General features: G+C 63.1%; 54 protein-coding genes, 2 tRNA genes and 1 pseudogene (2 of these 57 only partly in view). 28 read left to right on the forward strand and 29 right to left on the reverse strand.

The features are described from left to right. Positions 1–74 carry the 5' portion of a glutamyl-tRNA reductase gene (gene hemA / locus ACIP02_RS18905; protein WP_012270484.1) on the reverse strand. 1,204 nt of this gene lie to the left of the window's left edge, so only the first 74 of its 1,278 coding nucleotides appear in the window; it begins with the start codon at positions 72–74; the stop codon falls past the left edge of the window. Positions 75–621: 547 nt separating this feature from the next. Here hemA and ACIP02_RS18910 point away from each other — a divergent pair. The 10 genes from ACIP02_RS18910 to ACIP02_RS18955 all read left to right on the forward strand — a co-directional run bounded on the left by ACIP02_RS18910 (position 622) and on the right by ACIP02_RS18955 (position 10,012). Then, positions 622–2,343, forward strand: coding sequence for a tetratricopeptide repeat protein (locus ACIP02_RS18910; protein WP_400619135.1), 1,722 nt, complete (start codon positions 622–624; stop codon positions 2,341–2,343). Positions 2,344–2,347: 4 nt separating this feature from the next. Then, positions 2,348–2,965, forward strand: a complete 618-nt coding sequence (gene lolB, locus ACIP02_RS18915) for a lipoprotein insertase outer membrane protein LolB (RefSeq protein WP_400619137.1) — start codon at positions 2,348–2,350, stop codon at positions 2,963–2,965. A gap of 4 nt (positions 2,966–2,969) precedes the next feature. After that, positions 2,970–3,830, forward strand: coding sequence for a 4-(cytidine 5'-diphospho)-2-C-methyl-D-erythritol kinase (gene ispE, locus ACIP02_RS18920; RefSeq protein ID WP_400619140.1), 861 nt, complete (start codon positions 2,970–2,972; stop codon positions 3,828–3,830). A gap of 21 nt (positions 3,831–3,851) precedes the next feature. Beyond that, a tRNA-Gln gene (locus ACIP02_RS18925) sits at positions 3,852–3,926 on the forward strand. A gap of 48 nt (positions 3,927–3,974) precedes the next feature. Beyond that, positions 3,975–4,916 (forward strand): ribose-phosphate pyrophosphokinase, encoded by a 942-nt coding sequence (locus ACIP02_RS18930; RefSeq protein ID WP_003247410.1) that lies wholly within the window; start codon positions 3,975–3,977, stop codon positions 4,914–4,916. A gap of 120 nt (positions 4,917–5,036) precedes the next feature. Beyond that, positions 5,037–5,636, forward strand: coding sequence for a 50S ribosomal protein L25/general stress protein Ctc (locus ACIP02_RS18935; protein ID WP_400619143.1), 600 nt, complete (start codon positions 5,037–5,039; stop codon positions 5,634–5,636). A 79-nt stretch (positions 5,637–5,715) separates the two neighbouring features. Next, positions 5,716–6,300, forward strand: coding sequence for an aminoacyl-tRNA hydrolase (gene pth, locus ACIP02_RS18940; protein ID WP_009686183.1), 585 nt, complete (start codon positions 5,716–5,718; stop codon positions 6,298–6,300). 24 nt (positions 6,301–6,324) lie between these two features. Further along, positions 6,325–7,425 carry a redox-regulated ATPase YchF gene (gene ychF / locus ACIP02_RS18945; protein WP_095115861.1) on the forward strand — a complete coding sequence of 367 codons (1,101 nt, stop codon included), beginning with the start codon at positions 6,325–6,327 and terminating at the stop codon, positions 7,423–7,425. A 237-nt stretch (positions 7,426–7,662) separates the two neighbouring features. After that, positions 7,663–8,133: an OsmC family protein gene (locus ACIP02_RS18950; RefSeq protein WP_400619148.1), complete on the forward strand. Its 471-nt coding sequence runs from the start codon at positions 7,663–7,665 to the stop codon at positions 8,131–8,133. 166 nt (positions 8,134–8,299) lie between these two features. Then, the gene (locus ACIP02_RS18955) at positions 8,300–10,012 is read left to right on the forward strand and encodes a SulP family inorganic anion transporter (protein ID WP_400619151.1); all 1,713 of its coding nucleotides are present in this window, start codon (positions 8,300–8,302) and stop codon (positions 10,010–10,012) included. Between the two features lie 180 nt (positions 10,013–10,192). On the opposite strand, the gene ACIP02_RS18960 is transcribed toward ACIP02_RS18955, so the two are convergent. The 8 genes and pseudogenes from ACIP02_RS18960 to ACIP02_RS18995 form a co-directional block, all read right to left on the reverse strand. Next, positions 10,193–11,203, reverse strand: coding sequence for a DUF2955 domain-containing protein (locus tag ACIP02_RS18960; protein ID WP_400619154.1), 1,011 nt, complete (start codon positions 11,201–11,203; stop codon positions 10,193–10,195). Beyond that, positions 11,193–12,284, reverse strand: a complete 1,092-nt coding sequence (locus ACIP02_RS18965) for an HlyD family secretion protein (protein WP_400619156.1) — start codon at positions 12,282–12,284, stop codon at positions 11,193–11,195. Before ACIP02_RS18965 ends, ACIP02_RS18960 begins: the two co-directional genes overlap by 11 nt. Next, positions 12,281–13,795, reverse strand: coding sequence for an efflux transporter outer membrane subunit (locus ACIP02_RS18970; RefSeq protein ID WP_400619159.1), 1,515 nt, complete (start codon positions 13,793–13,795; stop codon positions 12,281–12,283). Before ACIP02_RS18970 ends, ACIP02_RS18965 begins: the two co-directional genes overlap by 4 nt. A gap of 13 nt (positions 13,796–13,808) precedes the next feature. Continuing rightward, positions 13,809–14,915, reverse strand: coding sequence for an AI-2E family transporter (locus ACIP02_RS18975; protein ID WP_400619162.1), 1,107 nt, complete (start codon positions 14,913–14,915; stop codon positions 13,809–13,811). A 40-nt stretch (positions 14,916–14,955) separates the two neighbouring features. Next, positions 14,956–16,152 carry a monovalent cation:proton antiporter-2 (CPA2) family protein gene (locus tag ACIP02_RS18980; RefSeq protein ID WP_400619165.1) on the reverse strand — a complete coding sequence of 399 codons (1,197 nt, stop codon included), beginning with the start codon at positions 16,150–16,152 and terminating at the stop codon, positions 14,956–14,958. A gap of 36 nt (positions 16,153–16,188) precedes the next feature. Continuing rightward, positions 16,189–17,007 carry a polyphosphate kinase 2 gene (gene ppk2 / locus ACIP02_RS18985; protein WP_400619168.1) on the reverse strand — a complete coding sequence of 273 codons (819 nt, stop codon included), beginning with the start codon at positions 17,005–17,007 and terminating at the stop codon, positions 16,189–16,191. 108 nt (positions 17,008–17,115) lie between these two features. After that, entirely contained in the window at positions 17,116–17,736 is a 621-nt protein-coding gene (gene ycaC, locus ACIP02_RS18990; RefSeq protein ID WP_010951959.1) for an isochorismate family cysteine hydrolase YcaC, read from the reverse strand. A 258-nt stretch (positions 17,737–17,994) separates the two neighbouring features. Continuing rightward, positions 17,995–18,252: pseudogene (locus tag ACIP02_RS18995) on the reverse strand (magnesium transporter CorA); the annotation flags it as partial. A gap of 163 nt (positions 18,253–18,415) precedes the next feature. Here ACIP02_RS18995 and ACIP02_RS19000 point away from each other — a divergent pair. From ACIP02_RS19000 to ACIP02_RS19015, 4 genes are all read left to right on the forward strand, one after another. After that, positions 18,416–18,805: a YybH family protein gene (locus tag ACIP02_RS19000; RefSeq protein WP_400619172.1), complete on the forward strand. Its 390-nt coding sequence runs from the start codon at positions 18,416–18,418 to the stop codon at positions 18,803–18,805. Positions 18,806–18,899: 94 nt separating this feature from the next. Continuing rightward, positions 18,900–20,399, forward strand: a complete 1,500-nt coding sequence (locus ACIP02_RS19005) for a purine-cytosine permease family protein (RefSeq protein ID WP_400619175.1) — start codon at positions 18,900–18,902, stop codon at positions 20,397–20,399. 13 nt (positions 20,400–20,412) lie between these two features. Further along, positions 20,413–21,843 carry an aldehyde dehydrogenase family protein gene (locus ACIP02_RS19010; RefSeq protein WP_400619178.1) on the forward strand — a complete coding sequence of 477 codons (1,431 nt, stop codon included), beginning with the start codon at positions 20,413–20,415 and terminating at the stop codon, positions 21,841–21,843. Between the two features lie 459 nt (positions 21,844–22,302). Further along, the gene (locus ACIP02_RS19015) at positions 22,303–23,520 is read left to right on the forward strand and encodes a DUF3422 domain-containing protein (protein WP_400619181.1); all 1,218 of its coding nucleotides are present in this window, start codon (positions 22,303–22,305) and stop codon (positions 23,518–23,520) included. Between the two features lie 104 nt (positions 23,521–23,624). Here the strand turns inward: ACIP02_RS19015 and ACIP02_RS19020 are convergent, their stop codons facing one another. The 3 genes from ACIP02_RS19020 to ACIP02_RS19030 all read right to left on the reverse strand — a co-directional run bounded on the left by ACIP02_RS19020 (position 23,625) and on the right by ACIP02_RS19030 (position 27,913). Beyond that, the gene (locus ACIP02_RS19020; RefSeq protein WP_400619183.1) at positions 23,625–26,036 is read right to left on the reverse strand and encodes a DUF3772 domain-containing protein; all 2,412 of its coding nucleotides are present in this window, start codon (positions 26,034–26,036) and stop codon (positions 23,625–23,627) included. Between the two features lie 56 nt (positions 26,037–26,092). Continuing rightward, a complete protein-coding gene (ada, locus tag ACIP02_RS19025) occupies positions 26,093–27,151 on the reverse strand; it encodes a bifunctional DNA-binding transcriptional regulator/O6-methylguanine-DNA methyltransferase Ada (RefSeq protein ID WP_400619186.1) in 1,059 nt (352 codons plus the stop codon). Positions 27,152–27,286: 135 nt separating this feature from the next. Continuing rightward, positions 27,287–27,913: a DNA-3-methyladenine glycosylase family protein gene (locus ACIP02_RS19030; protein WP_400619189.1), complete on the reverse strand. Its 627-nt coding sequence runs from the start codon at positions 27,911–27,913 to the stop codon at positions 27,287–27,289. A gap of 171 nt (positions 27,914–28,084) precedes the next feature. Between ACIP02_RS19030 and ACIP02_RS19035 the strand changes: the two genes are divergently transcribed. After that, positions 28,085–28,600 (forward strand): sigma-70 family RNA polymerase sigma factor, encoded by a 516-nt coding sequence (locus tag ACIP02_RS19035; RefSeq protein WP_400619192.1) that lies wholly within the window; start codon positions 28,085–28,087, stop codon positions 28,598–28,600. Continuing rightward, a complete protein-coding gene (locus ACIP02_RS19040; RefSeq protein ID WP_400619195.1) occupies positions 28,587–29,543 on the forward strand; it encodes a FecR domain-containing protein in 957 nt (318 codons plus the stop codon). Before ACIP02_RS19035 ends, ACIP02_RS19040 begins: the two co-directional genes overlap by 14 nt. Before the next feature lie 156 nt (positions 29,544–29,699). On the opposite strand, the gene ACIP02_RS19045 is transcribed toward ACIP02_RS19040, so the two are convergent. The 3 genes from ACIP02_RS19045 to ACIP02_RS19055 all read right to left on the reverse strand — a co-directional run bounded on the left by ACIP02_RS19045 (position 29,700) and on the right by ACIP02_RS19055 (position 32,393). Continuing rightward, the gene (locus ACIP02_RS19045; protein WP_400619198.1) at positions 29,700–30,857 is read right to left on the reverse strand and encodes an MFS transporter; all 1,158 of its coding nucleotides are present in this window, start codon (positions 30,855–30,857) and stop codon (positions 29,700–29,702) included. An 83-nt stretch (positions 30,858–30,940) separates the two neighbouring features. Continuing rightward, a complete protein-coding gene (locus tag ACIP02_RS19050; protein WP_201201692.1) occupies positions 30,941–31,078 on the reverse strand; it encodes a hypothetical protein in 138 nt (45 codons plus the stop codon). 100 nt (positions 31,079–31,178) lie between these two features. Then, on the reverse strand, positions 31,179–32,393 hold the full coding sequence (locus ACIP02_RS19055; RefSeq protein ID WP_400619201.1) for an MFS transporter: 1,215 nt from the start codon (positions 32,391–32,393) through the stop codon (positions 31,179–31,181). 193 nt (positions 32,394–32,586) lie between these two features. On the opposite strand from ACIP02_RS19055, the gene ACIP02_RS19060 reads away from it, so the two are divergent. Next, on the forward strand, positions 32,587–33,510 hold the full coding sequence (locus ACIP02_RS19060) for a FecR family protein (protein WP_400619398.1): 924 nt from the start codon (positions 32,587–32,589) through the stop codon (positions 33,508–33,510). Positions 33,511–33,605: 95 nt separating this feature from the next. Beyond that, positions 33,606–33,682 (forward strand) — tRNA-Met (locus ACIP02_RS19065). Positions 33,683–33,759: 77 nt separating this feature from the next. Here ACIP02_RS19065 and ACIP02_RS19070 read toward each other — a convergent pair. After that, entirely contained in the window at positions 33,760–34,407 is a 648-nt protein-coding gene (locus ACIP02_RS19070) for a LysE family translocator (RefSeq protein WP_400619203.1), read from the reverse strand. Between the two features lie 247 nt (positions 34,408–34,654). Between ACIP02_RS19070 and ACIP02_RS19075 the strand changes: the two genes are divergently transcribed. Further along, positions 34,655–35,572, forward strand: coding sequence for a LysR substrate-binding domain-containing protein (locus ACIP02_RS19075; protein ID WP_400619206.1), 918 nt, complete (start codon positions 34,655–34,657; stop codon positions 35,570–35,572). Here ACIP02_RS19075 and ACIP02_RS19080 read toward each other — a convergent pair. After that, entirely contained in the window at positions 35,512–36,096 is a 585-nt protein-coding gene (locus ACIP02_RS19080) for a D-Ala-D-Ala carboxypeptidase family metallohydrolase (RefSeq protein ID WP_400619208.1), read from the reverse strand. The two genes, ACIP02_RS19075 and ACIP02_RS19080, sit on opposite strands and share 61 nt — an antisense overlap. 275 nt (positions 36,097–36,371) lie before the next feature. Here ACIP02_RS19080 and ACIP02_RS19085 point away from each other — a divergent pair, with 275 nt between their 5' ends. After that, positions 36,372–37,061, forward strand: a complete 690-nt coding sequence (locus ACIP02_RS19085) for an NYN domain-containing protein (RefSeq protein WP_400619210.1) — start codon at positions 36,372–36,374, stop codon at positions 37,059–37,061. 35 nt (positions 37,062–37,096) lie between these two features. On the opposite strand, the gene rimI is transcribed toward ACIP02_RS19085, so the two are convergent. Together rimI and ACIP02_RS19095 are read right to left on the reverse strand one after the other, a co-directional pair. Then, a complete protein-coding gene (rimI, locus tag ACIP02_RS19090; protein ID WP_025337640.1) occupies positions 37,097–37,552 on the reverse strand; it encodes a ribosomal protein S18-alanine N-acetyltransferase in 456 nt (151 codons plus the stop codon). Beyond that, positions 37,549–38,334, reverse strand: a complete 786-nt coding sequence (locus ACIP02_RS19095; protein WP_400619213.1) for an energy transducer TonB — start codon at positions 38,332–38,334, stop codon at positions 37,549–37,551. Before ACIP02_RS19095 ends, rimI begins: the two co-directional genes overlap by 4 nt. A 285-nt stretch (positions 38,335–38,619) precedes the next feature. Between ACIP02_RS19095 and mksB the strand changes: the two genes are divergently transcribed. From mksB to mksF, 3 genes are read left to right on the forward strand one after another with little or no spacing between them, the layout of a single operon-like run. After that, complete coding sequence (gene mksB, locus ACIP02_RS19100; RefSeq protein WP_400619215.1) at positions 38,620–39,909, forward strand: Mks condensin complex protein MksB; 1,290 nt, start codon at positions 38,620–38,622, stop codon at positions 39,907–39,909. After that, entirely contained in the window at positions 39,899–40,606 is a 708-nt protein-coding gene (mksE, locus tag ACIP02_RS19105; RefSeq protein ID WP_400619218.1) for an Mks condensin complex protein MksE, read from the forward strand. Before mksB ends, mksE begins: the two co-directional genes overlap by 11 nt. Then, complete coding sequence (gene mksF / locus ACIP02_RS19110) at positions 40,603–43,434, forward strand: Mks condensin complex protein MksF (RefSeq protein WP_400619222.1); 2,832 nt, start codon at positions 40,603–40,605, stop codon at positions 43,432–43,434. The genes mksE and mksF overlap by 4 nt, the downstream gene beginning before the upstream one ends. A gap of 146 nt (positions 43,435–43,580) precedes the next feature. Here mksF and ACIP02_RS19115 read toward each other — a convergent pair whose 3' ends face one another. From ACIP02_RS19115 to rplU, 5 genes are all read right to left on the reverse strand, one after another. Further along, a complete protein-coding gene (locus ACIP02_RS19115; RefSeq protein ID WP_400619401.1) occupies positions 43,581–44,024 on the reverse strand; it encodes a CreA family protein in 444 nt (147 codons plus the stop codon). 22 nt (positions 44,025–44,046) lie between these two features. Next, positions 44,047–45,165 carry a glutamate 5-kinase gene (proB, locus tag ACIP02_RS19120; RefSeq protein ID WP_400619225.1) on the reverse strand — a complete coding sequence of 373 codons (1,119 nt, stop codon included), beginning with the start codon at positions 45,163–45,165 and terminating at the stop codon, positions 44,047–44,049. Positions 45,166–45,250: 85 nt separating this feature from the next. Then, a complete protein-coding gene (gene cgtA, locus ACIP02_RS19125; protein WP_400619228.1) occupies positions 45,251–46,477 on the reverse strand; it encodes an Obg family GTPase CgtA in 1,227 nt (408 codons plus the stop codon). Between the two features lie 188 nt (positions 46,478–46,665). Further along, on the reverse strand, positions 46,666–46,923 hold the full coding sequence (gene rpmA / locus ACIP02_RS19130) for a 50S ribosomal protein L27 (RefSeq protein WP_003247464.1): 258 nt from the start codon (positions 46,921–46,923) through the stop codon (positions 46,666–46,668). 38 nt (positions 46,924–46,961) lie between these two features. Further along, on the reverse strand, positions 46,962–47,276 hold the full coding sequence (rplU, locus tag ACIP02_RS19135) for a 50S ribosomal protein L21 (protein ID WP_003247466.1): 315 nt from the start codon (positions 47,274–47,276) through the stop codon (positions 46,962–46,964). A 244-nt stretch (positions 47,277–47,520) separates the two neighbouring features. Between rplU and ACIP02_RS19140 the strand changes: the two genes are divergently transcribed. From ACIP02_RS19140 to ACIP02_RS19150, 3 genes are all read left to right on the forward strand, one after another. Continuing rightward, positions 47,521–48,489 carry a polyprenyl synthetase family protein gene (locus ACIP02_RS19140; RefSeq protein WP_400619233.1) on the forward strand — a complete coding sequence of 323 codons (969 nt, stop codon included), beginning with the start codon at positions 47,521–47,523 and terminating at the stop codon, positions 48,487–48,489. Positions 48,490–48,677: 188 nt separating this feature from the next. Next, positions 48,678–49,019 (forward strand): zinc ribbon domain-containing protein YjdM, encoded by a 342-nt coding sequence (locus ACIP02_RS19145; RefSeq protein WP_400619236.1) that lies wholly within the window; start codon positions 48,678–48,680, stop codon positions 49,017–49,019. A gap of 84 nt (positions 49,020–49,103) precedes the next feature. Then, a complete protein-coding gene (locus ACIP02_RS19150; protein WP_003256316.1) occupies positions 49,104–49,349 on the forward strand; it encodes a hypothetical protein in 246 nt (81 codons plus the stop codon). 127 nt (positions 49,350–49,476) lie between these two features. Here ACIP02_RS19150 and ACIP02_RS19155 read toward each other — a convergent pair whose 3' ends face one another. The 5 genes from ACIP02_RS19155 to ACIP02_RS19175 form a co-directional block, all read right to left on the reverse strand. Further along, positions 49,477–50,094 (reverse strand): FKBP-type peptidyl-prolyl cis-trans isomerase, encoded by a 618-nt coding sequence (locus ACIP02_RS19155; protein WP_201201723.1) that lies wholly within the window; start codon positions 50,092–50,094, stop codon positions 49,477–49,479. An 85-nt stretch (positions 50,095–50,179) separates the two neighbouring features. After that, positions 50,180–50,485 (reverse strand): DUF6482 family protein, encoded by a 306-nt coding sequence (locus ACIP02_RS19160; RefSeq protein ID WP_400619240.1) that lies wholly within the window; start codon positions 50,483–50,485, stop codon positions 50,180–50,182. A gap of 212 nt (positions 50,486–50,697) precedes the next feature. Next, positions 50,698–51,186: a TIGR00645 family protein gene (locus ACIP02_RS19165; RefSeq protein ID WP_003247486.1), complete on the reverse strand. Its 489-nt coding sequence runs from the start codon at positions 51,184–51,186 to the stop codon at positions 50,698–50,700. A gap of 199 nt (positions 51,187–51,385) precedes the next feature. Next, positions 51,386–51,724, reverse strand: coding sequence for a hypothetical protein (locus tag ACIP02_RS19170; RefSeq protein WP_400619243.1), 339 nt, complete (start codon positions 51,722–51,724; stop codon positions 51,386–51,388). Between the two features lie 162 nt (positions 51,725–51,886). Further along, entirely contained in the window at positions 51,887–54,325 is a 2,439-nt protein-coding gene (locus ACIP02_RS19175; protein ID WP_400619246.1) for a Lon protease family protein, read from the reverse strand. A 261-nt stretch (positions 54,326–54,586) separates the two neighbouring features. On the opposite strand from ACIP02_RS19175, the gene ACIP02_RS19180 reads away from it, so the two are divergent. Together ACIP02_RS19180 and ACIP02_RS19185 are read left to right on the forward strand one after the other, a co-directional pair. Continuing rightward, a complete protein-coding gene (locus ACIP02_RS19180) occupies positions 54,587–55,075 on the forward strand; it encodes a DUF3015 domain-containing protein (RefSeq protein ID WP_201207811.1) in 489 nt (162 codons plus the stop codon). Positions 55,076–55,147: 72 nt separating this feature from the next. After that, positions 55,148–55,846: the 5' portion of a DUF4105 domain-containing protein gene (locus ACIP02_RS19185; RefSeq protein ID WP_400619249.1), read on the forward strand. The gene runs 1,155 nt beyond the window's last position; 699 of the gene's 1,854 nt are visible here — the first part of the coding sequence; it begins with the start codon at positions 55,148–55,150; its stop codon lies off the right edge, out of view.

A 55,846-nucleotide genomic window follows, 5' to 3' on the forward strand; every position in this document is an offset into this window, starting at 1 on the left:
GGGGTAAACGCCACGCGCTCGCGTACGTCTACCGAGGCAGTCTTATGGTTGATACCAAGTGCAAGAAAGGCCATGCAAGGTCGCTGGTTGTGACGGGAAGCCGATAATTGTCCTCTTTCGCAGGTTTTAGGACAACCACCGTGTATGCCGATGAAGTTATGGCGCCTGAGAGATCGAGCGCCGCCCGCGCGGCGCTTCGCGGCACAAGGCCGCTCCCACATCTGTTTCGGGCCAATTACTCCTGTGACAGAGGCGCGCGCACCCTTGGCGCATGACAGGAGGTCGCAGAAGAGCAGGTGTGCAACCCTCAATGACGAAGAGAACAAACAAGGCGGAAAAAGGTGAAGCCACAGAAGAGACTGGCCCGAAACAGATGTGGGAGCGGCCTTGTGCCGCGAAGCGCCGCGCGGGCGGCGCTCGATCTCTCAGGCGCCACACCTGCCAAGCCAGGCACTTGGCACACCCACCACATCTCCAACCCAGGCACCCCGCACATCCAACATCTCCGGAACCCTTCCCCCCCGCCAAGGTCGCAGTTAACCAGGCACAGCACAGGTGGGTTTGCCACCGCGCTTGTGTCATCATGCTCCGACCGCCGGTGAGTCCTCCAATAAGCCTTCTATGAACAAACCATACGCATTGCTGCTTGCCTTCGCCCTGCTCCAGGGCTGCCAGAGCCTCGCCCCGCAAAAGGACGAGCCTCCCGTCGCCGAAGCTGGCAAAGGCGAGGCGGAAAAGCCCGTGGTGTATGGCTCGTTCAAGCAGGACACACTTTATAGCCTGCTGGTCGCGGAGCTGGCCGGCCAGCGCAACCGCTTCGACATCGCCCTGGCCAACTACACCGACCAGGCTGCAAAAACCCAGGACCCCGGGGTCTCCGAACGCGCCTACCGCATAGCCGAATACCTCGGCGCCGACGAGCCAGCACTGGATAACGCCCTGGTCTGGGCCCGCAATGACCCACAAAACCTCGACGCCCAGCGCGCCGCTGCCATCCAGCTGGCCCGCGCTGGCCGTTATGACGACGCCATGGCCTACATGGAAAAGGTGCTGCAGGGCCAGGGCGACACCCACTTCGATTTCCTGGCTCTGTCTGCCGCCGAAACCGACCAGAGCACCCGCGACGGCCTGCTGCAAAGCTTCGAGCGCCTGCTGGTGAAATACCCGGATAACGGCCAGCTGGTGTTCGGCAAGGCCCTGCTGCTGAACCAGGACGGCAAGACCGAAGAAGCCCTGGAGCTGCTGGAGTCAAACCCGCCGCAAAACGGCGAAATCGCCCCGATACTGCTGCGCGCCCGCCTGCTGCAGGCCCTTGACCGTGGCCCGGAGGCCCTGCCGCTGCTGCGCAAGGCCATTCGTGACAACCCGGACGACAAGCGCCTGCGCCTGACTTACGCTCGCACCCTGGTCGAACAGGACCGCATCGCCGACGCCAAGGCCGAGTTCTTCAGCCTGGTCCAGCAATACCCCGATGATGACGAGCTGCGCTACTCGCTGGCCTTGGTGTGCCTGGAAAACAAGGACTGGGACGAAGCCGAAGGTTATCTGCAAGAACTGGTCGAGCGCGACAGCAACGTCGACGCCGCACACCTCAACCTCGGCCGCATACGCGAAGAGCGCCACGACCCTGCAGGCGCTCTGCGTGAATACGCCCTGGTCGGCCCCGGCCCTGACTACCTGGCGGCGCAACTGCGCCAGGCCGACATCCTGATCGCCAACGGCCGCAGCAGCGAGGCCTCGCGGCTGCTCGCCGAAGCCCGCGAAGCACAGCCGGACTACGCCATCCAGCTGTACCTGATTGAATCCGAAAGCTACAGCAACAACAACAAGGATGCCCAGGCCAGCCAGGTGCTGCAGCAAGCCATCCAGCGCTACCCGGACGACCTCAACCTGCTTTACACGCGCGCCATGCTGGCCGAGAAGCGCGACGACCTGGCGCAAATGGAAAAAGACCTGCGTGCCATCATCGCCCGCGAGCCGGAAAACGCCATGGCCCTGAACGCCCTGGGTTACACCCTGGCTGACCGCACCACCCGCTATGCCGAAGCCCAGGCGCTGATCGACAAAGCCCACCAGTTGACCCCGGACGACCCGGCGGTGCTCGACAGCCTGGGCTGGGTCAACTATCGCCAGGGCAACCTCGACGCGGCTGAAACCTACCTGCGCCAGGCCTTTGCCAACTTCCCCGACCACGAAGTGGCTGCTCACCTGGGCGAAGTGCTGTGGGCCAACGGCAAGCGCCGCGAAGCCCGCCAGACCTGGGCCAAGGGCTTCGAAGCCCAGCCCGACAGCCCCATTCTGCGCAAAACCCTCCTGCGCCTGACCGGATCCGAGACCCTTTAACGCCATGCTTCTGCGCCATTGCATCACCTTCACCCTGATCGCCCTGCTGGCCGGCTGTGCCGGCTTCGGTAGCCGTGAGGCCCTGCAGGGCCAAGGCGACCCGCAGCAGTGGCGCGCCCATAAAGAGCAGTTGAGCAGCCTCGATGGCTGGCAGATCAACGGCAAGGTCGGCATCCGCGCCCCGCGCGACTCCGGCAGCGGCACGCTGTTCTGGCTGCAACGCCAGGACTACTACGACATTCGCCTTGCCGGCCCGCTGGGCCGTGGCGCCGCACGCCTGACCGGCCGCCCCGGCGGCGTGGTACTGGAAGTGGCCAACCAGGGCCGCTACGAAGCCACTAGCCCCGAAGCCCTGCTGGAAGAACAACTAGGCTGGAAACTGCCGGTCTCGCACCTGGTCTGGTGGGTGCGCGGCCTGCCCGCCCCTGATAGCAAGAGCAAGCTGACCCTGGACGGCGACAGCCGCCTGGCCAGCCTTGACCAGGACGGCTGGCAGGTGCAGTACCTGAGCTACACCGAGCAGAACGGCTACTGGCTGCCCGAGCGCCTGAAGCTGCACGGCAAGGACCTGGACGTGACCCTGGTGGTCAAGGACTGGCAGCCCCGCCAGCTGGGGCACTGACCCCATGCAAAAGCTCACCCTGCCGGCCCCGGCCAAGCTCAACCTGTGGCTGCACATCATCGGTCGCCGCGCCGACGGCTACCACGAGCTGGAAACTGTGTTCCAGTTTCTCGACCACGCCGACGAGCTAAGTTTCGCCCTGCGTGACGATGGTGTGATCCGCCTGCACACCGAGATCGAGGCCGTACCGCACGACAGCAACCTTATCGTGCGGGCCGCGCGCAAGCTGCAGGAACAATCCGGCACCACGCTTGGCGCCGACATCTGGCTGACCAAAGTGCTGCCAATGGGTGGCGGTATCGGTGGCGGCAGTTCGGATGCCGCGACTACCCTGCTGGCCCTCGCCCACCTGTGGCAGCTGGGCTGGGACGAAGACCGCCTGGCCGCACTGGGCCTGAGCCTGGGCGCCGACGTGCCGGTGTTCGTGCGCGGCCATGCAGCGTTCGCCCAGGGCGTGGGCGAGCAACTGACCCCGGTCAACCCGATCGAGCCCTGGTATGTCGTGCTGGTGCCGCAAGTGTCTGTCAGCACAGTAGAAATTTTTTCACATCCGCAGTTGACACGTGATTCACTCCCCCTTAAGATGCGCCCCGTTCCCAAGGGAAACAGTCGAAATGACTGCCAACCAGTGGTAGAGCAGAATTACCCGGAAGTTCGCAATGCGTTGAATTCACTGGGAAAATTCACTGAGGCTCGACTAACTGGCACTGGAAGTTGTGTGTTTGGGGCCTTCCCAAGCAAAGCCGAAGCTGATAAAGTTCTGGCCCTTCTTTCAGCGACCCAAACAGGGTTTGTTGCGAAAGGAAGCAATATTTCGATGTTGCATCGCGAGCTGCAAAGTCTGGTCAAGAAGTCGAGCGCATAAGCGTTCGCAAGCAACAGATACAGGGGCGTCGCCAAGCGGTAAGGCAGCAGGTTTTGATCCTGCCATGCGTTGGTTCGAATCCAGCCGCCCCTGCCATTTTCCTTATACTCATCCAGGTATACCCTCAGCCTTCAGGTACTGCGCGTGTCCAAGATGATGGTCTTTACGGGGAACGCTAACCCCGATCTGGCTCGGCGTGTCGTACGTCAGCTGCATATCCCTCTCGGTGACGTCTCTGTCGGTAAATTCTCCGACGGTGAGATCAGTACTGAGATCAATGAAAATGTTCGTGGTAAAGACGTTTTCATTATTCAGCCGACCTGTGCCCCGACCAACGATAACCTGATGGAACTGGTAGTGATGGCTGACGCCTTCCGCCGCTCCTCAGCATCCCGAATCACCGCCGTGATTCCTTACTTCGGATATGCCCGCCAGGACCGCCGTCCGCGTTCGGCACGTGTAGCCATCAGCGCCAAAGTGGTTGCTGACATGCTCACTGTCGTAGGTATCGACCGTGTACTCACCGTCGACCTGCACGCTGACCAGATCCAAGGCTTCTTCGATATCCCCGTCGACAACATCTACGGCTCGCCCGTACTGGTTGACGACATCGAAGACCAGCGTTTCGAGAACCTGATGATCGTCTCCCCGGACATCGGTGGTGTTGTGCGTGCACGCGCCGTCGCCAAGTCCCTGGGCGTCGACCTGGGTATCATCGACAAACGCCGCGAAAAGGCTAACCACTCCGAGGTTATGCACATCATCGGCGACGTCGAAGGGCGCACTTGCATCCTGGTAGACGACATGGTCGACACCGCCGGCACCCTGTGCCACGCGGCCAAAGCCCTGAAAGAACACGGCGCTGCCAAGGTTTATGCCTACTGCACGCACCCTGTCCTGTCGGGCCGCGCGATCGAGAACATCGAGAAGTCGGTACTGGACGAGCTGGTGGTGACCAACACCGTTCCGCTGTCCGCCGCTGCTCAAGCCTGTGACCGTATCCGCCAGCTGGATATCGCACCGGTTGTCGCTGAAGCGGTCCGCCGTATCAGCAACGAAGAATCGATCAGCGCGATGTTCCGCTAAGCGGAACACGTGTTGATGTGAAGCGCCCCGCCCCAACCTGTGTTGGGGCGGGGCTTTTTTGCCATCCCCGTCTGGCGCTGGTCGCAAACGCCATTCGGGAGGCTATTTTGGAGAAGTAAAATGACTGATTTCATCCTGAACGCCCAAGCGCGTACTGACCTGGGGAAAGGTGCGAGCCGCCGCCTGCGTCACGCCGCCAGCATCCCAGCCGTAGTTTACGGTGGCGATAAAGAAGCCCAATCCCTGACCATCGTGGCCAAGGAAATCGCCAAACTGTTCGAAAACGAAGCTGCCTTCAGCCACGTTATCGAACTGAACGTCGACGGCGCCAAGCAGAACGTCATCGTCAAGGCCATGCAGCGCCACCCAGCCAAAGGCTTCATCATGCACGCCGACTTCGTTCGCGTCGTTGCTGGCCAGAAGCTGACCGCTGTTGTTCCAGTGCACTTCATCAACGAAGAAGCACCGGTCAAGAAAGGCGGCGAGATCTCGCACGTTGAATCGCAGATCGAAGTTTCCTGCGAAGCCAAAGACCTGCCTGAGTTCATCGAAGTCGACCTGGCCAACGCTGAAATCGGCACCATCATCCACCTGTCGGACCTGAAAGCTCCGAAAGGCGTAGAGTTCGTAGCTCTGGCCCACGGTGATGACAAAGCTGTTGCCAACGTTCACGCTCCGCGCGTTTCCGCCGAAGCTGCTGAAGAAGGCGCTGCCGAGTAATCCACTCGCACGCCGGCGTTGATCGGGTTACAGTGCCGCGCGCACTGTAACCCACCAACTCCAAGGAAGAGCCCCTGACGTGACCGCCATCCAGTTGATCGTTGGCCTGGGTAACCCCGGCCCCGAATACGAACAGACCCGGCATAACGCAGGGGCTCTTTTCGTTGAACGCATTGCCAGCGCCCAGCGTGTTTCGCTAACCGCTGACAAAAAATATTTCGGCCTGACGGCTAAATTCAGCCATCAGGGCAACGACGTTCGTTTGTTGATCCCCACCACCTACATGAACCGTAGCGGCCAGGCCGTGGCGGCCTTGGCCAATTTCTTCCGCATCAAGCCGGAAGCAATTTTGGTGGCGCACGACGAACTCGACCTGCCTCCGGGCGTTGCCAAGCTCAAGCGCGGCGGCGGCCATGGGGGGCACAACGGCCTGCGCGACATCATTGCGCAGCTCGGCAACCAGAACGACTTCCACCGCCTGCGGCTTGGCATCGGCCACCCGGGTGACGCCAAACTGGTCTCCAACTTCGTCCTGGGTCGCGCACCGCGCGCCGAGCAGGAGAAGCTCGACGCCAGCATCGATTTTGCCCTCGGCGTGCTGCCGGACGTGCTTGCCGGCGACTTCGCCAAGGCGATGCGCGAGCTGCACAGCCAGAAGGCCTGATTTCCTTTAGAGAGGGGAATACCCATGGGTTTCAATTGCGGCATCGTCGGCCTGCCCAACGTCGGCAAGTCCACCCTGTTCAACGCCCTGACCAAGTCTGGCATCGCGGCGGAGAACTTCCCTTTCTGCACCATCGAGCCGAACAGCGGCATCGTGCCAATGCCCGATGCGCGCCTGGCTGCGCTGGCTGAGATCGTCAAGCCTAACCGCATCCTGCCGACCACCATGGAGTTCGTCGACATCGCCGGCCTGGTAGCCGGTGCCTCGAAAGGTGAAGGCCTGGGCAACAAGTTCCTCGCCAACATCCGCGAGACCGACGCCATTGCCCACGTGGTGCGCTGCTTCGAAGACGAGAACGTGATCCACGTTTCCAACAGCGTCGACCCCAAGCGTGACATCGAGATCATCGACCTCGAACTGATCTTCGCCGACCTCGACAGCTGCGAGAAGCAACTGCAGAAGGTTGCCCGCAACGCCAAGGGCGGCGACAAAGAAGCCCTGGCGCAAAAGGCCATCCTGGAAAAACTGATTCCGCACTTCACCGAAGGCAAGCCTGCACGCAGCCTGATGAAGAACATGGCTGACGACGAAAAGGCCGTTATCCGTGGCTTCCACCTGCTGACCAGCAAGCCGGTGATGTACATCGCCAACGTCGCCGAAGACGGCTTCGACAATAACCCGCACCTTGATGTGGTCAAGGCCATCGCCGAGGAAGAAGGCGCGGTGGTGGTGCCGGTGTGCAACAAGATCGAAGCGGAAATTGCCGAGCTGGATGACGGCGAAGAAAAAGACATGTTCCTCGAGGCTCTGGGCCTGGAAGAGCCTGGCCTGAACCGCGTAATCCGCGCCGGTTACGAGCTGCTGAACCTGCAGACCTACTTCACTGCCGGCGTGCAGGAAGTACGCGCCTGGACCGTACGCGTCGGCGCCACCGCACCGCAAGCGGCCGGGGTTATCCACACCGACTTCGAAAAAGGCTTCATCCGCGCTGAAGTGGTGGCCTATGACGACTTCATCCAGTTCAAGGGTGAAAGCGGTGCCAAGGAAGCCGGTAAATGGCGTTTGGAAGGCAAGGATTACATCGTTAAAGATGGCGACGTGATGCACTTCCGTTTCAACGTCTAAGCGGTAGCCTGCTGTACCCACAAACCCCTTGAGGCCAATGCCTCAAGGGGTTTTGTTTTTTCTGGCCTTTGGCAAGCGGGGCGCGCACCCTGTAGGAGCGGCTTCAGCCGCGAAGAATCCAACGCGGTGTATGGCACCGGCTACGCCGGTGTTCGCGGCTAAAGCCCACAGGGACTGCGCCCACTTGAAGGCAGCACAAGCATGTGCCCAACAGGCAAATCTATCCAAGGAGGAACGATGAAGGAACACCAGTATGAAGTTCAGGTGACCTGGACCGGTAACAAGGGTAATGGCACATCCAGCTACACCGCCTACACCCGCGATTTCAACGTTGAAGCGCCGAGCAAGGCCACCCTGGCGGGCTCGGCGGACCCGGCATTTCGTGGTGACCCGCAGCGCTGGAACCCGGAAGACATGCTGGTGGCGTCGCTGTCGGCGTGTCACAAGCTGTGGTACCTGCACCTGTGCGCAGTGAACGGTGTGAATGTGCTGGCGTACGTCGACAGGCCGATTGGGCGCATGGTGGAAGGTGATACTCATGGCAAGGGGCGCTTTACCCATGTGCTGCTGCGCCCGCAGGTGACCATCAGTACGGGCTCGGACCGAGAAGTTGCCTTGCGGCTGCATAAGGATGCACACCTTGAGTGCTTTGTGGCCAACTCGGTGAATTTTCCGGTGGAGTGCGCGGCGGTGATGACAGTTGCGTAGGTGATGTTGGAGTGGATGGCACCGGCGTTGCCGGTGTTCGCGGCTAAAGCCGCTCCTACAGCCAGCGCAGTACCTGTGGGGCTTTAGCCGCGAATGGGCCGCAAAGCGGCCCCGCTTTTCTGCATCTAAGCTGTGACTCAGCACCCTCCCCGCTGGAGCCAGCAGCATGCCCGAATCGCCTCGCATCGACTGGCAACGTTGGTTGCCCGGCCTGGTCACCCTGCTCCACTACAAGCCCGCCTGGCTGGCCAAAGACATCGCCGCCGGCCTGGTGCTCACCACCATGCTGGTACCGGTGGGCATCGCTTATGCCGAAGCGTCCGGGGTGCCCGGTATCTATGGCTTGTACGCCACCATCATTCCGCTGCTGGCCTACGCGCTGTTCGGCCCCAGCCGCATCCTGGTGCTGGGCCCGGACTCGGCGCTGGCCGCGCCGATCCTGGCGGTGGTCGTGCAATACGCAGCCAGCGATCCGCAACGCGCGATTGCCGTTGCAAGCCTGATGGCCCTGGTAGCGGGGGCATTTTGTGTGATCGCCGGGCTGCTGCGCCTGGGCTTTATCACCGAGTTGCTGTCCAAGCCCATCCGCTATGGCTACATGAACGGCATCGCCCTCACGGTGCTGATCAGCCAGTTGCCCAAGCTGTTCGGCATCAAGGTCGACAGTGAAGGCCCCTTACGCGACCTCTGGCACCTGGGCCAGGCGCTGTTCGCCGGCCAAGGGCACTGGCCAAGCTTTGTCGTCGGCGCCGGCAGCCTGATGCTGATCCTGTTGCTCAAACCGTTCAAGCGCATCCCGGGCATCCTGATCGCCGTGGTGCTGGCGACGCTGGCCGTGAGCCTGTTCAACCTTGACCAGATGGGCGTCAAGGTTCTCGGGCAATTACCGCAAGGCTTGCCCAGCTTCGTCTTCCCCTGGGTCACCGACATCGATCTGGTCGAGGTGGTGCTGGGCGGGATCGCCGTGGCACTGGTGTCGTTCGCCGATACCAGTGTGCTGTCGCGCTCCTATGCTGCGCGGCTGAAGATGCCGGTCAATCCCAACCAGGAAATGTTTGGGCTAGGTGTAGCCAACCTGGCTTCCGGCCTGTTCCAGGGCATCCCTATCAGCAGTAGCTCGTCACGTACACCGGTGGCCGAGGCGGCGGGCTCGAAAACCCAGCTTACCGGCATCATTGGTGCGTTGGCAGTCACCCTCTTGCTTTTGGTGGCACCCAACCTGATGCAGCACCTGCCCAACAGTGCCTTGGCCGCGGTGGTAATTGCCGCAGCGCTGGGCCTGTTCGAGTTTGCTGACCTCAAGCGCATATTTCGCATGCAGCAGTGGGAGTTCTGGCTGTCGGTTACCTGCTTCGTCGGCGTGGCGGTGTTCGGCGCGATCCCCGGCATCTGCATTGCCGTGGCGGTGTCGGTGATCGAGTTCCTGTGGGACGGCTGGCGGCCGCACCACGCGGTGCTCGGCCGCGCCGAAGGGCTGCGGGGTTACCATGATGTGCAACGTTATCCACAGGCCCGGCGTATTCCGGGGCTGGTGCTGCTGCGTTGGGATGCGCCGTTGTTCTTTGCCAATGCCGAGCAGTTCCAGAGCACGGTGATGGCGGCAGTGGACGCGTCGCCAACCCCGGTGCAGCGGCTGGTGATTGCTGCCGAGCCGGTGACCAGTATCGATATCACGTCGGCGGACATGCTGGCCGAGCTGGACCGGGCGCTGGAGGCGCGCGGGGTGGAATTGCAGTTTGCCGAAATGAAAGACCCGGTGAAGGACAAGATGCGCCGGTTCGAGTTGTTTGAGCATATGGGTGAGAAGGCGTTTCATCCCACAGTGGGGGCGGCGGTGGATGCTTATCTGGAAGAGAGTGGGGTTGATTGGCAGCCCTAGCTCGCTTTCACTGGCCTTAGCAGGCCCTTGTAGGAGCGGCCTTGTGTCGCGATCGGGCTGCGAAGCAGCCCCGGCAACTTGTGCATTTGTGCAGAATCCCTGGGGCTGCTTCGCAGCCCGATCGCGACACAAGGCCGCTCCTACACCAGACCGCGTTAGCCGACCGGCAGACGAAAAGAACTAGGCAACCCGCACCCGGCAACGGTCGATCCAGATCAACATGGCGCTGGCATACACAGACACGGCCAGGAACAACGCCATGCGCACGGCAAACGCCTTGTACACATCCTGCCCGCCGGCACTGTCCTGCACCGACTGCCCTAGCAGAATCAGCATGGTCGTCAGGCAACTGACCCAGTACGCCGGACTCTGGCGGTTGGGCACCGCCTGATACAGCCGCCGCGCCTGCCAGAGCGTAAACAGCAGCCCCCACAGAAAGAACATCCACAGGTGCACGAACAGGCTCAGCGCCCCCCACAGCAGAATCGCCAACACCCCGGCCAGCAAGGTCGAGCCGATCAGCTCGCGGCTGGCGTGCCGTGCGCGGGTCTCACCGGCCTGCTGCCCCACACTCACGGCCTTCATGATCAGCGGCATGTACTGGTCCGGGGCAATCAGCGCCAGCAGAAAGGCCGGCATCACGATCAGCGTGGCACGCAGTGCTACCCAGCTGACATGCTCGCTGTCCAGCAGCGGTGGCACCGGCTGTGCGGGAGCGTCGGCAGGCTCGGGAAACAGCACATGTGCCACTGCCGTACCCAGCACCGCCAGCAGCATGCCTTTGGCCAGCGCTTCGACCACCGACAGCGCCAGGGTGAAGTTGCTGGTACCGGCAGCGGCGATCATGGTCAGGCCGATCACCAGCAAGTTTGCCAACAGGCCGTTACCGCCCCTCAGCGCGTACCGCAGTGTCAGGAAAACCCCCACGCCCACCAGTAAAACGCCACTCACCGGGGCATGCCGTAGCAGCGGAATCAGCAGCAACCCGCTGCCGCAGGCGAGCAGCACCAGCACCGCCAGGGCCGGGGCCGCACGCAGCGGCAAGGGCTGGCTGCGCATGGCCAGCAACAGCACGGCAAACACCGGTGCCAGGATTGGCACCGGCAGGCCGATGCCGAAGCTCACCGTCAGGCACAGCGCCACGCCCCAGGCCAGGCGAAGGGCGCGCAGGCGGCGCAGCTCAATAGGCATACGACAACCAGCTCATTAGCCACATGAACAGGCGGCCCAGCAGGTTCAGTGGGTTGCCGTCGCTGGGCAGGGCCATGACTTCGGCCTGGCCGCCGACCCGTAACGCGGACTTGTCTGCCAGCTGGTCGCGGTCAAGCTCGACGATTACCGGGAAGCGCTGCGCCGAGCGCAGCCAGTCACGGCTGTTCTGCACAGTCGGCAAGCTGCCCGGCGGCGCCGGCTGGCCGACGCTCACGCCATAGCCGATGCTGCGTACCTGCCCTGTCAGCACCGTGCCGGGCACGGCATCGAGCACCACCAGCACCGGGGCGCCCGGGCGCAGGCGGCCGAGGTTGTTCTCGGTCATGTCGGCGCTTATCCACACGTCATGGATCGCGATCAACGTCATCATCGGGCTGCCGGCACCCACGTAGTGGCCGACATCGGTGCGCAAATCGGTGATCAGCCCATTGGCATCGGCGCGCACCACGGTGCGGGCCAGGTCCAGGCGGGCTTTTTCCACGTCGGCGGCGGCGCTGCGCAGTTGTGCGTTGTCGGCTTCGGCCCCACCCTGCTGCTCACGCGCCCGCTCGACTTCGGCACGGGCCGCCGCCACCTGGCTGATGGCTTGGTCACGGGTGGCCTGGGCGCCTTCCAGGCGGCGTACCGACACCGTGCCAGGGTCTTCATCGATCAGGCGCTTGAGCCGCTCGGCGTCCTGGCGGGCCTTGCGCTCGTTGGCCTGGGCCGCCACCAGTGCCGCCTGGGCCGAGTCGATACCGGCCGTACCGGCGCCGATCTGCCGGCGCACGGTATCCAGGTCAGCTTCGGCGCGGGCCAGGGCGATGCGGTACTGCGCCTGGTCGAGCTCGAACAGTACATCGCCCTGGCGCACTTCCTGGTTGTTGCCCACCGCCACGCGCTTGATCTGCCCGGCCACCTCGGCAGCCACCGGCACCACGTAGGCTTGCAGCCGGGCCTGCTGGGTGTAGGGCGTAAAGCGGTCAGCCAGCAGGTACCAGACCAGGCTGACGATGATCAGTATCAGCACCCAGCGCATGCCGCGGTCGGGGGCTGGCGGCGCGTCTGCGGGGTCGCTCATTTCGGCTCACCTTGTTCAGGGTCGACAGCGGCCGGCTCGTCGAGCAGGTCGCCCCAATCGGTACGGTTTTGCATCTGCTGGCGGGTAGCGCGGTCGATTGGCTGGCGCGTGCTATCCCACCCGCCCCCCAGCGCCTTGTACAGGCTCACCAGGCTGCTCACCGCATTGCCGCGGCTAACCAGGTAACCATCCTGCTGCTGCAACAACAGTTGCTGGGCGTCGAGCACGCGCTGGAAGTCGGCAAAGCCTTCCTGGTACTGCGAGCTGGCCAGGTTCAGCGAACGTTGTGCGGCCTGCGAGGCCTGGTCACGAATGGTCGCACTTTGCAGCGAACGCACCAGGCCACTGGCCGCGTCGTCGGCTTCACGGGCAGCTTCGCGTACGCTCTGGTGGTACAACTCGATCAACTGCTGCAAGCGCGCGTCCTCGACCCGCACCGCGTTCTTGCGCCGCCCATAGTCGAACGGGTTCCAGATCAGGCTCGGGCCTACCGCCAGGTCGAAGGTGTTGGGCAGATGATTGGCCGAAAGCAAGGTCCAGCCGAGACTGCCGAGCAGGCTCAGTTGCGGATAAAGGTCGGCTTCGGCCACCCCCACCAGCGCTGACTGTGCTGCCACGGCCTGCTCGGCCGCGCGGATGTCCGGGCGCCGCTGCAGCAGGCGGGCGGGCACGTCCTGCAATATGGCGCGGTCCGGCAGTGGCAACTGGCCGTGGCGGGCGTCCAGCTGCGGCAGCGGCCCCGGCGGCCGGCCGAGCAGCGAGCACAACACATTGCGCAGGGCGTTGAGCTGGTTCTCGAACTCAGGAATCGTGGCCAGGGTGGCCAGGTACTGGGTGCGCGCCTGCTGCCAGTCCAGTTCGTCGTTTTCACCATGACGGAACAGCCGCTCGGTAATCTCCAGGCTGCGGGCCTGGCGCTTGGCGTTTTCCTGCGCGATATCCAGCCGTGCTTCGGCAGTGCGCAGGGCAAAGTAAGTATCAGCCACCTGCGCACGCAACAGCAGCATGGCGTCGGCGTAGTTGGCCTGGGAGGCGAAATAGGCGGCATCGGCGCTTTCGATGGCACGGCTGAAACGGCCCCAGAAGTCGATTTCCCAGCCAATGTCGAAGCCGATGCTGGACTGCCAGAACACCGAGTCGCGCGCAGCGGCGGTACCGGACTGGTCCTGCTTCAGGTACAGGCTCTGCGCACGCAACTGCTGCAATTGTGGATAACGCCCGGTCTGCACGACGGCCAACTGGGCGCGGGCTTCGGCGATACGCAGGCCCGCCACGCGCAGGTTGGTGTTGTTGGCATCGCCCTCGGTAATCAACGCGTCCAGTGTCGGGTCGGCAAACACCGCCCACCACTGGCGCAGGTCCGCTGCCGCAGCGCTGCGCCCGGCCTGCTCCAATAATGGTGTGCTCCAGTTGCTCAGCCACGGGGCCTGAGGTTTCTCGAAGTCCGGGCCGACCTGGGTGCAGCCGGCCAGCACCATCAGCAGCCCCAGGCCATAGCAGCGGTTGGGCATGGCAGGCCCTGGCTCAGGCAGCGGGTGGTGCGGGTGGTGCCGGTTGCTCCGGCACCTGCAGGGCAACCCATTGCCAGAACAGCACGTAGGTCACGCCGAGGATCACCGGGCCGATGAACAGGCCGATGATACCTTTGACTACCATGCCGCCCAGTGCCCCGATCAGTACCACCGGCATCGGCACATCCACCCCGCGCCCCAGCAGCAGTGGCTTGAGCACGTTGTCGGCCAGCCCGGCAACAAAGGTGTAGATGGCAAACACGATGGTCGCCACGGTGAAACCTTCAACGTTGAACACATAGATGATCACCGGCACCGTGACCAGCGTCGCAGGGGCCTGGGCGATCCCCAGCATGAGAATGACGATGGCCAGCATCCCGGCGCCTGGCACCCCTTTGATGACGAAGCCGACCCCGATCAGCAGCATCTGGATGAAAGCGATACCGATCACCCCTTGGGCCACCGCGCGAATGGTGGCGGTGCACAGCTTGGCCAGTGGCTTGCCGCGCTCTTCGCCAGACACGCGTATGGCAATGCGCTGGGCCGAGATTTCGCCGTGCTTGCCGAACGCCATGATGATGCCCGAGACAATGATCGCCGCGATGAACAGCAAGAACGCGCCACCGGCGCTGGCCGCGGCGCCGAGCACCGTCCGCCCAGCCCCCTTGAGCTGCGGCATCCACTGGTTGAGGACTTGGGCCATGTTTTCCGAGGCCGACAGCCACAGTGCATGCACCTTGGGGCCGATCAGCGGCCAGGTCGCCACCGACTCAGGCGGCGCTGGCACGCTCCAGGCGCCGCTCTTGAGCAGCGTCACCAGGCTGTCCACCGATTCGCCGATGGACATCACCACCAGATAGATCGGCACCAGCAGTACCACCAGCACGATCAACACCACCAGCGTTGCCGCATAGCCGTCCTTGAGCCCGGTGCCGCGCTGAATGCGCCGATGCAGCGGGTACAGCGTTACCGCGAGAATCACCGCCCACAGCATCAACTCCAGGAACGGCTGGAATACCTGGAAAGAGAACACCACCAAGGCAGCCACCAGGCCCGCCTTGATCAGCACGTCGAGCAAGCCCCGCGACAGGGCGCTATCCAGCTTGAAACTCGGCTGCATGTTTCACCTCCGCCTGTTCAATGCGCCCGCCAGGCGCGATTCAGTGATCTGTCTCGGGGCTGGCCGGCGCCGGGCTGTCGTCCCGCAACTGCCGCGCCAGGGCCATCATCACCAGCGGCACCACCGCCATTGACAAGGTGATGGCCAGTACCAACAGGTCATGTACCTGCTGAGTCAGCACCTGATGCCCCAGCGCCAGCTTGAACACCACGAAGGCAAACTCGCCGCCAGATGCCAGCACCACCGCCAGGCACAAGGCCTGGGGCTGGTTGAGCCCACCTGCCGTGCGTGCCAGGCCAAACAGCAGGGGCAACTTGACCAGCACCAACAGCAGGGTCAGCCCCAGCACCCTCCATGGCATGCCGAACAGCAGCCGCAGGTCGGCGCTCATGCCCACACCGACAAAGAAAAGCCCGAGCAGCAGGCCCTTGAGCGGTTCGATCTGGGTTTCCAGCTCGTGTCGAAACGGCGATTCGGCCATCAGCACGCCGGCCAGGAAGGCGCCCAGCGCCATCGACACCCCCACATGCTCCATTACCCAGGCCGTGCCCAGCACCACCAGCAAGGCAGTAGCCGTCGACAGCTCGGGTAAGCCCGAACCGACTGTCCATTTGAACACCGGGGTCAACAGATAGCGGCCAAACACGATCAGCACACCAATGCCGGCCAGCACCGCCAGTACCGGCCAGGCGCCTTCGTCGGCGGTGCTGACATTGCCACCCAGCAACGGCACCACGGCAATCAGCGGGATGGCGGCAATGTCCTGGAACAACAGGATGGCCACCGCCAGACGCCCGTGTGGCTTGCCCAGGTCCCTGCGCTCGGCCAGCACCTGCAGGCCAAAAGCGGTAGACGACAAGGCCAGCCCCAGGCCCAGCACAATGGCTGCCGCTTTTGACTGGGCAAACAGAAAGTACGCCAACAGCCCCAGCACCAGCGCCGTCAGCCCCACCTGCAACGTGCCAACGCCAAACAATGCCCGCCGCATGGTCCACAAGCGCCGCGGCGAAAGCTCCAGGCCAATGACGAACAGCAGCATCACCACACCCATCTCCGACAGGCGCGCGACATTGTCCGGGTTGTTCAGCAGGCCGAACACCGACGGGCCGATCAGGATACCGGCCAACAGGTAACCGGGTACTGCGCCCATTTTCAGACGCTGCGCCAGCGGTACCAGAAGCACCACGGCCAGCAGGAACACCACCGTCGCCTGCAACAGGCTGCCGTCATGTGGCATAGGCTCGCACCCTCGCTGCTCCCCGCAGGGAGGGGATCAGAAACGCTCTTCAACCAACTTGAACGGGTAGGCTACCGCCTTGTACTTGCCGATCTTGCCGCGTTTGGGCAGCTTGACGACCTGCTCGCCGGTGATGTCCTTGTAGGGGATGCGCGTGAGCATATGGCTGATGATGTTCAACCGGGCGCGACGCTTGTCGTTGGAGTGGGCCATGAACCACGGCGCCCAAGATGAGTCGGAGGCGGCGAACATGTCGTCGCGGGCACGGGTGTAGTCGTCCCAGCGGGTGTACGACTTGAGGTCCATCGGCGACAGCTTCCACAGTTTGCGGCCATCGCTGATACGGTCCTGCAGGCGGCGGGTCTGCTCGTCGGCGCTGACCTCCAGCCAGTACTTGATGAGGATGATCCCCGACTCGACCATCATCTTCTCGAACAGCGGTACCACAGTGAGGAACTTGCTGCTCTGCTCTTCGCTGCAAAAGCCCATCACCCGCTCGACGCCTGCGCGGTTGTACCAGCTACGGTCGAAGATCACCACTTCGCCGGCGGCCGGCAGGTGGCGCAGGTAGCGTTGCACGTACATTTGGGTCTTTTCCCGCTCGGTGGGTGCCGGCAGTGCCACCACGCGGAACACCCGTGGGCTGACACGCTCGGTAATGGCCTTGATGGTGCCGCCCTTGCCGGCGCCATCGCGGCCCTCGAAGACGACGCACACCTTCAGGCCCTTGGCCACGACCCATTCCTGCAGCTTTACCAGCTCCACATGCAGGTGCTTGAGCTCTTTTTCGTAGGCCTTGCCGCCCAGTTTTTCCTGCGGGTCCTGGCTGGGTTTCTTCCTGGGCGACTTGGACATGGGCACTCTCCTGGGGGCGAATGAAGAGTCAGTATGGTCGATTCATGGCGGATTGCCGCTTCGCTTGGCGATTGAAAAGGGGGGGCGCCACGCAGCCCCCCACAAATGCTATTTGGCCAGCTTGTTGTAGCTGGTCATGAGGTTTCGGTAATCCGGGATATGGTTGGAGAACAGCGTCCCCAGCCCTTCGATGTCGTTGCGCCAGTCACGGTGCAGCTCACAGGCCACGCCGAACCAGGTCATCAGCTGCGCCCCGGCCGCCTCCATGCGCCGCCAGGCCGAATCACGGGTGAGTTCGTTAAAGGTACCGGAGGCGTCGGTGACGACGAATACCTCAAAGCCCTCCTCCAGTGCCGACAGCGCCGGGAAGGCCACGCAAACCTCTGTGACAACGCCGGCAATCAGCAGCTGCTTCTTGCCGGTGGCTTTTACCGCCTTGACGAAATCTTCGTTGTCCCAGGCATTGATGTTGCCGGGGCGGGCGATGTACGGGGCGTCGGGGAATTGCTCTTTCAGCTCGGGCACCAGCGGGCCGTTGGGGCCGGTCTCGAAACTGGTGGTGAGGATGGTCGGCAGCTTGAAGTACTTGGCCAGGTCGGACAGGGCCAGCACGTTGTTCTTGAAGCGGTCGGGGTCGATGTCCCTTACCAGCGAGAGCAGGCCGGTTTGGTGGTCGACCAGCAGTACCGCAGCATTGTTCTTGTCCAGACGCTTGTATTGGAAGGCCATGGCGGATCTCCTTGCTTTAGCGGGTTGGGAGTATCAGCGTAGGCAAGGATGTGGGGCTGGGAGGGCCACCGGTCGGGTTGGGTGCAGTCTCTGTAGGAGCGGCCTTGTGTCGCGATGGGGCGCGCAGCGGCCCTAGGCTTTCAGCTCCGCCGCGGATATCGAAGGGGGCCGCTTTGCGGCCCGATCGCGACACAAGGCCGCTCCTACAAGGACCGCGTCAGGATTGAGAAGTCAGTACTCTCGCCGCTTTGGCGGCAATTCTTCCTGCAACAGCTTGATCCGCTCACCCAGTTCGATAGACGAGTGGAAGCGCTCGCCATGCTTGACCGACGAGCGCAGCTTGTCCACTGAATGCAGTGGCTGCAGGCGCGCGCTTACCAACAATTGGCAGCTGGCACAGGCCCACAAGGTGGAGATGTCCGACGACACCAGGCCAAAGTTGAACACCACATCGTTGAGCACCGCCAACAGTGCCGAGTCGGCGTGCTCGATACGGGTCGAGCGGGAGCCCTCGCGCTGGATTCTTCGCGGGCGCGCCTGCTCCCACAGGGGCCGGGCATGCTCACGGAATCACTTCACAAATTCCTGAACTGATTATTTGCTATCAGCGATTTTACCCCCCGCCCAGCGCCACCAGAATCGCTTCACCACAATCACAAAAAACCGTGAGGCCACTCCCGTGGACCAGACACTTCAGGTTCGGCAAGCCGCCGCCGACCTCGTTGCCGCATTCGCCAGCAACGACACCGCCCGCTATTTCGCCTGTTTCAGCGAAGACGCCACGTTCCTTTTCCACACCTTGCCGCAACCGCTGTTGACACGCAGTGCGTATGAAGAAATCTGGGCCCAGTGGCAGGCAGAGGGCTTTGCCGTGCTGGCTTGCGAGTCGGGCAATGCCCAGGTGAGCCTGCAAGGCGATGTGGCGATCTTCATGCACGATGTGGCCACACATATCCGCATTGCCGGTGGAGAACACCAGCTGAGCGAGCGCGAGACCATCGTCTTCCGTCGCCAAGGCGACCGGTGGCTGGCCTGCCATGAGCACCTGTCGGTCGTGTCGCCGGCCTGATCATCTTTTTCCGCGGCCCTGCCGCCCTGCCAACGCACCCACAAGAAGGCCCGCGCACCGCGCCGGCCCACAACAACCGCGCTGGAGCATCACCATGAGCCACTCGACCGGTATCGAGACCAACGGCGTCGAACAGATCCCCGCCGATCAACGCGACGCCTCCCCGCTGGACCTTTTTCGCCTGATCTTCGGCGGCGCCAATACCTTCGCCACGGCTGTGCTGGGCAGCTTCCCGGTGCTGTTCGGGCTGTCGTTCCAGGCCGGTGTTTGGGCGATTTTGCTCGGCGTCGGCGTCGGTGCCCTGATCCTTGCACCCATGGGCCTGTTCGGCGCGCTCAACGGCACCAACAACGCCGTTTCGTCGGGCGCACACTTTGGCGTACACGGGCGTATCGTCGGTTCGTTCCTGTCGCTGCTCACAGCGGTGGCGTTCTTTTCGCTGTCGGTGTGGAGTTCGGGTGACGCCCTGGTCGGCGGCGCCAAGCGCCTGGCCGGCCTGCCGGAAAGCGACCTGACCCTGGGCCTGGCCTACGGCCTGTTTGCCGTGCTGGTGCTGGTGGTGTGCATCTTCGGCTTCCGCTTCATGCTGTGGGTCAACAAGATTGCCGTGTGGGCGTCGAGCCTGCTGTTCCTGCTGGGTATCGTTGCCTTTGCCGGGCCGTTCGATGCGGGCTACGCAGGCAGCGTCAACCTCGGCCAGGCCGGCTTCTGGGCGGCATTTGTCGGCGCAGCGATCCTGGCGATGAGCAACCCGGTGTCGTTCGGTGCATTCCTGGGTGACTGGTCGCGTTACATCCCGCGTGAAACACCCAAGGCGCGCATCATGCTGGCAGTGATCGCGGCCCAGGGCGCCACGCTGATCCCGTTCCTGTTCGGCCTGTGCACCGCCACCCTGGTGGCCACCCAGGCACCGGACTACATCGCTGCCAACAATTACGTCGGCGGCCTGCTGGCCGTAGCGCCCAGCTGGTTCTTCCTGCCGGTGTGCCTGATTGCGGTGATCGGCGGCATGTCCACCGGTACCACTGCGCTGTATGGCACGGGCCTGGATATGTCCAGCGTGTTCCCGCGCCTGCTCAGCCGTGCCGGTGCCACGCTGCTGATCGGCGTGCTGGCAATCGGTTTCATCTTCATCGGCCGCTTCACCTTCAACCTGGTGCAGAGCGTGTCGACCTTTGCCGTGCTGATCATCACCTGCACCAGCCCATGGATGGTGATCATGATCCTCGGCCTGATCACCCGCCGCGGTTTCTACCACGCCGACGACCTGCAGGTATTCACCCGCGGCCAGCGTGGCGGCCATTACTGGTTCCTGCACGGCTGGAACTGGCGCGGCATGGGGGCGTGGGTCCCCAGCGCAGCGGTCGGCCTGTGCTTCGTCAACCTGCCGGGGCAGTTTGTTGGCCCGCTGGGCGACCTGGCCGACGGTATCGACCTGAGCCTGCCGGTGACCTTGGGGTTGGCTGGCGTGCTGTACCTGCTGTTGCTCAACCTGTTCCCTGAACCTGCTGCCGTGTATGGCCCCCAGGGCCCGCGCTGGGTGCGTTGCAAAAGCATTGCGCATACGCCTGTAACCACTGCCGAAATGGCCTGACTGGAAACCGACCATGACCACTTCCCATTACATTGCCGGCCGCTGGGTCGAAGGCCAGGGCAGCGACTGCATCAGCGTCAATGACCCTGCGCTGGGGCAACCGTTCGCCGAACTGATGGCCGCCAGCGTCGAGCAAGTCGACCAGGCCGTGGCCGCTGCCCGTGCTGCCCTGCCCGCCTGGAAAAGCACCAGCGCCAGCGAACGCGCTGCCTACCTGCGTGGCTTTGCCGAACAGCTTGGCCAGCGCCGTGAAGCACTGATCACCCTGCAAATGCGCAACAACGGCAAGCCGCGCCACGAGGCAGAAATCGACCTGGACGACGCTGTCGCCACCTTCGGCTACTACGCCGAGTTGGCTGAGCAACTGCCTGCGAAAAACCGTGACGTGCCCCTGGCAGCCCCGGGCTTCAGCGCTCGCACCCGCCTCGAGCCGGTCGGCGTGGTTGGCCTGATCGTGCCATGGAACTTCCCGCTGGTGACCAGCGCCTGGAAGCTCGCCCCGGCCCTGGCCGCCGGCTGCACCGTGGTGCTCAAACCCTCGGAGGTCACCCCGCTGATCGAGCAGGCCTACGGCCAGATCGCCGATGCACTGGGCCTGCCCGCGGGCGTACTGAACATCGTCAACGGTAAAGCCGAGACAGGTGCCGCGCTGAGCAGCCACAACGGCCTGGACAAATTGTCGTTCACCGGCAGCAACAGCGTTGGCAGCCAGGTAATGCGCAGCGCGTCGGCGCAGTGCCGGCCGGTGACGCTGGAGCTGGGTGGCAAGTCGGCGATCGTGGTGTTCGATGATTGCGATATCGACCAGGCGGTGGAATGGATTGTCGCCGGCATCAGCTGGAACGCCGGGCAGATGTGCTCAGCCACATCGCGCCTGCTGGTGCAAGACGGCATCGCCGATGCACTGCTGCCGCGCCTGCAGATGGCGCTGGAAAATCTGCGGGTGGGTAATCCGCTGAGCGAAGAGGTCGACATGGGCCCACTGACCAGCCAGGCGCAATGGCTGAAGGTGGCCAGCTACTTTGCCACGGCGCGCGAAGAAGGCTTGCAGTGCCTGGCCGGTGGCAAGGCGCTGGACCGTGAAGGTTGGTTCGTCAGCCCGACGCTATATACCGATGTACCGAAGCACAGCCGCCTGTGGACTGAAGAAATCTTTGGCCCGGTGCTGTGCGCACGGCGCTTTGCCACCGAAGAACAGGCGATTGCCGAGGCCAACGACAGCCGCTTCGGGCTGGTGGCGACGGTGTGTTCTGCCGACCTGGACCGCGCTGAGCGCGTGGCCGACGCATTGGAGGTTGGCCATGTGTGGATCAACTCGGTGCAGGCGGTATTCGTCGAGACTTCGTGGGGCGGCACCAAGGGCAGCGGGATAGGGCGTGAGCTCGGGCCTTGGGGGTTGTCGGGGTATCTGTCGGTCAAGCATGTGACGCGGTGCTTGGGCTAGGGTTCGTCGAGAGGTTTTCAGCGCCTGTTAGATCGAGCGCCGCCCGCGCGGCGCTTCGCGGGACAAGCCCGCTCCCACATCTGTTTCGGGCCAGTCTCGCTTGTGAGCTCACCGCCGTCCGCCTTGTTGACCTGGCTTGGGTCCGAGGTGGCGCTGCCTCATCATAGTCTCCAGCCCTACACCAAAGCTGCGACCCACCTTTCACAGGATTCATTGGCCCGAAAACAGATGTGGGAGCGGGCTTGTCCCGCGAAGCGCCGCGCGGGCGGCGCTCGATTTCTGAATCCTCGCAAAATCCAAGCCAGGCCTCAGTAAGCCCCTCTATTTTCGGGCGCTCAACCAGCTGTATCTGAAGCGCGAGTAAAGCGATACAAACTTTCCTTCGCGTGACTTTCCCCTCTTCCCGCAAAGTCCCACTTCCTGGTACCCCCACAATCACAACACCAGGCCGGACCACCCATGCACCCTCAACGCACTGCCTTGCACAACGAACTGCACGCCCGCCCGTCGCTGTACTTCGACGGCCCGGCGCATGTCTTCCACCTGGCCCTGCTCGGCGGCGATGCGGCCTGTGCGGCACTGCTGCAGCGTTGCTGCCCGGATGCCCCAGACACCGCAGCCGCCCAAGGCATCACCTGCCTGGATGGCCACCCGTTCAAGTGGGAACGGCACACCGAGTTCTTCACCCTGACCCTGGTGGTGCCCTGCACTGTCGTCGACACCGAGTGGCAAGCCCTGCCGCCGGTGCTGGCCGAAGCCATTGCGCCGCAGGCAGCACAGGTGATCAATACGGTGCAGGTGCTGGTACGCGGCGAACAGGGGTTGGACCTGACCCACTACGGTTTCAAAGACCCGTGCGGCTCGTGCGTCGGAGGTGGCGATGCGGTGGTGTGGAGCGATTTCCGCCTGACCGAAGATGGCACCAATCGCTTCCTGTTCATCAATCGCCGCCTCAATGCCTACCGCCAGGGCCGGATGATCCGCCGCCTGCTGGAGATCGAGACGTACCGCATGATGGCCTCGCTGACCCTGACCACGGCCAAGCAACTGAGCCAGGAGCTGGACGCCTTCGACAAGACCCTGGTGAACCTTTCCGAGCGCAGTGCCGGCGGCGATGGGCATGATTCCAAAGGGTTGCTGGAAGCCATTGCCCACCTGTCACGCCAAGTGGTCAGCCGCACGGTAAAAACCCGCCACCGCTTCGGCGCCACCCAGGCGTATGCGCAACTGGTGTTCGAGCGCTTGGGCGAGCTGCGCGAAAGCCACGTGGCTGACTGCCAGCGCCTGGGGGTGTTCATCGAGCGCCGGTTCAAGCCGACCGTGCGTTACTGCGCAGCCACCGAGCAGCGGCTGGAGCAACTGGCGAAGAACGTGGCCAATCTGGGCGACCTGCTACAGGCGCGGGTACAGGTAGAGATGGAAGAGCAGAACGCCGCGATCCTGCACAGCCTCAATGCCAGGGCCGATGCCCAGGTGAAGATTCAGCGGGCGGTGGAGGGGCTGTCGATCATTGCCATTACCTATTACCTGCTGAACCTGTTCAAGCTGCTGTATGGCGGGTTGAATGTGCTGGGGTTGGGGCTGACGGCGCGGGACGGGTTGTTGGCCATGGCGCCGCCGGTGCTGCTGGTGTTGTTGGCGATACTGCTGAGGATCAGGCAGGCCAAGCAGCATTGAGGTCATGGGGGCGCTTTGCGCCCCTATCGCGACACAAGGCCGCTCCTACATCAGTGTGGGAGCGGCCTTGTGCCGCGAATGGGCTGCAAAGCAGCCCAATGGCATTACACCGACTCGTCAGCCGGTCGCGCACCTTCCTGCACCAACACCATGCTCTGCGGCGAAGACAAGGCAATGCCTTCGTCACGCAACCGCCCAAGAATGGTGAACAGCAGGTCACTGCGGGTTCCCGACACCTGACGCGGCCCCGCTACATAACCACTCACGCCAATTACCATGCCACTGGTGGTCAGGTCCTTGAACGACACCGACGCCGCCGGCGCATCCAGAATCGCCTCGTGCTCGTGGTACGCAGCCAGCAGCAACTCTCGCACGTGGTTGGCATCAGTCTCCAGCGGCAAGGTCAGCGTAATGCTGACAACGCCCAGGGCGTTGCCCATGGTCACGTTGCGCACGTTCTGCGAAATGAACTGGGAGTTGGGTACGATCACCGTCGAACGGTCGGACATCTGGATTTCTGTGGCGCGCACATTGATGCGGCGGATATCACCCTCGACGCCAGCCAGGCTGACCCAGTCGCCCACCTTGACTGGGCGTTCGGTCAACAGGATCAGGCCGGAGATGAAGTTCTGCACGATCTGCTGCAAGCCGAAACCGATACCCACCGACAGGGCACTGACTACCCAGGTCAGGCTGGTGAGGTTGATGCGCAGGGTCGACATCACCAGCATGGCAAGGAAGATGAAGCCCAGGTAGCCCACCAGGGTGACCAGCGAGGCTCGCATGCCGGCGTCCATGTCGGTTTCCGGCAGCAGGCGGTCGCTGAGCCAGCGCTTGACCACACGGATGGCGAACATGCCGCCCAGGAAGATCCCCAGCGCCAGCAGGATGTCCTGCGGCACGATATTCAGGTTACCAAGCAACTTGCCGCCGGTGCCATCCCAGTCAGCCAGGCTCAACAGTAGCTCGCTGGGGCTGGTACCCGATGGCATCAAGGTCAGCAACAGGGCCAGGAACAGCACCACCGTGCGGCCGATGCCGGCCAGGATGGTGCTGGCCTGGGCCTGGTGACGTGGCGCCAGGCCCAGGGTCGAGGCCAATGCCAGGCCGCCTGGCTGACGTGGCGAAAGCAGGGTTTCGCAGAGGTCACCGAGGAACGTGGTCAGCAGGTAGGCGCAGGTGATCACCAGGCTTACCCACAGCAGCTTGCCTGTCAGGAAGTAAGCGAGCGTCAGGTAACCGGTTAGCAGCGCCAGCAAGATCAGCGTCAGCCAGATCACCATGATAAACGGGATCAACCCGGCCAGCCCCGTCGGCCGCTCCAGGTCGTGCTTGCGCAGGGTACGGCGATAACGCAGCAACGCACCGGCGAAGGTGAGCGCCACCACCAGGGCGGTCAGGCCGTTGACCGCCACGGTCAGCGCCAGGCTGGCGCCAATCACGCTGTTGATGCGCTCCATGGTCATCATCACCATCAGCGCCAGCGCCAACACCTTGGGGAACCAGCCCAGCGCGCTGGCCACTTCGTCATGGATGGACGGCAGGCGCCAGGATGGACGCTGCAACATCAGCATGGCGCGACCAAGGCCGGTGATGAAGGCACTGAAAACCACCAGGGCGAGTACATGGTTGGCCAGGCTGGCGACATCGGAACCAAGCTGCGCACTGCTCTCCAGCCCCCAGCGCAGCAGGGATACCGAGCCGGCGATGGTACCGAGGGTGGCCAGGCTTACCCCCAGCGCCAGCGCACTGCGGCGCAGGCGGCCTTCGGGCAACCAGCGGACCATGGCATCGGCGAGCAGGCTTTCCAGTACGCGACGCATCAGTGTCCAGACCAATACCGCGGCGACCAGGCTGGCCATGAACAGCCAGCGATGATCAGCATTGAAGGCGCTGGCCACCGCATCGGCCGCTTCAGCACGCAGGTCGCGCAGGCGGGCGACATCTTCCTGGGTAGGGCGGATGATGCTTTGCCAGAACGCCGGGCTCAGCGGTGACGCTGCACGGCTGGTGATCTGCGAGTTGAACTGGCTGCGGCGCAGGTTGACGATCTGCGTGGACAGGTCGCGGGCCGACTGGGTCAGCTTGGTGGCCTGGTCCTGCTGGGCTACCAAGGCTTTTTTCTCGGCTTCCAGCTCTTTGCGCTGCTGGGTCAGGGTGGCGGCTTCGTCCGGCTGGACCGGGCCGATGACTTTAAGCTTGTCGTCGAGCTTTTCCACCTCGGTGGTGCGCAACGCACTCAGCGCATCAGCCTGGCGCTGAACCTGCACGGCGGCCAGACGCAATTGCGACAGCAGGTCGTCATTGGCGTCGCTGGTAACGCCCTGGCGGATCTGGTCCAGCCGGTCGCTCAGTTGCTCGATGCTGGCGTTTTCATCCAGCACGGGGGCTTCGGCAACCGCCAGGTTGGCCAACGGGGTGGCCGGCGCCGACCAGGCCGGGCTGGCAAGCGCCAGCATCAGGGCCAGCAGGGCTAACAGGCCTGGGCAAAAACGGGCAAGGCTGACACGCCTCATCGAATATTCCTCTTTACAATTCGATTTGGCGGGGGATTCTACGCGGCTTCAAGCGTTCAGGAGAGTGCCGTTTCTCGCTTCAGCAGTTGCTGTTTGCGCTCCACCCCCCAACGGTAGCCGCTGATGTCGCCATCGCGGTGCACCACGCGGTGGCAGGGGATGGCCACGGCAATGTGATTGGCTGCGCAGGCCATGGCCACCGCGCGCACCGCCTTGGGTGCGCCGATGCGCTCGGCGATGTCGCTGTAGCTGACCCGGCTGCCGGCCGGCACCTCACGCAAAGCCTGCCAGACCCGCTCCTGAAACGCCGTGCCCTGCACATCCAGCGGCAGAGCCAGGCCCAGGGCTGGGGCTTCGACAAAGCCGACCACCTCGGCGACGAGCTGTTCGTAGGCGCTGTCGCCGCCGATCAGCTGCGCCTTGGGGAACTGGTCCTGTAGCTCGTGCAACAAGGCCTCGGGGTCGTCGCCGAGCAGGATTGCGCAAACGCCCTTGTCGCTCTGGGCCACCAGGATTGCGCCCAGCGAGCATTGGCCAAGGGCAAAGTGGATGGTTGCGCCGCCCCCACCCGCGCGGTACTGCCGGGGGCGCATGCCCAGGCGCTGGTCGGCGCTGGCGTAGAAGCGGCTGTTGGAGTTGTAACCGGCGTCGTAGATGGCGTCGGTGACAGAACGCTGGCCGTCTTCCAGGTGCGCGCGCAGGCGCCGGGTGCGAAAGGCGGTGGCGTAGGCCTTGGGCGTAACCCCGGTTTCGGCCTTGAACAGCCGGTGCAGGTGGAAGGGGCTGACGGCCAGTTGCGCGCTGAGCTGGTCGAGGCTGGGTGCCGGGTCGCCGGTTTCGATCAGGCGGCAGGCACGGGTAACCAGCTGGCTGTGGCGGGTGGCGCTGGCCTTGGGGGTGCTGGAGCAGCGCTTGCACGCACGGTAGCCGGCGGCCTCGGCGGCAGCGGCGGTGTCAAAGAACTCGACGTTGCTGCGTTTGGCCAGGCGTGACTTGCAGTTGGGGTGGCAGTAGATGCCGGTGGTGCGTACGGCGTAGACGAAATGGCCGGCGGCTGTCGGGTCGCGGGATTCGACGGCTTGCCAGCGTTGGTCGGGGGTGGTGTATGCGGTCATGGGTAAGCTTCCAGATAATTGTTGCCAGTGCCGGCCTCTTCGCGGGTAAACCCGCTCCCACAGAGATAGTGCAGCACTGATAACTGTGGGAGCGGGTTTACCCGCGAAAGGGCCGGCACAGGCAACGCAAGAACTTCAGGCCCGCCACAGGTACCAGGCCGCCACGGTACGGTACGGCCGCCAACCGCCCCCCAGCGAACGCATCTGCGCTGGCGTCGGCGCCTTGTCCAAGCCCTTTAACCGGCGGTACCCCTCACGCACACCAAAATCATCCACCGGCAGAATATCCGAGCGCTCCAGGCTGTAGATCAGCAGCATTTCCACGGTCCACCGCCCTACCCCGCGCAGCGCCACCAGGCGTTCGATCAAGGCGTCGTCAGGCATGACCAGTGCCTCGTCGCGCGTGGGCACCAGGCCTTCCAGACGGGCCTGGGCAATGCCCTGGACCGTCGCCATCTTGCTCGCCGAAAAGCCGCAGGCGCGCAGGGTATCCGGCGTAACGCTCAGCAACTGCTCAGGTTGCGGGAACGCACCCTCCGGGAACAGCGCCAGCAGCCGCCCAAGAATCGCCTCGGCAGCACGAGCATGCAGTTGCTGGTAGGCAATCGCCCGCACCAGCGCCTCGTAAGGTTCACGCCCCGGCGTAGCCTGGTGCAGGCAAGGCCCGGTCGCAGCAATGTGCCGCGACCAGTCCGGGTCAAGTGAGGCCAGGTGTTCGCTGGCCTGGCGATAGGCTTCGGGCGAAAGGTCGGCGAGGATCATGGCACCTCCATCAAGTCGATTGCAGGTCCAGCTTAGCGCAGCCGTTCATCGGGTAAACGCCGGTTCTTGCGCGGCTAATTCCTGGCATACCATTGCTCCGCGCCAGCATCCCCGCATAGAATTGAGAACTGTTCACATTCACACTTAACATGGGACCGGGCCTTCGCAACGATGCAGATCAACGACACGCTCAAACCGGCCGAGGTCGCTCTGCTCTACCAGTCCCACCATGCCTGGCTGCGCGGCTGGCTGCGTAACCGGGTGGGTTGCAGCGAACAGGCTGCAGACCTGGCCCAGGATACCTTCGTACGCGTATTGCGCGCCCGCCAGGTGTCGCCCCTGAAAGAGCCGCGCGCCTACCTCAGCAGCATCGCCCGTGGCTTGATGATCGACCAGTTTCGCCGCCGCGCGCTGGAGAAGGCCTACCAGCAGAGCCTGGCCCACCTGCCCGAAGGCGAAGTACCCAGCGAGGAACACCGGCTGGTCATACTCGACGCCCTGGAGCGCCTGGACCGTGCCTTGTACCAGCTGAAACCTCGTGCCCGCCAGGCATTCCTGCTGGCCCAGCTCGACGGTTTGAGCATCGTGCAAATCGCCCAGCACCTGCATGTATCGCGAGCGACCATCGAGCGCGACCTGGCTACCGCGCTGGGCGTCTGCTACCGGTTGCGTTATGCCGACGCCTGATGGCACGCCTGCGCAGGCGCAGGTCGACCAGGCCATCGACTGGCTGGTGAAGCTGCGCTTCGACAGGCCATGCCCGCAGACCGAGCGGCAGTTCCGGCAGTGGCTGGGCAGCCACCCGCATAACCCCATAGCCTGGCAGCGGGTCAGCCTGCTCAGCGACGAACTGGCCGGGCTGCCCAAGGACCTGAGCCGGCGCACCTTGGACTGCAGCCAGCAACAGCGCGTCAGCCGGCGCAGCCACCTCAAGCTGTTGGCACTGCTGGCCGTGGGCGGCAGCCTGGGCTTCGCCGCGCGTGAACCGCTGGGCTTGCCTGAACTACTGGCCGACAGTAGCACCGCTGTCGGCGAACGTCGCCGGCTGCAAGGTAGCGATGGCAGCCGTATCCAGCTGAACACAGCCAGCGCCATCGATTTGCAGTACAGCAGCGATCAGCGCCGCCTGGAGTTGGTACGCGGCGAGGTGAGCCTGGACAGTAACCCAGACGACAACCGCCCGTTCCGTATCGATACGCGCTTCGGCCCACTGGCTACTGTCAACGGCCAAGTGCTGCTGCGAGAAAACAGCCAAGGCTTGCTGCTGGCGGTGCGCCGTGGTGAGGTCACGCTGTTCCCTGCATCGATCGCAGCACGGCAGGTGCTGCCAGGTGAGACCTTGCAGGTGTCGGCCAACGGCAGCTTCCAGGCCGTGACACTGCACAGCGACCCCTGGGGCTGGACTGACGGCGTACTCAGCGTGCGGCAGATGCCGCTGGGCGAGTTTATCGCCGAGTTGGCCCGCTATCGCCCCGGCCTGCTGCGCTGTGCGCCCGAGGTGGCAAACCTGAAGGTGTCTGGCACATACCAACTGGTCGATACCGGGGCAATCCTGCATCTGCTCAGCCATAGCCTGCCGGTGCGGGTTGAGTACCGTACGCGGTACTGGGTAAGTATCAGCGCAGCCTGAAGACGACAAGGCCCCTGTAGGAGCGGCCTTGTGTCGCGATGGGCCGCAAAGCGGCCCCAGGATTTCAGCTTCGCCGCAGATATCGCCGGGGCCGCTTTGCGGCCCTTTCGCGACACAAGGCCGCTCCTACAAAGACCGCGTCAGATCAGGAGGGTTTCAGTCCGCCACTGCTCGCAAGCGCCCCGCAGCGCGAAACGACTGGCGAGCAAAGCACACGAACAACCCGGCCATCAGCGCCAGCGCCATCGGCAAGCCATGCGGCGCCACACCCATCGCCGCGCCACTGACCAGCGGCCCGATCAGGCTACCCACGCCCCACAGCAAGCCCACGCTGGCATTGGCGGTCACCAGGTCCTGGCCCTTGAAGCGCTGGCCGATCAGCACCAGCGCCAACGTATAGATCCCCCCCGCCACCGCGCCCAGCACCACCAGCAACGGCCACAACAGCCAGGTTATGTTCAGCAGCCACGGCAGGCCGATGCCGATCGCCATCGCCACCAACCCGCACACCAGGTGCAGCCCGGTACGCTCGACCCGGTCGGCCAGCCAGCCCAGTGGCAACTGGAAAAGCATGTCGCCGGCAAACACCACCGTTACCATCAACGCCGCTACGCCAACGGCAAAACCATGGCTGCTGGCGTACACCGGCAACAGCGACAGCACCACGGCATCGAAGAACGAGAAGAACAGCACCGCCATGCACAACGCCGGCGCCACACGGAAGAACCCGGCAAGACCAAAGCTCTTTTCGCCTTCTTCGTGTTCGACATGGTCATTGGGCACGGTCAGCACGATACACAGCAAGGCCAGCCCATAACAGAACGTCACGACACCGGTGATCCACGGGCTGTCGGCGCCCAGCACTGCCAGCATGGCCGGGCCGAGCACCTGGAAGCCGGTGAAGCTGGTGGCATACAGGGCCATGATCTTGCCGCGATTGTGCTCGGGGCACAGTTCGTTGACCCACGACTCACCCAGAATGATGGCGATGCCCATGCCAAGCCCCAAGCCCAGGCGCAGCAGCGCCAGCAGCCACAGCGAGCCGAACGCAGGCTCCAGCAAGGCAATGCTGAGCGTGCACAGGCTGAAACACAGCAGATAGATGGTACGCCGGGTGAGGTGGCGGCAGCAGGCGTCGACCAGAAACGCCGAGAGCATCATGCCCGCGGCAGGAATGGCGGAAATGATGCCGATTTCCAGGGTACTCGCTCCGGCCTCGTGCAGGCGCAACGACACCAGCGGCAGGCTGGCCCCCAGGCTGAAACCCACGACTGAAACGGCGAACAACAGGCCCGCCAGCAAACGCATGTTCATGTACCACTCCTTGCAAACCGAAAAGACGTGCAGACACAGGCGCGCACGCCGGGGTGGCGCGCGACGCAAAAGCGCAGATCAGTTCAGGCGAGGTGTGGCGAGAAGGTGAAGGCAAACAGCACGCTGCGGCGGCGCTTGAGTACCGTGTCGCTCGGCCACGCGTGACGCAGGGCCTGGAGGGCAGGCTGGCGGGCGTTGGGCAGGGACTGGGTACGGCGCATTGCGTTGGCTACTTTGTGGAGGGTTTAAAAAGAGGCGGCACTCTAGGCCAACGGTGATCAGGTCGTCAATTGTCGGGGCCGCTTTGCGGCCCCGGTAATATCAGCGCTTGCCGGTATTCGGCAAGAATACCGCCAACAACCCGAACAGCGGCAGGAACGAGCACACGCCATAAACGTATTCAATGCCACGCAGGTCTGCCACATAGCCCAGCAGCGCAGCACCAATGCCGCCAAAGCCGAACATCAGGCCGAAGAAGATCCCGGCAATCATGCCCACGCTGCCCGGCACCAGCTCCTGCGCATACACCACAATCGCGGAAAACGCCGAAGCCAGGATAAAGCCGATCACCACGCTCAATACTGTGGTCCAGAACAGGTCGGCATACGGCAGCGCGAGGGTGAACGGCGTCACGCCCAGGATCGAGAACCAGATGACTGCCTTGCGCCCGATGCGGTCACCGATCGGCCCGCCGAAGAAGGTACCGGCCGCCACCGCACCGAGGAACAGGAACAGGTGCAGCTGTGAGCTGGCCACCGATACACCGAACTTCTCGATCAGGTAGAAGGTGAAGTAACTGGTAAAGCTGGCCATGTAGAAGTACTTGGAGAACACCAACAGGCCCAGCACGATCAGCGCCGCAATCACCCGGTTGCGCGAAATGCCGTGGGTGGCCTGCACCGCCTTGCGCGCCTTGGCCTGGTTGAGGTGCTCCTTGTACCAGCTACGCAGCATCAGGGTGACGCCGAGGAAGAACAGCGCGGCCAGGCCGAACCAGGCTACGTGGGTCTGGCCGAACGGAATGACGATGGCCGCCGCCAGCAACGGGCCCAGGGCGGAACCGGTGTTACCGCCGACCTGGAAGGTGGACTGGGCCAGGCCAAAGCGCCCGCCCGAAGCCAGCCGCGCGATACGCGAGGTCTCCGGGTGGAAGGTGGACGAGCCGATGCCCACCAGCGCCGACGCCAGCAAGATCATCGGGAAGCTGCCAACAAAGGCCAGCATCACGATACCCACCAATGTGCACATGGTGCCCAGCGGCAGCAGGTTCGGCGCAGGCCGACGGTCGGTAAAGAAGCCGACCCAGGGCTGCAACAGCGAGGCAGTGATCTGGAACGTCAAGGTAATCATGCCGATCTGGGCGAAGCTCAGGTCATAGTTGGCCTTGAGCATCGGGTAGATCGCCGGCAGTACCGACTGGATCAGGTCGTTGATCAAGTGCGCCAGGGCGCAGAAGCCGATGATGCGCATCACCAGCGGCGTGGTTTGGCTTGCCGCTGCCGGGGTGGATGCGGTGGAGGCACTACTGGTGGCCATTTGCCTAAATCTCCGTCCTCAGGTTTAGGATCCGATTATCGGGAAACAAATAGATACATAGCTACCTTTTTTATCCCTCTGTCGCAACGTACTTGCAAATGGTTCTCAATATAATTAGCATCCTCTGCTCATTATCCCTGTCATCGTTGGGCGAACAGGCCCCTATCGTGAGCAGACCGAACCCATGAGCCCGATGCCCGCCAAGCAGCTGCAGCCCGACCCACAGCAGGAAGCGCTGGAGTGGTTTTCGCTGTTGCGTCAGCCCGGTTGTGACGAAACCCAGCGCCAGGCATTCGCGGCATGGTGCCAGCAAGCCGGAAACGCCCACGCCTACGCCGAACTGGAAACCTTCTGGCAACAGCTGCAACCAGCACCCGCCCGACCTCGCCCACGGCAAGTAACCGTGCGGCGCAGTTACCTGGGCAGATGGTTGGCGCTCCTGTTCCTGCTGGGGCTGGGCGCGGCAGCCTATCTGTACTGGCCGCTGATGCAGCGCCTGGCCAGCGAGTTGCACACCGACGTCGGCGAGCGACGCAGCATACGCCTGGCAGATGGCACCACCTTGAACCTGGACAGCGCCAGCGCGATGAACGTTGACCTGCGCAGCCGCACGCGCCTGCTGCATCTGGTGCAGGGCCAGGTGTACCTGGAGGTGATGCTCGATGGGCGAGCCATGGAAGTGGAAGTGGGCAACGCACGTATCCAAGTGTTCGGCACCCGCTTGCAGGTCGCCCGCCACCCCAGCCATGACGAACTGGTGGTCATCAGCGGCAACGCCATGGTCATTCAGGGAGGGGAGCAGCGCATGGTCTCGGCCGGTGAACGGGTAACCTTCGATGAGACGCGTATCGACCCGGTGCAGAAGGCAGACCTTAAAACCGCCGACAGCTGGCGCAACGGGCACCTCAAGGCCACCGACATGCCATTGGGCCAGGTGCTGGAGCGCCTTGCTGGCTACCAAGGTCAGCGCTTGTGGCTGATGGATGAACACGTGGCCCATCGACGGGTGAGCGGCAACTTCAACCTCGACCGGCCCGATGCAAGCCTGCAATCTTTGGCCGCCGCCCAGCATCTACAGCTGCAGGGCGTGCTCGGGCACTGGCTTGTAGTCCGCTAAAACCGGGCCTGGCCGCTAAGTTTTTGAAAGCGTGCAAATTTTTTTTGAAATGAGTGTTGACAGGGGGGGCGTTCAAGAGAATAATGCGCGCCATCGGCTACATAGCTCAGTTGGTTAGAGCATAGCATTCATAATGCTGGGGTCCGGGGTTCAAGTCCCTGTGTAGCCACCAAACAAGACGAAGGGCTTACCGCAAGGTAAGCCCTTTTTCTTTGCCTGCGAAAAAGTTACCCGCTAGAAACTGGCACTTCACGGTGTCTGTGGGAGCGATGCTGTTGAAGCGTCAACGCCCCCGCTCACCGCCACTGCCAGGCCAAGCCCGATTAATGCCAAGCCAATGACCCGATCCACCAGTACTTGCCGATCAATCATCGCCTTGCGCAAAACCGGGCTGGAAAAAAACACTGCAACCAGGCTGAACCACAGCCAGTGGGCAACGGACATGAAGGCGCCATAGGCAAAAGCCAGTTTCAGCGGGCTACCGGGTTGTACCACCTGGCTGTAGGCACTGATGACGAACAGCATGGTCTTGGGGTTGAGGGCGTTGGTCAGAAAGCCAATGCGCAGGGCTTGCAACACGCTGGCTGCCGATTGGGTACCGCCCTCGAGGCTGATCCGCCCGGTGTTGGTCAGTGACTTGTAGCCCAGGTAGAGCAGGTAACCGGCGCCCAACACTTTCATGACCAGGAACAGCGCCGGGCTTTGCCGGATGATCACGGCGATGCCCAGCACCGTGTACAGCACGTGCACCTGCACCCCCAGGGCGATGCCCACAGCGGCGGCAAGCCCGGCCTGGCGGCCCTGTGCATAACTGCTGCGGGTGACCATGGCAAAGTCGGCGCCGGGGCTGATGACAGCTAGAAGGGTGAACAGGGCAACGGCGATCAGTTCGGTCATGCGGGCGGCTCTCGATAAGCGATGGAAATGCACATATACGGTGATTATCGAGCGCTTATAGAGAGGTAAAAATCGATTTATAGTGAGGTAAATCTGCTAGTTATTCTCACAGATATACACAGCCTGTACCGGCCTCTTCGCGGGCTCGCCCGCTCCTACAAGTACAGCGCAGTTCTCTGGACCAGCGCTGTACCTGTGGGAGCGGGCGAGCCCGCGAAGAGGCCGGCACAGGCAACACAGGGATGCCATGAAACTGCCACCGCTGAACGCCTTCCGCTACTTCGACATCGCCGCCCAAACCGAAAGCTTCGTGCGCGCCGCCGAACACCTGCACGTCACCCACGGCGCGGTCAGCCGCCAGGTGCGCCTGCTTGAAGAAAGCCTTGGCGTTGAACTGTTCGAGCGCCGCAACCGGGCCATCTTCCTGACCCCGGCCGGCCGCGCCCTGCAAGGCACCACCCAGGCAATCTTCGAACAGCTCGAAGGCGCCGTGCAGCGCTTGCAGCACCAGGCCCGCGACAATGTGCTGGTGCTGTCTTGCGAGCCGACCATCGCCATGCGCTGGCTGATACCGCGCCTGCCGCGCTTCCATGCCACCCACCCCGACCTGCATCTGCATCTGGTGGCTGCTGGCGGGCCGCTGGACTTCGCCCGCAGTGGTGTCGACCTGGCTATCCGCCGCGACGACTTCCACTGGGACAAGCAGCTGTTCAATCAAAAGATCTGTAATGAATGGATCGGCCCGGTGTGCCACCCTGCCTCCCCTACCCCACTCGACGGCCAACGCCTGCTGCACAGCACCACCCGCCCCGCTGCCTGGCCCACCTGGTTACGCCTGAGCGGCCAGCAGGCGTGGCACAGCGAACGTAGTGACTACGAGCATTTCTACCTGTCGATCCAGGCCGCTAGCGCCGGTTTGGGCGTGGCCGTGGCCTCAGCCCTGATGGTGCGCGACGAGCTCGACAGCGGACAGTTGCAGGCGCCATTCGGCTTCATCCGCGACGGCTCGGCCTACCACCTGCTTAGCCCGCAGCCCCTGGCCGACAGCGGCAAGCGCCAGCGCTTCACAGCGTGGGTGATGGCCGAATGCGAAGATTGCCTGGCTCACTTGGGTTTGATGCAGAACGACGACCCGGGGCTGCCATCGCCACCCCAAGTGCGATAGCCGGCGGTATCCACATGGATGCGACCTGACGGATAGCGCCCGAGCCCCATGTTCCAGGCTTGGCCATGCTGCTGCCAGAAGCGGCACAAAGGGTTGGGGTCGGCCCACGCCGGCAGCAGCATATCCACGGCAAAAGCGCGGGTGTGGGCGCTGTTGGTCGCACCGCCGGCGCACGTATTCAGGCGCGGCTCACGGTACGCGGACACCACCTCGAACTGGCGCAGGATGCCTTGCTCGTCGAGGGCCTTGAGCAATGAGAGGGTCGAACGCACGGCTGGCCAGTTGCTGGCCGGCGGCACGGCAAACGGCGACGCGTGGCACAGCTTCCAGTCCGAGGCCGAACGCAGCAGCTGGTGAATGGGCACAACGCCATAAAGGCGCGCATCCACCAGCATCTCACGGAAGGGCCGGGTTTGATGGTCGCCGGCCCACTGGGCGAACATCCAGATGTCGCGTTCGTCGGCGTGGACCCAGCTACCCCAGACAAAACTCAGTAACAGCATCCAGCACCTTGTATTGTTCATATCGGCTCTCCTGCCAATGTGATCGACGCTGATGTTTCAGGCCATTTCCTGCGCAACGCCGGGAAATACAATTGTGCGGCATTGATCCCCCTTAACCGGCCAATGTCAGTCATCATGGTCCTGTTCGCCGGATCCTGCCCCTCATTGACTGACCCAGCCAACGTGGCATAATCCCAATCACTACTCAGCCTCGTACGCGATGATTAAGTTCGTCGGCTGTTGGGGTGAAAAAACCGGCCTCGTGCCGGTTTTTTCGTTTTCAGGGAAGGAAACCCTTGCGTACTGCCTGCTTTATAGATGGCTACAACGTGTTCTATGGCCTGGTAGCAGGCACAAGATATAAATGGCTGAACCTACCTGCCTTACTGAAGCACATCCTTCGCGTCGAACAACCCGACTGCGAAATCATAACCATCAGTTTATTTACCTCGGGCGTGAAACCATCGCTCGCCAGCCGCGGAAACCTCTCGAAAGAAGCCCAGGACACCTACCTGCGCGCCTTGATTGCGCAAGGTGTCGACGTGCATTACGGAAGGCATCAACTTGAGCCACGCAATGCACCTCGCTTCGTGAACAAGGACACGCCACCCTCCAGGCTTGACCAGGTGGCCATCTGGAAACTGGAAGAGAAGGAAACGGATGTGCATATCGCTATCAGCATGTATCGGCTGGCAGCCCGACAAGCTCGGCTTCCAGCGGGCGAACGAATCCAGCAACTGGTCCTAGTTTCTGCCGACACCGACCTGGCACCCGCTTTGACTGCTGTTCGCGAAGATTTCCCGGAGCTCCGGCTGGGAGTAATACTGCCGCACCGAGAAGGCATGAAGCGAACGCTGCCGGGATCACTGAAAAGCAATGCCCACTGGATGCGTCAGGTAGTTACCGAAGAAGAGCTTGCTTCTAATCAGTTTCCCGATCGTGTCCCGACCCGGAAGAGACCGGCACTAAAGCCAGCGTACTGGTGAAAACCGAATGCAGTTCATGAGCTAACCCCGCATTCTCAATCTTCAAGCAGGGTACAGGCCATCACCAGCGCATCCTCACGCCCACCCGCGACCGGGTAGTAGTCTCGGCGGCGGCCGATTTCGTTGAAACCGTAGCGCTCGTACAAACGGTAGGCCGACTGGTTGCTGGCGCGCACCTCCAGGAAACATTCGCGGCCATTGAGCTGGTAGGCCCGGGCCATCAGATGCTCAAGCAGGCGCAGGCCCAGGCCGCAGCCCTGGTTTTCCGGCTTGACGGTAATGTTGAGCAGGTGCGCTTCGTCGATGATCACGTTGATCACCCCATGGCCCACTTGCTGCTGGCCGTCGAACATCAGCCAGACTTCGTACGATTTCAGCGCATCCTGAAAGATTCCGCGGGTCCAGGGATGACTGAACGCGGCATATTCAATCTTAAGTACGGCATCCAGATCCGCCTCGGTCATCGGGCGGAAACTGATCGAATCACTCATTCAACGCGCTTCCAGCGCGCCATTAGCTGGCGCATGGCTTTCCAGACGTCCGCCTTGCGTTGCGGCTCGTCCATCAACAGTTCAAGACCCGGCAGCACCCAGGCGTCGCCCAGGCCGTCGAGCTTCAGGGTTTGGTAATAGGCTTCTGCGTCGGCATTGGCGGCGAAGCGTGCCGCCGGCAGGCCCACCAGCCACAGGCAGCTGCACGGGGCGTCTTCCAGGCGGGCCTGGACAAAGCCCTGGACGAAATCACGCGCGGCCTCCGGCCCCTGATCCATGTTGCCGCGTACCAGCAGCGGCCAGCGCACTGGCTCGCCGATGATCTGCGGGGCGTCGGGCAGGCCGGCGGCGCGCAGCATGTCCTTTAGCAGCAGGTACGACGGATCGCGGCTCTGGAACGGCTGGCCGGTAGCCAGCTCCACCAGCAGCAGGCAACTGCCGGCACGCAACAACTGCAACGCGAAGCGCGGTGGCTGAACCGGGGCCGGACGCGGTGGCGCTGGTTGCTCCTCGGCTTCCACGGGCTTGGCGACGGGTTTGGGCACACTGCCCGGGCGCGGGATTTCGATTTTCGGCCGCTCGCCAGAGCGCGCCTGGGGGGTAGCCGGCGCGTCGTTGGCTGCGGGTGCCGGGCGGACGTCGAAGTCGATCTCCTCGACCGGCGCCAACGGCAGCAACAGCTCGGGCCGAGACGGTGCGGCGAACGGCAGTTCGGCGCGCGGCAGCCAGTGCACCACTTGCATGGCGGAAAGGAAGGCGCGGCGACGGGGTTCGGTGAGCAAGGTGCGGGGTTCCGAGGGGTGGAGGCAATTGGGCATTCTAACGCTGTTGGCATTCGCGTGCCGCAACTGGTCGGCGGTTTTTTGTTGCCTGTGCCGGCCCTTTCGCGGGTGAACCCGCTCCCACAAGGCGTTGTGCAGTACCTGTGGGAGCGGGTTCACCCGCGAAGAGGCCGGTGAATCCCCTACAGGAACAAAGGTTATCTCTCATTACAGACCAAGGGGTGAAAACCTCCCCCCCGGATGCAGTACAATCGCCCCCTTTTTCTTGGCAACGAGTCGAAGCCAATGATCGAACCCAAGCGCGTCCTGCGCGCCCTAGCCGAACACTGGGCCCTGATCGAGCCGCTGTGCGAGCGCTTCGACCAAGGCACCCTGAGCCTGGTCGAACTGCGCCAGCACGTGGCCCGCCAGCAGGTCGAAAGCACCCCGCAGGACATTACCCAGCTGCTCGACGTGTGGATCCGCCTGGATATCCTGGTCCCGGTGGCCAAGAGCCCGAACCGTTTCGAGCTCAACGCGCAGATCCACGATTTCCTCGCCTACCTGCGCCGCGAACACCGGCTGGGCCTGTGCCTGGAGATCGAAGCCTACCTGCGCCACCTGGAACGCCTTGCCGGGCACATCCAGGACGCCTTCGACAACCGTGACAGCGACGACCTGGCACGCCAGCTGCGTTTGCTCGACATGCGCGTGCGTGATGTGCTGAAAAAGCTCGACAACGATGAGCAGGCGCTGGTGGCCGTGGCCGAACGGGCCAAGACCAGCAACCGCCAGATCCCGCTGCGCCAGCGTTACGCCGAAGTACTGGCAACCTGGGACGAATACGTCGAGCCGATGATCCAGCTGGTCAACGCCGACGGCGCCTTCGAACAAGGCGTGCGCAAGGTCGAGACGGTATTGCTGAAGCTGCTCGGCGAGCAGGCGCGCCTGGGCCACCTGGTCGATGACGACATGCTGCTGCGTACCCATGCGCGCATCCTGGAAATGCAGACCAGCGCCCAGCTGACCCTGCGCCACGCCCGCGAACTGCTGCTGCCGCTGCGCGAAGAAGCGCGCCGGCACAACGCCGTGACCCGTGGCGCCGCGCTGGCCCTGTCGGTGATCCGGCGCAAAGGCATCGATGCCGTGCCGCAGGCGGCCATGCCAATGTTCACCCGCCCGCAAAGCACCTTCCTCGGCAGTGCCAGCCAGGTCGAGGCCTACGTGTACGCCCTGGCCCGCTTCGAGCCCAAGCCGGCGCGCTTCCCCAAAGCGCACAAACCGCAAGGTGGTGAGGCGCCGCGCGCACCGCGTACCGTCAAGGAAATGCTCGAGCGCTGCGAACAGGCGCTGCCGCTGCCCGACCTGATGGTCTGGCTGCTGGAGCAGGAACCCGAAGGCGCCACCGACGAGCTGCTGTACTGGTTCTCGCGCCTGTCGCGGGAAAAGCGCTTCAAGCGCGAGCGCCTCGAGCGCCGCGAGTACACCACCCAGGAACACCTGGTCAGCCTGCGCTCGTTCGGCCTGACTTCCAGCCGCGAAGCCGCCGCCAGCACGCCTACCGAATCCAATGCGAGCCCAGCCAATGCATCTTGATCTCTCCGAACTGTCCCAGCTCGCACCGATCTTTCGCGAGCTGTTCAAAGGCTTTCACGTCAGCCGCCGCGACCCCGAGCTGTACGCCCAGCTGTCAAACTTCCAGGACCAGTACCGCACCCTGTTCAAGGCCTTGGGCTTCGAACTGGTCTGCGATACCCGTGGTTTCTACTACTTCGTCCCGGACATGACCGCCGCGCAAGTCAACAAGACCGCGCAGCGCCTGTCGCTGTTCACCTTCATTTTGGTCGAGCACCTGGCCGACCAGGGCCGCGACCCGATGGCCGTGCTCGACGGCGGCAGCATCGGCCGCGATGAGCTGCCATCACTGCTGGACAAGTACCGCGACCTGTTCCTGCAGGCCGAAGTGCAGACGGTGGAAGAGCTGGAGGAAAAAATCCTGCGCCGCATGACCCAGCTGGGCTTCGCCTTTGAGGAAGGCGGCATCTACCGCTTCCTGCCGCCGATGCACCGCTTCCTCGATGTGTGCCTGTCGGTGCAGCAGGACCGCGACCTCGCCGCCACCCTGCACAGCGAACTGCCGCTGCCAACCCCGGTACTGGTCGAGGAAGAAAGCCCCGAAGAACTCAACCGCACCGACGACCCGCTCGACCTCACGCCCTTCGACGGCGAGGAAAGCGAAGAGGACGCCCTGGCCCGGGCCATCCGCGAAGAGCAACAGGAGATTGACGCATGAGCCAGGAACGCTACGGTATCCGCCGCTTTGCACTGCTCAACACCGCCGGCTACAGCCTCGGCCTGTTCCCCCTGGAGCACCCGCTGTCGGTGTACGGCGCCAACAACCTGGGTAAATCGGCGTCGATCAACGCCCTGCAGTTCCCGATCCTGGCGCGCATGTCGGACATGAGCTTCGGCAAGTACAGCCTCGAGCAATCGCGCCGCTTCTACTTTGCCAGCGACACCTCGTACATTCTCTGCGAACTGAGCCTGCCCCACGGCCCGCACGTCATCGGTGTGGTCGGTCGTGGCCCGGGCGGCGGTTTCGGCCACCAGTTCTTCGCCTACAAAGGCAAGCTGGACCTGGCCCACTACCAGAAGAACGACACCTGCCTGCGCCAGAAAGAACTGTTCACCAACCTTGAACGCCTTGGCATCAAGGCCTACGAGCTGAAGCCGGACGAACTGCGCCGGTTGCTGGTTGGCGGCCACACCTCGGTGCCGCTGGACCTGACCATGATCCCGCTGCGCTCCACCAGCGAGCAAAGCCTGAAAACCTTCAGGGCGCTGTTCATCAACCTGCTGCACATGCGCGAAATCACCGCCGCCAAGCTCAAGCAGCTGTTCCTCGACGCCTTCGAGCACAGCCTGCGTTCGGGCAGCGTCGACTACATTGCCGCGTGCGAGGAAGCCTTCCGCGACGTGCGCCGCATGGAGCAGGACTACAACGCCCTGGTCGCTGCCGGCCCGCTGGTCGAGGCCCTGGCCGGTGGTGTGGCCCAGCGCGACATCCTGCGCGGCAAGCTGCACCGCATTTCGCCGGTGCTCGACACCCTGCTGGGCACTTGGCAGGAATACGCCATGGCGCGCAAGGAAGAGCTGGTGATCCAGTCCGAGCACTACCGTGGCGAGCAAGACCGCCTGCAGAACGACCAGCGCGGCGGCACCCAGGAGCTGATGCGCCTGGAGCGGGAAATCACCGGTATTCAGCGCTGGCTGGGCGAGCTGTCGGTGCTCAAGCACCGCTTTGCCCTGGTCGATGACGTCAAGGTCCTGGAGCAGCAGCTGCTGGCCGCCAAGGACGCCCACGACGAACTGGCCGGCGCCCTGGCCCAGTCGCGGCAGTTCAGCGCCGAAGACCTCGACGAGCGCGTGCGCGACCTGGAAAAACGCCTGAAGCAGGTCAAGCAACAGCTCGACCACGCCGACAACAACAGCTATGCGCGCTTGCGCGAAGAGTTCTCGCAGCAGGACGTAGACCGCCTGATGCGCCTGTTCAACGGCGCGCTGTTCAGCCTGCCGCTGGGCGACCGCGGTATCGAGCTGGACGACAGCGACCTGTGGGTAAAATCGCTGGAAGCGGTGCTCGACGGCTTCAAGGGCGAGCGCTTCGAAGCCCCGGGCCTGGCCATCGACCTGACCAACATCGACCCGCCGGCCCTGCAGGCCCTGGCTGACCGCGCCGCCCTGCGCGACCAGAAGGAGCGCCTGGAAAAAGAGCTGAAACAGCTCAAGACCCAGCAGGCCGTAGCCGCCGACCGCTCTGCCTCCAAGGCGCAGACCGAAACCCTGTACCAGGAAGTGCTGGATGCGCAGAAGGCGCTGGAAGACTTCCGTCGCAGCGAAACCCTCACCGCCGAAGAGCCAGAAAAACTCGAGCAGCTGTCGCAGCTGGAAGCCGCCCAGGACGAGCTAAAGCGCTCCAGCGACGCCTTCACCGAGCGCGTCCAGCAGCTGTCGGCCAAGCTGCAGCTGGTCGGCCGCCAGATCGGTGATCTCGAGTCCAAGCAGCGCACCCTGGAAGACGCCCTGCGCCGTCGCCAGCTGCTGCCGGCCGACCTGCCCTACGGCACGCCGTTCATGGAAGCCATCGACGACTCGATGGACAACCTGCTGCCGCTGCTCAACGACTATCAGGACAGCTGGCAGGGCCTGCAGCGCGTCGACAACCAGATCGAGGCACTGTATGCCCAGGTGCGCCTGAAAGGCGTGGCCAAGTTCGACAGCGAAGACGATATGGAGCGACGCCTGCAGCTGCTGGTGAACGCCTATGCGCACCGCACCGACGAAGCCCTGACCCTGGCCAAGGCCCGCCGCGCGGCAGTCACCGACATTGCCCGCACCCTGCGCAATATCCGCAGCGACTACGACAGCCTCGAACACCAGCTGGCGCTGTTCAACCGCGAGATCAACAAGCGCCAGGTGTCCAACCTGGAAAGCTTCCGCGTGGTGCTGGCGCCGAACAAGGAAGCGCTCAAGCACATCGACCAGATCATCCACAGTGCCGGTCAGTACGAAGAAGGCGAAACCCTGTCGGTGTTCGACCTGACCCAGAGCGCCGAGCAGGACAACAAGAACGAAGAGGCCAAGGAGTACCTGGCACGGCTGGTGGCGGCCAACCACAACCAGCTGGGCCTGAAGGACCTGTTCGAGCTGGCGTTTGAGATCACCAAGGTCAACGGCCAGCCGATCATCCACGCCGACATCGACGGCGCGGCGTCCAACGGCACCACCATGACCATCAAGGCGCTGACCAACATGTACCTGTTGCTGCACCTGATGGACCGCGACCTGGCCGGGCGGATTCGCCTGCCGTACTACCTGGACGAAGCGGCCGACATCGATGAACGCAACCAGGCAGCGCTGCTGGAAACCAGCTTGCAGTTGGGCTTTGTGCCGATTCTGGCGAGCGTGAAGCCGCAGGTATCGGCGCGCGTGGCGATCGACCTGGAAGGTGGCAGCGGGCCGAATGGCATCTACATCGACGAGGCGGACTGGAAGTTCATCAGCCGGCTGGATGAGGTGAAGGCGGTTGTGCGTGAGGATCAGGCCGAGGAATTGGCCTGATATCGGTGTAATGGGGCCGCTTTGCGGCCCTTCGCGGGTAAACCCGCTCCTACACAGGGTTACGCGCTTCTTTGTAGGAGCGGGTTCATCGAGGCGTCGAACCGCCGCGAAGGAGGCCAAAGGCCTCCCGGCTATCTACCAGGCGATCAATGCGCCCAAGGCAGGATCGGAATCGCAGTCACCGCATTCTGCGGGCTGCCTTCGATCATACGGTCGCTGTACACCAGGTACACCAGCGTATTGCGCTTCTTGTCGAGGAAGCGCACCACCTGCATGGTCTTGAACACCAGCGAGGTGCGCTCCTTGAACACTTCCTCGCCGTCTTTCAACTCACCCTTGAAGTTGATCGGCCCCACCTGACGGCAGGCAATCGATGCCTCTGCCCGGTCCTCGGCCAACCCCAGCCCACCCTTCATGCCGCCCGTCTTGGCCCGCGACAGGTAGCAGGTCACGCCCTCGACCTTGGGGTCGTCGAACGCCTCGACCACGATACGGTCGTTTGGCCCCAGGAACTTGAACACGGTCGACACCTGGCCCACTTCCTCGGCCCCGGCCAGCATCGGCAACGCCAGTGCAGCGACGGCAATCATCCTTTTCAACACACGTACGCCCTCAGACCAGAACCAGGTTGTCGCGGTGCACCAGCTCAGGCTCCGCGATGTAGCCCAAGGTGCTTTCGATGGCATCGGAAGGCTGGCCAATGATTTTCTGCGCCTCCAGGGCGCTGTAGTTGGCCAGGCCACGGGCCACTTCAACACCGTCCGGGCCGACGCATACCACCATCTCGCCACGGCGGAAGCTGCCCTGCACGGTCTTCACGCCCACCGGCAGCAGGCTCTTGTTGGCCTGGCGCAGCGCCTGCACGGCACCGGCATCCAGCACCAGGGTGCCACGGGTTTGCAGGTGGCCCGCCAGCCACTGCTTGCGCGCCGCGAGCATCCCGCGCTCGGGCGACAGCAAGGTACCCAGGCGCTCGCCGGCCTTGAGGCGGTCGAGCACGCGCTCGATGCGGCCACCAATGATGATGGTGTGGGCACCGGAACGGGCAGCCAGGCGTGCGGCGCGCAGCTTGGTCTGCATGCCGCCACGGCCCAGCGCACCACCGGTACCGCCGGCCACGGCGTCCAGCGACGGGTCGTCGGCACGGGCTTCGTAGATCAGCTGGGCTTCGGGGTTGTTGCGCGGGTCGGCGTCAAACATGCCATCGCGGTCGGTGAGGATCACCAGCAGGTCAGCCTCGACCAGATTGGCCACCAGCGCCGCCAGGGTGTCGTTGTCGCCGAAGCGGATCTCGTCGGTGACCACGGTGTCGTTTTCGTTGATCACCGGCACCACACCCAGGTCGACCAAGGTGCGCAGGGTGCTGCGGGCGTTCAGGTAACGTTTGCGGTCAGACAGGTCGTCATGGGTCAGCAGAATTTGCGCGGTGTGCTTGCCGTGCTCGCCGAAGCTCGACTCCCACGCCTGCACCAAGCGCATCTGGCCGATCGAAGCAGCCGCCTGCAGCTCGTTCATCGCGCTCGGTCGCGAGGTCCAGCCCAGCTGGCTCATGCCGGCAGCCACGGCCCCTGAGGAGACCAGTACCAACTCCACGCCTGCCTCACGCAGCGCGACCATCTGCTCGACCCAAACGGCCATGGCACCGCGGTCGAGGCCTTTGCCATCGGCGGTCAGCAGCGCACTGCCAATCTTCACGACCCAGCGCTTGGCGCCCGTCACCTTGCTTCGCATCTTCTTCCAACCTATGTCGAATCTGTAGATACCGTGGATACAAAAACGCCGCTCCAAAGAGCGGCGTTCAGTGTACTGCAACCGATCAGTCGCGCACGTAAATGATTTCCGGGCCGTCTTCGTCGTCCTCGAAATCATCATCCCACGCGTCATCGTCCCCGATGTCGTGCACGCTCTTGACGCCGGTGCGACGCAGGGTGCGGGCGTCGTCCAGGGCCTGCAGCTGGGCACGGGCTTCGTCTTCGATGCGCTGGTCGAGGTCGGCCAGCTCTTCGGCGTAGGCCGGGTCGTTGGCCAGGCGGTCGGCGCGGTCTTCAAGGTAGCGCATCAGGTCGTGGCTGAGCTTGTCGGTGCCCTGCTTGGAGATGGCCGAAATCACGTAGACCGGGCCTTCCCACTCCAGGCGGTCGATCACTTCCTGGACGCGCTCGTCGCGCTCATCGTCCATGACCATGTCCGACTTGTTCAGCACCAGCCAGCGCTCACGCTCGGCCAGCGACGGGCTGAAGCGGGTCAGCTCGTTGACGATCACTTCGGCGGCATCGGCCGGGCTGCTTTCGTCCAGCGGCGCGATGTCCACCAGGTGCAGCAGCACACGGGTACGTGCCAGGTGCTTGAGGAAGCGGATACCCAGGCCGGCACCGTCGGATGCGCCTTCGATCAGGCCGGGGATGTCGGCGATGACGAAGCTTTTCCAGCGGTCGACACTGACCACGCCCAGGTTTGGCACCAAGGTGGTGAACGGGTAGTCGGCCACTTTCGGCTTGGCGGCCGAAACCGAGCGGATGAAGGTACTCTTGCCGGCGTTCGGCAGGCCCAGCAGGCCCACGTCGGCCAACACCTTCATTTCCATCTTCAGGTCGCGCTGGTCACCCGGCTTGCCTGGGGTGGTCTGGCGCGGCGCACGGTTGGTGCTGGACTTGAAACGGGTATTGCCCAGGCCGTGCCAGCCGCCTTGGGCGACCATCAGCTTCTGGCCCGGGGTAATCAGGTCACCGATCACTTCCTGGGTGGATGCATCGATCACGGTGGTGCCGACTGGCACGCGCAGGAACAGGTCTTCACCCTTCTTGCCGGTGCAGTCGGTGCTGCCACCGTTGGAGCCGCGCTGGGCTTCGTGGTGACGGGTGTAGCGGTAGTCGACCAGGGTATTCAGGTTTTCGTCGGCAACCATGTATACCGAGCCGCCGTCACCACCGTCACCGCCGTTAGGGCCACCGTTCTCGATGAACTTCTCGCGACGGAAGCTCATGCAACCGTTGCCGCCGTCACCGGCTTTGACCCGAATCGATACTTCGTCAACAAACTTCATTAAAACCGCCTCTCGTCGGCAGACGAGCTGAATGACTCAAAAACATGAGGCTCTTGCAAAAATGAGCGCGGCGGCCCCGTACGACCGTAGAAACCAACGCCGGCAACCCAGACAAACAGCTTTGCAAGAGGCTCACCACAAACGAAAAAGCCCCGTCGCATGACGGGGCTTCTGGAGCGACGTCGCGATTAAGCGGCGACGATGCTCACGTAACGGCGCATGAACTCGCCTTTCTTCTCGAACTTGATCACGCCTTCGATCTTGGCGAACAAGGTGTGATCCTTGCCCATGCCAACGCCGTAGCCAGCGTGGAATTCGGTGCCGCGCTGACGGACGATGATGTTGCCTGGCTTGATAACCTGGCCGCCATACATCTTCACGCCAAGGCGTTTAGATTCTGAGTCGCGACCGTTACGAGTACTACCACCAGCCTTCTTGTGAGCCATGGTTCAATTCTCCAAATAAATTCAGGGGATCTAGGGGATTAAGCCTGGATGCCGGTGATTTTGATCTCGGTGAACCACTGGCGGTGGCCCATACGCTTCATGTGGTGCTTACGACGACGGAACTTGATGATGCGAACCTTGTCGTGGCGGCCTTGCGAAACGACTTCGGCCACTACTTTAGCGCCAGCAACAACTGGAGCACCGATGGTGACTTCTTCACCGTTGGCGACCAGCAGAACGCGATCGAAGGTCACGGATTCGCCAGTGGCGACTTCCAGTTTTTCGATCTTGAGGAATTCACCTTCAGCGACTTTGTACTGCTTGCCGCCGGTAACGATTACTGCGTAAGACATGGTATTTCTCCGATAATCCTGCTCACCCAGCGCTTTATATGATGAGTATTGGCTGGCATGGCTGCACAGGGCTGGAACGGCCCGGCGCAATTGCGTAAGGCAGGTGCTGCCCAGGAAGTTAGGGTGCGCGATTGTACGCAACCGTGGTTTTGCTTGCAAGTACCGCCCCCGCCCTGCGGGCACCGCGCCTTGACACACCGGGACCTGCGACCTAGCATGCCGCGCAACCTCACTGGAGCAGCCGATGCAACCCCAAACCTTCTACCGCGCGGTGGCTGATGATTTCAGCGCCGTCGACGAGATCATCAAGAAGCAGCTGACCTCGCGCGTGCCGCTGGTATCGAAGATCGGCGACTATATCACGTCCGCCGGTGGCAAGCGCCTGCGTCCCCTGCTGGTACTGCTGTGTGGCAAGGCCCTGGGCCGCGAAGGCGACGACCTGCGCCTGCTGGCCGCCACCATCGAGTTCCTGCACACCGCCACCCTGTTGCACGACGACGTGGTCGACATGTCCGGCATGCGCCGTGGCCGCTCCACCGCCAATGCCCTGTGGGGCAACGCGCCAAGCGTGCTGGTGGGCGACTTCCTTTATTCGCGCTCGTTCGAAATGATGGTCGAACTGGGTTCGATGCCAGTCATGCAGATTCTGTCCAAGGCCACCCGGGTGATTGCCGAGGGTGAAGTGCTGCAGCTGTCGCGGGTACGCGACGCCAGCACCACCGAAGACGTCTACATGGAGGTCATCCGCGGCAAGACCGCCATGCTGTTCGAGGCCTCGACCCACAGCGCTGCAGCGCTGGCCGAAGCCACCGACGCGCAGCGTGAAGCCCTGCGTACCTTCGGTGACCACCTGGGCGTGGCTTTCCAGCTGGTCGACGACCTGCTGGACTACAAGGGTGACTCGCAGACCCTGGGCAAGAACGTCGGCGACGACCTGGCCGAAGGCAAACCTACCCTGCCGCTGATCTACACCATGCGTGAAGGCACTGCCGAGCAGGCTGCGCTGGTGCGCAAGGCGATCCAGAAGGGTGGCCTGGAGGACCTTGAGCAGATTCGCGTGGCGGTCGAGGAGTCGGGGGCGCTGAAGTACACCGCCGAACTGGCGCGTGACTATGTGAAGCGTGCCATTGCCTGCCTGGAAGTGCTGCCGGCCAGCGAGTACCGGGATGCGCTGGTTGAGCTGAGCGAGTTTGCTGTCGCGCGTACGCACTGACAGATCGAGTCGGCTTCATTCGCGGGTAAACCCGCTTCCACAGGATTCGCGCTCCCTTTGAGGCCTGCGCGGTCCCTGTGGGAGCGGGTTTACCCGCGAAGCTTTTTGTCCGGACATAATCCCTTCTGCAAAAATACCTTTTACAATGCGGGCTTTCTACCGCCCGTCTGTTTGTTTGAGGAACCGAAGTGAGCACTCTGCCACCCTGCCCGAAATGCAACTCCGAATACACCTATGAGGATGGCACTCAGCTGATCTGCCCTGAATGCGCCCACGAGTGGTCGGCCAGCAGCGATGCCGAGGCAACCCGCGACGACGTGGTGAAAAAGGATTCGGTCGGCAACATTCTGCAGGACGGCGACACCGTCACCGTGATCAAGGACCTGAAGGTCAAAGGTTCGTCCCTGGTGGTCAAGGTCGGCACCAAGGTCAAGAACATCCGCCTGTGCGACGGCGACCACGACATCGACTGCAAAATCGACGGCATCGGCGCCATGAAGCTGAAGTCCGAGTTCGTTCGCAAAGTCTGATTACACAAAATTCCGCCAATTGGCGCTTGCTATTTTGATAATAAGAATTATTCTCATTGGAACTGCTATCCAAGGAGAATAGCCATGACTTATCTGATCGACGCCTGGCTGGACCGCCCTCACCCCTACCTGCGCATTCTTCATCGGGAAACCGGCGAAGTGTGCGCGGTGCTTGAAGAAGAAGCCCTCGACGAACTGCGTGACCAGGGGGACCTGGACATGAGCGGGTTGAATTCGAGTGAACCGGGGGTGCTCAAGGAGCTGGTGCGGAATCTGTTTCTGTTCTGCTATGCGCGGGCATTGCGCCCTGGGGGAACGGATTGGAATTGAGGCCAGCAGGGCCGGCCCATTCGCGGGCATGCCCGCTCCCACAGGTACTGCACAAGCCTTGAAGCTGACGCCGCACCTGTGGGAGCGGGCAAGCCCGCGAATGGGCCGCAAAGCGGCCCCGAGGGCATTACAGAACGTCGAGCAGCTCGACGTCGAACACCAGCACGCTGTGCGGCGGGATGCTGCCAACGCCTTGGGCGCCGTAAGCCAGCTCGCTCGGCACGTACAGGCGCCATTTGCTACCCGCGTTCATCAGCTGCAGGGCTTCGGTCCAGCCAGCGATCACGCCGCCTACCGGGAATTCAGCCGGCTGGCCACGCTCGTAGGAGCTGTCGAACACGGTGCCGTCGATCAAGGTGCCGTGGTAGTGCGTGCGCACGTTGTCTTCGCGGGTCGGCTTGGCGCCTTCACCAGCGGTCAGTACTTCGAACTGCAGGCCCGAAGCCAGGGTGGTGATGCCTTCACGCTTGGCGTTTTCGGCCAGGAATTCCTTGCCAGCACCGGCAGCGGCTTCGGCCTTGGCAGCAGCTTCGGCTTGCATCACGTCACGGATGACCTTGAAGCTGGCCGACAGGTCGGCTTCGCTGACGCGGCTGTCGGCGCCGTTGAAGGCGTCGGTCAGGCCGGCCAGGATGGCTTCCAGGCTAACACCTGGCGGCGGGTTGTCGCGCAGTTGGCCGCCCAGCTGACGGCCGATGCCGTAGCTGACGCGGGTTTCGTCGGTAGACAGGTTGAGTTCGGACATTGTCGTGCTCCACTGCAGGGCGCAGTGCAGCCGCGCCCTTGATGAAAAGGGCGAGCAGCCTAGCACACTGGGGCGCTGCGAGCAGCTACCAGGCCGAACGCTGGGAAATCGGCACCTTCAGGTCTTCTTCCGGGTGTGTGCCCATGCCACACATCTCGTCCTGCACCGACCAGTGCACCAAGTTCATCGAGAGCATGGGGATGCTTTGCAGCAACGTGCGGGCATCCTCCACCGAGTGCACGCGCAAGCGTTCACCACGGGTGTCGGACAAGGGGTGGGCGTGACCTTTGACCCGCGCTTCGAGCAGGTAATCACCGCCTTCGATGGCAATCAGGTTCAGTTCATCGACATGGCCAGCCCTGGCCTCGGTATTGAGCTGATGCAGGTTCATGAGAGCACCTCGCTGGTGGGAACCACGCATGAGTGCTCATTTTTTGTACAGGAAGGGCGAATACACAAGGCATGACTGACGCCGCTGGTCAGTTGGACCTTTATCTCTGTGGGAGCGGGCGTGCCCGCGAAACAGGCGACGGGGTGGATGGCACCGGCGCTGCCGGTGTTCGCGGGCTCGCCCGCTCCCACAGGGATTGCGGAGGCTAGGTCTCAGTGCTTGGTCAGCTTGTCCAGGTACCCCATGCAGAAGGCCGATACCACGAAGGTCATGTGGATGATCACGTACCACATCAGGTAGTCGGTGGAGATGTTCTGCGCATCCATGAACACGCGCAGCAGGTGGATGGAGGAAATCGCCACGATCGAGGCGGCAACCTTCATTTTCAGCGACGAAGAGTCCATCTTGCCCAACCAGTTGAGTTTTTCCTTGCTCTCGTCGATGTCCAGTTGCGAAACGAAGTTCTCGTAGCCGGAAATCATCACCATCACCAACAGGCCACCGACCAGCGACATGTCGATCAGCGACAGGATCACCAGGATCAGGTCGGCTTCGCTGAGGGCGAAGACGTTGGGCAGGACGTGGACCACTTCCTGGAAGAATTTCAGCGCCAGGGCCAGCAGGCCGAGGGACAGGCCGAAGTAGATCGGGGCGAGCAGCCAGCGCGAGGCATACATCGCGTTTTCGAGGATACGTTCCATGAAGTTCGGGACTCATCAGGTGACTAAAAAAGCGACGGCGAGTATAGCCAGCCACCTGTTACAGCAAAAGCCCAGTGAATGGGGGCTGCTGTGCAGCCCAATCGCCGGCAAGCCAGCTCCCACAGGTTTAACGAAGGCCCGCGGCCTGTGTTTTACCTGTGGGAGCTGGCTTGCCGGCGATGAGGCCAGTAGAAATGACTCAAGTCTCCGGATGAAACTGGTAATCCCCCAGGTTCCGGCACCGCTCCCCATTGATCCGCCGCAACTGCGCTTGCAAATGCAGGCACCAGATTTGCGGATCTTCGGCCACCTGATACCCATGCAGGGTCAGGCTGTCGACAATGGCATTGAGCACCGACTCCGCTACCAGCGGCCCATGAAACGGCCCCTGTGCCTTGATCGCGGAGGGTTGTTCGCCGGCCATGCCGGCGGCGAACAGCAACGTCCACATGCCCGTGTCCCCGGCCAGTGGGCGAATGCTGCATTCGATGCGGGTCACCAGGCCCAGGCACTGGCGTGTGAGGCTGAGGTTGCGCATGGCCGCGTCCCCTCCAAAAAGCCCTGTTCAGCCCGAAACCCTCGGGCTGTCTCCATCCTGAACACTGTACTGTCCTTAAGTTCCAGCATAGAAGAACAGCACAGAGAGATGGAAAACCGGCGCTGAACGGTAGCACTTGGCCGCCAGCGCCGATTTATTGACTCAGGCCGGCTTGGCCTGGGCAATCACCTCTTCCAGGCGTTCCTTCTCGGCCTTCTCGATGTCTTCCTCGCTGATCATTTCGGCGATTTCACGCAGGCGTTCGACCACCCGAGCGTTGACGCTGCCCTCGGTAAACAACCCGTTCTCGCCAAGCACGCCAGCCTCTTCGCCCACCAGCAGGCTCAACGCCTCGTCAGCCTGGCTCACGGCGTAGACATGGAACTGGCCATTCTCCACCGCTTGCAACACACGCTCATCCAGCATCAGCGTGGCAACGTTGGCACGCGGAATGATCACGCCCTGTTCGCCCGTCAGGCCACGCGCTTCGCACAGGCGGAAGAAGCCCTCGATCTTTTCGTTGACCCCACCCACTGCCTGCACTTCGCCAAACTGGTTGATCGAGCCGGTAATGGCAAAGCACTGCTTGAGCGGCGTGCGCGACAAGGCCGAGATCAGCGTGCAGGCTTCGCCCAGCGAGGCGCTGTCACCGTCCACGTAGCCGTAGGACTGTTCCAGCGCAATGCTCGCGGAGATCGCCAACGGGAACTCCTGGGCATAGCGGCTGCCCAGGTAACCGGTGAGGATCATCACGCCCTTGGAGTGGATCGGCTGGCCAAGGTTGACCTCGCGCTCGATATCGACGATGCCACTGCCGCCCGGGTACACGGTGGCGGAGATGCGCGCCGGCATACCGAACGCCGAGTCGCCCACTTCCAATACGGTCAGGCCGTTGCATTTGCCGATGGCCGCGCCTTCAGTGTCGATCAGGATGATACCGGCTAGCATGTCATCCAGCACCCGCTGCGACACACGTCCGGTGCGGGTGGCCTTGGCCTTCAACGCACGCTCGATGTGCCCGGCGTCGGTCATTTCGTCACTGGCCAGCTGGCGAATGAAATCGGCTTCGCTGACCAGCTGGAACAGGTCACCGATACGTGCCGACAGGCGCGACTGGTTCTCTGCCAGGCGAGCGCTGTAGGTAGCCAGGCGCGCCACCGCATCGCTGGTCAACGGCGCCATGCCCTCCTCGTTGGTGCGCGTGCGCAGCAACTGGGCGAACTGCTCCAGGTTCTCGTCGACCATCGGCATGTCTTCATCGAAGTCGACCAGCACGCGGAACATCTCCTGGAAGTCCGAGTCGTGGTCCTGCAACGCGTAGTACAGCTGGCGCGAGCCGATGATCACCAGCTTGACGTTGAGCGGGATCATCTGCGGCTGCAGGCTGACGGTTGCGACCCGGCCCAGTTCACCGATCGGCGACTCCATCTTCAGCTTGCGCGACTGCAAGGCACGCTTGAGCGCGTCCCATACGAACGGCTCGCCCAGCATCTTCTCGGCTTCGAGGATCAGGAAGCCGCCGTTGGCCCGGTGCAGCGCGCCCGGGCGCAACTGCCGGTACGAGGTGTACAGCGCGCCCTGGTCGGTGCTGTATTCGATACGGCCGAACAGGTTGTCGTAGGTCGGGTGCGGCTCAAACACCACCGGTGCGCCGCCGTCAGCGTGATGGCCCACCACCAGGCTAGGCGCGTACTGCTCTTCGAGCAGCTTACGGGCGACGGCGTCGGTCTTGCTGTCATCGACCAGTTGCTCGACCACGGTGCGCAGCAGGTTCAACTGCAGCGATTGCAGGTAAGCACAAACGGCCGCGTTCTCGGCGTACTTTTCCGACAACGGCGCCAGCAGCGGTTGCAGGGCCAGGGTAATGGTTTCTTCGTTGAGCTGGCGCAGCTGGTTGTTCGACTCGCGCTTCCACTGCGGCAGGCTGGCCAGTTCCTCGTTCAGTTGCTCCTCAAGCTGGGCGATGTCCTCATGGAATTGCTCGCGCACCTCTTCGGGCAGCTGGGCAAACTCGGCCTCATCCAGCGCCTTGCCGTCGGCCATCGGGGTGAAGGCGACGTTGCTGGAATCGCGGTACAAGGCCACGTCTTTCTCCAGCGACGCCCGCTCAATCACGTCCAGGGCGCGGTCATAGCGCTGGTTGAATGCGCGGTCGATGGCGCCCTTCTTCTGCTGGTAAGACGGGTGCTCGAACACCGCCGGGAAGGTCGCCAGCAGGTTGTCGATCAACCCGCCCATGTCGGCGATGAACTCTGCGGCGCTACCGGAAGGCAACTCCAGTGCGCGCGGTTCGCGGGTGTCGTCGAAGTGGTTGACGTAGACCCAGTCGGCCGGGGTCTGCTGGCGCTTGCCCTCGGCCTTGAGGTAGCGCTTGACGAACGAGAAACGCCCGGTGCCGGGCTCGCCCATCACGTACACGTTGTAACCAGGGCGCGGCATGGCCACGCCGAACTGCAGGGCCTCGACAGCACGTTCCTGGCCCAGGACTCCGCGAAACGGCTCCAGATCGTCGGTATTGGTAAAGGCAAACTGCTCGGGCGAGAAACGCCGGGTCAGGGCTTCAGGCGCGAGACGCAGGCGCGCAGCGACAGGATCGGGCATTGGGTTTCCTTACTTCGGCGGGGCAGATACGCAGCATTCTGGCGCTGCCCGCGCGCGCCTTGCAAGGCTCCACGGGACTTTATGTCGCAGCATGTCGCAGCCAGTGCAGGTCATGTAACAGCAAATTTTTCGCAATCAACAACGCAACCTTTAGATCGTGCCTAAACTCCAAGCTGCGCGGGTGGGTGAAATGCTTTCCCGACCTGGCAACCGAGTTGCCAGAAACCCTGACCCTTGGTTAAGACAAAGAGAACAAATGCTATGAAACGGATTCTTCTGGGTACTCTGTTCACCGTGGTTTCTCTGAATGCAATGGCAGAAGCACCAGGCGGCCCGAACTGCGGCTGGGGCAACATGTTGTTCGAAGGCCAGCGCGGCACGCCGGCACACTTCCTGGCTTCCACCACCAACGGCACTTCCGGTAACGCCACCTTCGGCATGACCTCCGGCACCAACGGCTGCTCGACCAAGGCTTCGCTGACGTACGGCGGCAAGTCCTGGTTCGCCATGAACGGCATGATGAACGAGCTGTCCGAAGACATGGCCATGGGCCAGGGCGAAGCGCTGACCACCTACGCCGTGGTGCTTGGCGTGGCCCCGGAAGACCGCGTTTACTTCAACTCGGTCACCCACCAGCACTTCAGCCAGATCTTCAGCAGCGCCGACGTCACTGCCGAAACTGTCCACAGCAACACCCTGGCCGTTCTGAAGAGCGACCCACGCCTGGCCAAATACGCTACCGAGGCCTAAGCACTGCTGCTCCCGCCCCAACCCGGGGCGGGTTTCGCCTTTTTCGGCATCGTTTAGAAGTAGTTGCCCGATATGCTCAAACGCCTCGCTGCCCTGGCGCTATGTGCCTGCGCCCCTGTTCATGCCGCACCCGTGCTGGATCAAGGCCGTCTCCAGCAACTGGCCAACACCCCCTACTGGATTGCCCTGGGCCATTACGAAACCGCCAAGCTCGGTGGCTGGCGCAGCTATGTGGACGACGATGCGTTCTTCCTGGCCAAGGACGGCGCGCACCACCCCGACCAGGAGCTGCAAGCCACGGTCGAAGCGCTGTATGCCCCGGCCAGCCTTGGCGACAAGCACGCCCAGTGCGTGTTCCCGGCGCGCACCCGCTGGCTGCGTGAGCAACTGAACCTGCAGGACCTGCCGCAACCGGATTGCCAGGAGTTCAAGACCTGGTACACGTCGATCGACCCGCACAGCGCCGCGCTGATCTTCCCGGCGGCCTACCTGAACAGCCCGTCGTCGATGTTCGGCCACACCCTGCTGCGCATCGACCAGTCCAACACCCGCAGCGACGACACTACGCTGCTGAGCTACGCGATCAACTTCGGTGCCTATATCGAAGGCAGCGACAACAGCATCCTGTATGCCTGGAAAGGCCTGATGGGTGGCTACCCGGGGCTGTTCGCAATGATGCCCTACCAGGAAAAACTCTCCGAATACCGCAGCCTGGAAAACCGCGACCTGTGGGAATACCAGCTGGACCTGACCCCGGAAGAAACCGGGCGC

It is taken from the genome of Pseudomonas sp. NPDC089408 (genome assembly GCF_044749445.1).
Lineage (GTDB): Bacteria > Pseudomonadota > Gammaproteobacteria > Pseudomonadales > Pseudomonadaceae > Aquipseudomonas.

What these genes read in the sequence shown, in the direction of transcription:
- ACIP02_RS18910 (WP_400619135.1), top strand. Translation starts at nt 622, where the DNA reads ATGAACAAACCATACGCATTGCTGCTTGCCTTCGCCCTGCTCCAGGGC.
- lolB (WP_400619137.1), top strand. Translation starts at nt 2,348, where the DNA reads ATGCTTCTGCGCCATTGCATCACCTTCACCCTGATCGCCCTGCTGGCC.
- ispE (WP_400619140.1), top strand. Translation starts at nt 2,970, where the DNA reads ATGCAAAAGCTCACCCTGCCGGCCCCGGCCAAGCTCAACCTGTGGCTG.
- ACIP02_RS18935 (WP_400619143.1), top strand. Translation starts at nt 5,037, where the DNA reads ATGACTGATTTCATCCTGAACGCCCAAGCGCGTACTGACCTGGGGAAA.
- ychF (WP_095115861.1), top strand. Translation starts at nt 6,325, where the DNA reads ATGGGTTTCAATTGCGGCATCGTCGGCCTGCCCAACGTCGGCAAGTCC.
- ACIP02_RS18950 (WP_400619148.1), top strand. Translation starts at nt 7,663, where the DNA reads ATGAAGGAACACCAGTATGAAGTTCAGGTGACCTGGACCGGTAACAAG.
- ACIP02_RS18955 (WP_400619151.1), top strand. Translation starts at nt 8,300, where the DNA reads ATGCCCGAATCGCCTCGCATCGACTGGCAACGTTGGTTGCCCGGCCTG.
- ACIP02_RS18960 (WP_400619154.1), bottom strand. Translation starts at nt 11,203, where the DNA reads ATGCCTATTGAGCTGCGCCGCCTGCGCGCCCTTCGCCTGGCCTGGGGC.
- ACIP02_RS18965 (WP_400619156.1), bottom strand. Translation starts at nt 12,284, where the DNA reads ATGAGCGACCCCGCAGACGCGCCGCCAGCCCCCGACCGCGGCATGCGC.
- ACIP02_RS18970 (WP_400619159.1), bottom strand. Translation starts at nt 13,795, where the DNA reads ATGCCCAACCGCTGCTATGGCCTGGGGCTGCTGATGGTGCTGGCCGGC.
- ACIP02_RS18975 (WP_400619162.1), bottom strand. Translation starts at nt 14,915, where the DNA reads ATGCAGCCGAGTTTCAAGCTGGATAGCGCCCTGTCGCGGGGCTTGCTC.
- ACIP02_RS18980 (WP_400619165.1), bottom strand. Translation starts at nt 16,152, where the DNA reads ATGCCACATGACGGCAGCCTGTTGCAGGCGACGGTGGTGTTCCTGCTG.
- ppk2 (WP_400619168.1), bottom strand. Translation starts at nt 17,007, where the DNA reads ATGTCCAAGTCGCCCAGGAAGAAACCCAGCCAGGACCCGCAGGAAAAA.
- ycaC (WP_010951959.1), bottom strand. Translation starts at nt 17,736, where the DNA reads ATGGCCTTCCAATACAAGCGTCTGGACAAGAACAATGCTGCGGTACTG.
- ACIP02_RS19005 (WP_400619175.1), top strand. Translation starts at nt 18,900, where the DNA reads ATGAGCCACTCGACCGGTATCGAGACCAACGGCGTCGAACAGATCCCC.
- ACIP02_RS19010 (WP_400619178.1), top strand. Translation starts at nt 20,413, where the DNA reads ATGACCACTTCCCATTACATTGCCGGCCGCTGGGTCGAAGGCCAGGGC.
- ACIP02_RS19015 (WP_400619181.1), top strand. Translation starts at nt 22,303, where the DNA reads ATGCACCCTCAACGCACTGCCTTGCACAACGAACTGCACGCCCGCCCG.
- ACIP02_RS19020 (WP_400619183.1), bottom strand. Translation starts at nt 26,036, where the DNA reads ATGAGGCGTGTCAGCCTTGCCCGTTTTTGCCCAGGCCTGTTAGCCCTG.
- ada (WP_400619186.1), bottom strand. Translation starts at nt 27,151, where the DNA reads ATGACCGCATACACCACCCCCGACCAACGCTGGCAAGCCGTCGAATCC.
- ACIP02_RS19030 (WP_400619189.1), bottom strand. Translation starts at nt 27,913, where the DNA reads ATGATCCTCGCCGACCTTTCGCCCGAAGCCTATCGCCAGGCCAGCGAA.
- ACIP02_RS19035 (WP_400619192.1), top strand. Translation starts at nt 28,085, where the DNA reads ATGCAGATCAACGACACGCTCAAACCGGCCGAGGTCGCTCTGCTCTAC.
- ACIP02_RS19040 (WP_400619195.1), top strand. Translation starts at nt 28,587, where the DNA reads ATGCCGACGCCTGATGGCACGCCTGCGCAGGCGCAGGTCGACCAGGCC.
- ACIP02_RS19045 (WP_400619198.1), bottom strand. Translation starts at nt 30,857, where the DNA reads ATGAACATGCGTTTGCTGGCGGGCCTGTTGTTCGCCGTTTCAGTCGTG.
- ACIP02_RS19050 (WP_201201692.1), bottom strand. Translation starts at nt 31,078, where the DNA reads ATGCGCCGTACCCAGTCCCTGCCCAACGCCCGCCAGCCTGCCCTCCAG.
- ACIP02_RS19055 (WP_400619201.1), bottom strand. Translation starts at nt 32,393, where the DNA reads ATGGCCACCAGTAGTGCCTCCACCGCATCCACCCCGGCAGCGGCAAGC.
- ACIP02_RS19060 (WP_400619398.1), top strand. Translation starts at nt 32,587, where the DNA reads ATGCCCGCCAAGCAGCTGCAGCCCGACCCACAGCAGGAAGCGCTGGAG.
- ACIP02_RS19070 (WP_400619203.1), bottom strand. Translation starts at nt 34,407, where the DNA reads ATGACCGAACTGATCGCCGTTGCCCTGTTCACCCTTCTAGCTGTCATC.
- ACIP02_RS19075 (WP_400619206.1), top strand. Translation starts at nt 34,655, where the DNA reads ATGAAACTGCCACCGCTGAACGCCTTCCGCTACTTCGACATCGCCGCC.
- ACIP02_RS19080 (WP_400619208.1), bottom strand. Translation starts at nt 36,096, where the DNA reads ATGAACAATACAAGGTGCTGGATGCTGTTACTGAGTTTTGTCTGGGGT.
- rimI (WP_025337640.1), bottom strand. Translation starts at nt 37,552, where the DNA reads ATGAGTGATTCGATCAGTTTCCGCCCGATGACCGAGGCGGATCTGGAT.
- mksB (WP_400619215.1), top strand. Translation starts at nt 38,620, where the DNA reads ATGATCGAACCCAAGCGCGTCCTGCGCGCCCTAGCCGAACACTGGGCC.
- mksE (WP_400619218.1), top strand. Translation starts at nt 39,899, where the DNA reads ATGCATCTTGATCTCTCCGAACTGTCCCAGCTCGCACCGATCTTTCGC.
- mksF (WP_400619222.1), top strand. Translation starts at nt 40,603, where the DNA reads ATGAGCCAGGAACGCTACGGTATCCGCCGCTTTGCACTGCTCAACACC.
- ACIP02_RS19115 (WP_400619401.1), bottom strand. Translation starts at nt 44,024, where the DNA reads ATGATTGCCGTCGCTGCACTGGCGTTGCCGATGCTGGCCGGGGCCGAG.
- proB (WP_400619225.1), bottom strand. Translation starts at nt 45,165, where the DNA reads ATGCGAAGCAAGGTGACGGGCGCCAAGCGCTGGGTCGTGAAGATTGGC.
- cgtA (WP_400619228.1), bottom strand. Translation starts at nt 46,477, where the DNA reads ATGAAGTTTGTTGACGAAGTATCGATTCGGGTCAAAGCCGGTGACGGC.
- rpmA (WP_003247464.1), bottom strand. Translation starts at nt 46,923, where the DNA reads ATGGCTCACAAGAAGGCTGGTGGTAGTACTCGTAACGGTCGCGACTCA.
- rplU (WP_003247466.1), bottom strand. Translation starts at nt 47,276, where the DNA reads ATGTCTTACGCAGTAATCGTTACCGGCGGCAAGCAGTACAAAGTCGCT.
- ACIP02_RS19140 (WP_400619233.1), top strand. Translation starts at nt 47,521, where the DNA reads ATGCAACCCCAAACCTTCTACCGCGCGGTGGCTGATGATTTCAGCGCC.
- ACIP02_RS19150 (WP_003256316.1), top strand. Translation starts at nt 49,104, where the DNA reads ATGACTTATCTGATCGACGCCTGGCTGGACCGCCCTCACCCCTACCTG.
- ACIP02_RS19155 (WP_201201723.1), bottom strand. Translation starts at nt 50,094, where the DNA reads ATGTCCGAACTCAACCTGTCTACCGACGAAACCCGCGTCAGCTACGGC.
- ACIP02_RS19160 (WP_400619240.1), bottom strand. Translation starts at nt 50,485, where the DNA reads ATGAACCTGCATCAGCTCAATACCGAGGCCAGGGCTGGCCATGTCGAT.
- ACIP02_RS19165 (WP_003247486.1), bottom strand. Translation starts at nt 51,186, where the DNA reads ATGGAACGTATCCTCGAAAACGCGATGTATGCCTCGCGCTGGCTGCTC.
- ACIP02_RS19170 (WP_400619243.1), bottom strand. Translation starts at nt 51,724, where the DNA reads ATGCGCAACCTCAGCCTCACACGCCAGTGCCTGGGCCTGGTGACCCGC.
- ACIP02_RS19175 (WP_400619246.1), bottom strand. Translation starts at nt 54,325, where the DNA reads ATGCCCGATCCTGTCGCTGCGCGCCTGCGTCTCGCGCCTGAAGCCCTG.
- ACIP02_RS19180 (WP_201207811.1), top strand. Translation starts at nt 54,587, where the DNA reads ATGAAACGGATTCTTCTGGGTACTCTGTTCACCGTGGTTTCTCTGAAT.